Here is a 57,671-nt window from a genome sequence, read left to right on the forward strand (position 1 = left end):
CAGAGTCAGCGAGTAATACCAGTCCTTCTGCAGCCTGCGGGCCTTGTCCACCACGTCGTCTCCCGCCGGGGCAAGATATTCCCGCAGCAGCCGGCTCCACTCGCCCTCGGTAAAGCGTATGTCGTTGAGGGCCTCTATCTGTCGGCGCAGGTTGTCGATGAGCGCCTGCTCGCTGTCAATGGACAGGTATTCATAGCCCTGCCCCTTGAGGGCGTCTATAAAGGCCTGCTCCAGCTCCGCCTCCGACTGGTATTGCCCGCTCCGGGGGAGCGGGGTGTATGAAGGCACTACCGTGCCCAGCTCTGTGTAGGTGTGGCTCGTGGGCATATGATCTTCCTGTTTTGCTGTTTTTATTGAAGCATAGACTTTGTGGTATGCGAACATGCTGTTACCGCTATATCTTTCCACTTTCCAAGCAGGTTAGCCTTATTGGTCTTTACCCAGTCAATTGCGGTTCCCTGCTGTCGGTATGGTAAATTGCCGGCAATTACTTCAGCGGTCTCTATATTTATGGTCACGGAAAATTCACCATATTTTGCGTGAACATGCGGTATGTTATGATTCTTCTCCCGGGTACGTATCTCGAATATTATTCCGTTAGCTTGACCCATCCTCGCACGGATCTCTGTGATTAGGAATACCGATTCCAGAAAGGAGATTATCTCGTGTGGAATATCCTTTGAGAATTTGATAGTCAGCCATTCTTTTTCACGGCTGCTATTCATTTTTTTTCTTCTCCTCAAATGCCAGGAGCCTGTTGCGGTAAAATTCGTATTGTTTGCGGCGGGCTTCCAGCTCCGCTTCCAGCTCCGCTTCCAGCTCCGCTTCCAGCTCTGTCCAACTATCCAGAATGCTGACGATCTCCTCCTGGACCTCCATAGGTGGCACGGGGACTTTGTATTGCATTATAATTTTCTTGTCTCCGCGAGGCATCTTTGAACCCTTGGAGTACTGCATGTCGAAGAAAAAGAATTGGTCAGATGACAAGCAGTAATACATAAACTTCTTGGATAATCTATTGTCTTTTATGTGTATAACAAGGACATCACCGTTTGTTCCGCCTACGCAGTCGGCAAGCCATATCTTTTTCAAATACGGCCTTATATTCCCTAATAATATATCGCCTTTTGAGAATTTTGTCAGACTTCCGTTGGTAGGAACATAATCAGAAAGAGTCTTGCCTCTTTTATTTTGCAGGAGGTTATCAACTCCGACATATGTCTCTGCATCTACCTGATTAGCACTAATTCGTTCTTTGCTAAATTCACACACATCCCCCAGCTTCTTGTATTCAACCCCATCTGGACAAAGCCTGTCCAAAAGCTCTTTCAGTGTACTCATAGCTTTGACGCCTCTTTATTACTGGTTGATCCGTATATCATCAGCTTGCCATTTCCTCAAATGTCAGCAGCCTGTCCCGGTAATATTTGTATTGCCTGCGGCGGGCTTCTATCTCCGCGGGAAGGCCTTCGCTTATACCAAAACAGAGTTTATCAAACCGGTCTAACAAACTTACAACTCTGCATTGTTCGTCTATTGTCGGCAACGGAACCTTTAAGTTTAGGATTGCTCCGGCCTTAATATATCCTTGGTTTGACGGGTTCTTTTTTGAATTGAGTTCATGCTTCACCGAACGTGATGTCAAGTAATAGTAGAAATACTTACGATTAACTCTTTCTTCATCAAGACGAACAAGGTAAATATTCTGCCCATAAAACATCGTGTCTTCTTCTACAAATGCAGCCTCCCCGATTGTTCCGATCATTGTGATCAGCAAGTCATCTCTTTGAATGCTGCGATTAGAAGAAACGTGGTTATAATCAGCTTCAGATATATATTTTACGTTGGTGAAATCTACGTGCCCGTTAATAATATTTTTCGAAGTTATATACGGAATTCCTGTTTCACGATATTTCGGTGTAGCCGGCATAAGCCAAAACGATTCGCTTATTAATTCACATGCATTTACTATTGGTTTGCCGTCCGGTGAAAGCAGAGAATCCCTGTAATACTCATACTGAGTCGTGCGGGCATCCAGCTCCGCTACCAGCTCCGCTTCCAGCTCTGTCCACCTGTCCAGGATCCGCACGATCTCCTCCTGGACCTCAAGCGGCGGAACGGGGATCTTGTATTGACTTATAACTCGTGCATTCAGATTGTTTATAGTTGAAGAATCTATCTTTTCTCTAATGTATTTTCTGAATCGTTGGCTAGTAAATACATGAAACAAGAATCGTGGCAAGACATCATCGGCATTTTTTACTCGTATAGTTGCCATAAAAGCACCGAAAACACAAGGGAGATCATTCTCAATAAAGGCAACTTTTCCGATGTGATTAGTACTTCCGCTTCCAGCGCAAATCAGTATATCATTTGCTTTAAGATATTGCGAATTCTTAACTTTGACTGAGGCGCGTACGTATTTCAGTTCGTCAAGATTAAGCATGTTTGATTCGAGGGTTATGTTATTCGCTCGGATTACCGGTATTGCATTCTTAATGTCAGCTGTCGTTTCGTCATCTTTTCCGTAACTCAAGCCTCTTATATAATCTCCAATTTCAAGAAATGACTTATACTCCACCCCGTTGGGGCACAGCTCCAGGAGCAGAGCATCCAGCCGGGCGCCTTTTGACTCTGCCTGCCTATTCACCCTCTATCTCCCTGACTATGGCGTCTATCTCTTCCCGCAATTTTTGTGACCTGGCGGCGATCTCCGCCAGGCTTGCGTTCAGTGCCTTGATGTCCACCGGCTCGGTGGTGTCCGGCTTTTCCACGTAGTTGCTGACGGACAGATTCCAGTCGTTTTCTTTTATTGCTTCCGGGTCCACCGTAGAGCACAGGTTTTCCGCCGGCTGCCGGTCCTTGTACAGGCCGTATATGCGGGCTATGTTGTCAGGGGAGAGCAGATTGCCGTTGGTGACGGGCACGCACTCGGCGGAGGCGTCGATAAAGAGTATGTCCCTGCGCTCCCTGTTCTTTTTCAGCACCATGATGTCCGTGGCGATCTGAGTGCCGTAAAAGAGCTTGTCCGGCAGCCCGATCACCGCGTCCACGAAGTTTTGCTCCACCAGGTATTTGCGTATGGTCTTCTCAGCGCCGCCCCGGTACATGATGCCCGGGAAGCAGACGATGGCAGCAGTCCCGTCCTCCGCCAGGGAGTAGAGCATGTGCATCACAAAAGCCAGGTCCGCATAGTTCACCGGAGCCAGGGCGCCGGCGGGTGAAAAGCGGGGATCGTCGGCATAGAGAGGATTGGTCTTGCCCTTCCACTTGATGGAATAGGGCGGATTGGACACTATGGCATCAAAGCCCTCAAAGCCTTCGCCCAGGCGGGTCTTCCAGTCGTAGCAGGGAGTCGCCAGGGTGTCGCCTCTGATGATGTGAAAGTCGGTGAAGTTGACCTCGTGGAGGATCATGTTCATGCGGCACAGGTCATAGGTGGTGGGGTTGACCTCCTGTCCGCAAAAGGCGCCTACCTGCACGGCGTCCCCGCTCTGCCCGCTGCCGGTGAGCTTCAGCAGCAGGGAGCCGGAGCCGCAGGCGGGGTCGTACACGTAGCGCAGCCTGTCCCTGCCGTCAGCGGCCAAGAGAGCCAGCAGCTTGGACACCTGCTGGGGGGTGAAGTATTCCCCGCCGCTCTTGCCCGCGTTGGAGGCATACATGCCCATCAGAAACTCATAGGCGTCGCCGAAGGCGTCTATGTCCCCGGAGCCCAGGTCCATGCCGGCTATCTTTTGCATGATAGTCTGCAGCTTTTCGTTCCGTTCCCGGGCGGAGGTGGCCAGGCTGTTGTTTTGGAGATTTACGTTGTCAAACAGGCCCTTGAAGCCTTCCTCGCTGTCCTCCCCTTCGCCGGAGCTTTCTATGTTGCGGAACACGGTGGCCAGGCGCTCGTTCAGCTGGTCAACGTGAGTGTTTTTCAGCACGTTGTCAAAGAGCTCGCCGGGCAGTATGAAGTAGCCCAGCTCTCTCGCCAGATAGCGTCCGCTCTCGGCTGTGTCGTCGTCCAGCCGGGCGTAGTCAAAATCGGCGACGCCTGCGGCGCGTTGCGCCTTGTTCACATAGTCGGTAAAAAAGCGGGAAATAAAGCGGTAGAACATGAAGCCCAGCACATAGTTCTTGAAATCCCATCCGTCCATGCTGCCCCTTAGCTCGTCGGCAGTGCTCCAGATGGCGTTGTGTATGGCCGTTCTGTCCTGAGGTGCATCCGTCATAGTGCGCTCCTTTGTGTGTAGTGATATATTTATTATATCATATCCCGCCGCTTTTTTCTATGAGGGGGCAAACGAGGGACGATGGCGCTTTTATTTATATATATTGATTTTATATTGTTTATTTATATGGGGTGTCAATTTTGATTTTGCCCACAGGCTATCCACAGGGCTGCTGGCATAGGGCAAAAGCCCTCCCCGCCGGGATGACGCGGGGTTGGACACTGTGTCTTTCTCCGTCGCGTGGCCCGGTCCATAAGCCTGAGGCATCGGCGCCCCGGGAAGGGCTTTGTTGTCCCGTTGGGCTTGTCCGTAGCCGTGGCTCGCGTCTTCGTGACAGGGGATCTCGAACCTCACCCCAAAAAATCTGCGATTTTTCGGGGACCCCGAGGGTGAGGGCTGAGCTGCCCTCACCGCCGAGATGACGTTGTTGTTGAACGGGACGACAGAGAGAGCGGATGACGCGGGGGTGCGGTCCGGCCCAAAGGGGAAAAAAACATTTGCGCAGCATTAAACAGCCCTGAAATAGTGTATAATAATATGTGATTTTACATGAATTATGACCCGGCAGAATAAGGAGAAGTCAGATGAGAAAACGTGATAAAGATTTTGAAGTAAAAAATATTGAGGGGGGAAAGCTGTTAACCAGTTACAACGGCACATCAGGCAATCCTGTGATACCCGGCAATATCAATTACATCGGCCAGAGTGCGTTTTCCTACAACAAGACTCTCACCGAGATCACAATCCCCGACAGCGTGACAGAGATCTGTGATAGAGCCTTTTCCTGGTGCACCTCGCTCACCGAGATCACCATCCCCGACAGCGTGACAATAATCGGTGAAAGAGCCTTTTCCTGGTGCGCCTCGCTCACCGAGATCACCATCCCCGATAGTGTGACAGAGATCTGTGAAAGCGCTTTTTCCAATTGCGCTTCTCTCAAAAAGGTCACTATTCCTGACAGTGTAGCTTTCATAGGGAATAGCGCCTTTTCCGAGTGCACTTCTCTCACGGAAATCACCATTCCCGACAGTGTGACAGAGATCGGAGACCGGGCTTTTTCCGGGTGCACATCTCTTTCGGCCATCACTATCCCGGATGGCGTGACCGCCATAGGGAAAAACGCTTTTTCCGGGTGCGAGTCGCTCACCGAGATCACCATTCCCGACAGTGCGACAGAGATCGGAGAGGAGGCCTTTTCCGGTTGCACATCTCTTTCGGTCATCACTATCCCGGATGGCGTGACCACCATAGGGAAAAGCGCCTTTTCCAAGTGCGAGTCGCTCACCGAGATCGCCATTCCCGACAGTGTGACAGAGATCGGAGAGGAGGCTTTTTTCGGCTGCAATGATTTAATGACCATCAAACTGTCAGACCACACAGTACCGGGCTGCAACTCCTTCAAGGATGTTCCCGGCTTTGACTTCTCCCTGTTTGTCAGCAGCGGGTGCATAAAGGGATACAACGGAATATGTCCGGAACAACTGACTATTCCTTGTGACGTGTACAGCATTGGCAAGAGCGCCTTTTCCGGGTGCGCATCTCTTTCGGCCATCACTATCCCGGATAGCGTGACCACCATAGGGATCGGCGCCTTTTCCGGGTGCGCCTCACTCACCGGGATCACCATCCCCGACAGTGTGACAAAGATAGGCAGTGATGCTTTTGAAGGCTGCGCCTCACTCACCGGGATCACCATACCCGGCAGCGTAACTGTCATCGCCCACAGGACTTTTTTGGACTGTCCGTCTCTTAAGGAGGTCAACATCCCTGACGGTGTGAAAGAGATAGGCGACAGAGCCTTTTATGGATGCAAATCTCTCGCTGAGATCGATATCCCTGACAGCGTGATCAGGATCGGCGACAGAGTTTTTTCCAGGTGTGAATCGCTTCACAGGGCCAAACTCCCTTGCGGCATCAAAGGAATTGGCAAGGAAGTCTTTTTATGGTGCCGTTCACTCACCGGGATCGCCATCCCCGACAGTGTGACAAAGATCGGCGACTCTGCTTTTTCCGAGTGCAGGGCTCTTAAGGCTATCACTATCCCCGACAAAGTGAAGAAGATCGGAGACGAAGTATTTTCCAACTGTTGGTCACTCACCGAGATCACCATCCCTGACAGTGTGACAAAGATCGGAGTCTCTGCATTTTCCGAGTGCAGAGCTCTAAAGGCTATCACTATCCCCGACAACGCAAAAGAGATCGGAGACAAAGTCTTTTCCAAGTGTTGGTCACTCACCGAGATCACTATCCCCGACAGTGTGACAAAGATCGGCGACTCTGCTTTTTCCGAGTGCAAGGCTCTAAAGGCTATCACTGTCCCCGACAGCGTAAAAGAGATCGGAGACGGGGCTTTTTACGGCTGCGAATCACTCGCCGGGATCGATATTCCCGACAGCTTGACAGAAATCGGCAGCTGGGCTTTTGCCCGGTGCAAGTCCATTCAAAACATCCGACTGCCCGACAGTATGACGGAAATAAAAGGTGGCACTTTTTCCGAATGCGAAGCGCTCACGGTGATCTCTATCCCCGACGGTGTGACAGAGATAGGCGGCGGGGCTTTTGAAGGATGCAAGTCACTCACCAGGATCGATATTCCGGACGGCATGACAGAGATAGGTGACGAAGCCTTTATGGATTGCGAGTCACTCATAGACATTTCGATCCCTGAAAACACGAATGTGGGCAACGGTGTCCTCAGGGGAGTTCCCGGCGCAAAGTTTTCCCTGTCTGTCAGCGATGGGATTTTAGTGTCCTTCAATGGAATATGCCCGAAAAAACTGACGATCCCTGACAACATAACAGAAATAGACGATTATGCCTTTATGGATTGCGATCGCCTTGAGACTGTCACTATTCCAAAGGGTGTGACCAGCATCGGCGAAGAAGCATTTGTCAGGTGTAAGTCTCTTTCGGAGATCACAATACCCGACAGCGTGACAGAGATAGGCAGAGCCGCCCTTTGCTACTGCAAGTCCCTGGCCGAGATCACCATCCCGGGTAGCGTCACCGAGCTCTGCGAAGCTGTGTTTTCCGGCTGTGAGTCACTTGCCGAGGTCAACATCCCTGACAGCGTGACACGGATCAGACCTTTCGCTTTTTGCGATTGCACCTCTCTCACGGAGATCACCATCCCTGACAGTGTCATTGAGATCGAGCACAACGCTTTTCAAGACTGCGAGTCACTGAGCGAAATCAACATCCCGGATAGTGTGACAAAGATCGGCGAAGAAGCATTTGTCGGGTGTGAGCAGCTCACCATCCGGACCGGCAATCGGATCGCTATACAGTTTGCAAAGAAAAACGGAATACCTGTCGAGCCGGCGTAAAGCAGGCTCCCCGGCCTCTGCGCTTTCACAACTCAAGCACAAAAAAAAGACTCCGCAAAGAATGTACTTTGCGGAGCTGTCTTTTGTCCACAGATTTCCCTTCTCCGTCGCGTGGACCCCCCAACGGCCTGCGGCCGCCGGTGCTACGGAGCGCTTCGGTATCCCGCAACAAAGACCCTTCCATCTCTATCCCCACAAAATCTATGCGATTTTGCGGGGGCCCCAGAGAGTGCGCCTCCGGCTTAGCCGGAGTAAGGAACGCGGCTGGCGGGCCCTCCGTGGATCTCAAAGCGCCAGTCAACAATACTTTCCTCCCGCCTTTTTTCTGGGTCCTCCCATTTGCCTTCTCCGGCTTTGCCGGAGCAATGTAGAGGCAAATGGGCCCCTCCAGAGGTCCCTTCCCGGAAATGGCCAAACGCTATGCGTTTGACATATGCCATTTCCGCCGGGATGACGCGGGAGGGCTTATTATGTTCTCCGCCTTGTACGGCCCCCCCAACGGCTTTCAGCCGTCGGTGCCCCCGTGGTGCTTCGTTACCCCGCTTATACGGACCCTTCCACCTGCCAGCTCCCGCAAGCGGGAGAAAGGAACTGGCAGGCGGACCCTCCGTAGATCCCTGACCGGAAATGGCCAAACGCTACGCGTTTGACATATGCCATTTCCGCCGGGATGACGCGGGGTTGAACGGGACGACGAACCAAGGCATAAAAAAAAACGCTCCCGGAGGAGCGTTTTTGATTTGCGCTATTGACGCCGGCAATGCGGCTTACTTGTTCAGGTCGATGAATTCGCCCAGCTGCTGGCGCACCTTCTCAAAGTCCTCGCCGCTCACCTGCTTGGAGGGCCTGGTGGTCAGTATGTTCCGGAATTGCTCCAGTATCAGCTCGCCGTTGCGTATCTCCTTGCTGGAGGCGTTCTTCTTGCGGAGGTTCATGATCACGTCGTTGGCCTTGCGTATATACATCAGGTCGGTGATGGCGTCCACGGTGGCCTCCATCCTCATGGTGTCTATGGTCTCAAAGGCGTAGTCGCGGCGCTGGGCCGAGGCCGGCAGGTTGAGGCCGGGATACACTCTGAAGTCGGCGTTCAGGCCCTGATCCGTCTCCACCGCGGCAAAGGGGTTGGGGAGGAGGGTCCAGTTGTTGTGGGCCGCATACATGTACTTGTCGGTGCCTGTGAGATACATGTTCCACAGGGTCTTGCGCACGTCGGACAGGTTGGACTCCAGCACGCTGTCGCAGGCGGAGATGGCGGTGGTCTTGCCGGCCAGAGCGTCCGTCTTGACGGGATAGGTGTCGCAGGCTATCACGTCGGCGTATTCGGCGTAAACCGCCGCTTCATCCGGGGAGGCAGCTGTCAGCCACACGCCGATGCCGCTCTGTTTCAGCTCCCGCAGATAGTCGATGTAGGCGGAGCTGTTCACGGCGCTGCCGGGCTTGCACAGGGCCACCAGCCGGCCCTGCCAGCCGTTGTCCTGTATCATCTTGCCCAGGGTGCGGGCGTATATCTGATACTTGTTCACGTCGGCCAGGTCGTAGGGATAGGGGCTGAGAGCCACCTGCTTGATGCCCTTGACGTATATGCACTTCAGGGTGCTGGCCAGCACGGTGGAGTCGGCAGACCACTTGCCAAATTCGTTGGCGGTCATCACCAGCCAGGGCTCGCCCGTGCCTATGTTGATGCAGCCGTTCAGCAGGCGCTTGGACACCATGTCGCCGGCCATCTCGCCCACTATGCGGTAGTAGCCCATGGGGGCGTCCAGCTTGTAAAGGCCGGTCTCCTCGTCCACCACGGTGTAGCCCGCGTAGTCGGACAGGGAGTGGCCAAAGTCGCTGATGGGCAGCACAAAGTCGGGCTGCGGGTCTATGCCAAAGCCCCACACCTTGACGGTGAAGGGATAGCTCACCTTCAGCTCGCCTATCTGCAGCTCCACCGAGCAGGGATAGGTGCCGGAGGGAGCGCTCTCGTCCAGATCGATGGTCATCCACATGGAGCGGGTGTTGCCCGCGGCAATGTTTTCAAATGTCACCCGGTTGGCGCCTTCGGTCAGCATGATGGGGTCCGCTATGACTGTGGAGTCGTATATCTCCGAATAGGCGGTGGCGGAGATGTCCGCATATTCCACCTTGCCGGCCCTGATATACTGGTCCAGCCTGGGAGCGTTGACCGTCAGGACTATGTTGGAGGTCTCCTGCCAGGCCGACACTGCGAACTGCAGGCTCTTGCGCTCGCCCTTGGCCATGCCAAAGGAGTAGTTGTACTGGTCGGGATACAGGTTTTCCTTGTCCAGATACATCCTGCTGTTGGAGTTGACAAAGCTGCAGCACACGGGCAGCGTGAGGGGCAGCTTCATGTTCACCAGCTGGCTGCGGGCGCCCGTGTAATATCTGACTATGGCGTTGGTGGCGTTCAGCTTCTTGGACGCTAGCTCCACGTTGCTGCGGCCTTCCTTGGCCAGCAGGCTGTCGATGGCCGACGAGGTGGAGGTGATGAGGTCGGATATCTCGGCGGGGAAATTGCCCTTGTATTTCTCCAGCTCCATCATGCGGGAAATGATCCGGGAGCGGGTCTTGGAAAAGGCGGTGGTGCCTTCGCCGAAATACAGCCTCTCCCAGCGGGTGCCGGTGCCGGAATAATTGTTCATGCTCTGAGGCGCTATGTCCCCTCTCCCGCTCTTGCGGAACACCTTGATGAGCCACACGTCGTCGCTCTGGGGCGGGAAGGAGGTCTTGGCGCTCTTGAAGATGCTGCCGGGAATGGAGCACACGCCGTTCCAGCCGTCCTCCGCCTTCATGATGGTGAGCTCGGGATTGCCGTTGAAGGCCAGGTCCTTGCCGTAGGCGTCATACACCACGCCGTCGGCGTTGAATATGAGCTTGTAGTAGTTGTCCGGCTCGGCGTTGGACAAAAGGTGTATCTCCAGACGGTCGTCATTGTCCGAATAGGTGTCGGGGGCCGCAGCCTCGCTCTTCAGGGCGTTCATGGCCGGGTCCTTGACGTCAAAGCCCAGAGCCACGCTGTCCTTGGTGTAGCCTATCTTTATCCTGGTCTGCAGGGCAGGCGCCACGTCGCCGCCGGCGATATCCGTCAGGGCGTATTCGCCCGCGCCGTTCCATTCGCCGGAAGAGTAGCTGTCCGGCACCACGGAAAGACGGCTGCCGTACACCTGGGCAAAGCAGCAGGCGCAGCACAAAATGAGCAGCGCCGCCGAAAATAAGGTCTTTTTCATTCTGAACATACTCCGTTTGTGTATGCCCCGCCCCACCGGCGGTCATACGGATCTACATGTATATTATATCACGGCCCGCAGGCGCGGGCCACACTCTCTATGCGTGCCAGTCTATGTTTTCGGCTTCGAGAGCGTGATTTTCGATAAAGCGTTTTCTGGGCTCCACCACGTCGCCCAGCAGCACCGAGAACAGATTGTCTGCCTCGATGGCGTCCTCCATGGTCACCTGGGCCAGGGCTCTGGTCTCCATGGCCATGGTGGTGGTGGCCAGGTCCTCGGCGTTCATCTCGCCCAGGCCCTTGAAGCGGGTGACTATGAGCTCGCCCTTCTTGTTCTTGAGGGAGGCGATCATCTCGTCCCGCTGCTCCTCGTTCTTGGCGTAGAGCACGGTGTCGTTGCCCTTCTTGATCTTGTAAAACGGGGGCTGAGCGATGTAGATGTGGCCCGTCTCCACCACCGGCTTCATGTATCTGAAGAAGAAGGTGAGCAGCAGGGTGCGGATATGGGCTCCGTCCACGTCGGCATCGGTCATGATGATGATCCTGTCATATCTCAGCTTGCTGAGATCAAAGGAAGAGGCGGGCGACTTTTTCTTCGAGGCGATGTCCAGGTCGGGCTCCTCGTCGTCCCCGTTGTTGCCTATGGCTATGCCGGTGCCCAGAGCGGACACCAGGTTCTTGATCTCCTCGTTCTCCAGGGCTCTGTCCATGCGGGCCTTTTCCACGTTCAGTATCTTGCCCCGCAGAGGCAGCACGGCCTGATATTTCCTGTCGCGGCCCGTCTTGGCGCTGCCGCCTGCCGACTGGCCCTCCACCAGGAACAGCTCGCACTTGGAGGCGTCCTTCTCGATGCAGTCGGCCAGCTTGCCGGGCAGGCTGGTGGACTCCATGGCGGAGGAGCGCTTCACTATCTCTGCCGCTCTCCGGGCCGCTTCCTTGGCGTTGCGGGTGATCATGCATTTTTCGATGATGCGGCGGGCAGCCTGGGGATTCTCTTCCATGAAGATGTTCAGGTTCTCGCCCACGATGGAGTTGACTATGCCCTCCACCTCGCCGTTGCCCAGCTTGGTCTTGGTCTGGCCCTCAAACTGAGGCTGCTCTATCTTGACGGATATCACGCAGCACAGGCCTTCCCGCACGTCGTCGCCGGAGAGATTGCTCTCCTTTTCCTTCAAAAAGCCGTTCTTGCGGGCATACTGGTTGATGACTCTGGTGAGGGCTGTCTTGAAGCCCGACAGATGGGTGCCGCCCTCCTGGGTGTGTATGTTGTTGGCGTAGGTCAGCAGGTCCTCTCTGTAGCTGTCGTTGTACTGGAGGGCCAGCTCCGCCGCCACGTGCTCTCTCTCGCCGTGGAAATAGACCACCTTGTGCAGGGGCTCCTTGGCCTCGTTGAGATACTCCACAAATTCGGCGATGCCGTTCTGGTAGTGATACACCCGCTCCCGCTTGTCCGGGTCGTCGGTCATGTTGTTGATAAAGCGTATACTCAGGCCCTTGTTGAGAAAAGCCAGCTCTCTCAGGCGGGACTTGAACAGCTCGGGGTTGTAGGTGTAGTCGCCGAATATCTCTTTGTCGGCGTAAAACTTCACTGTGGTGCCGGTAACGGTGGTGTCCCCTACTACCTTCAGGGGGCCGGACACGTTCTTGCCTCTCTCAAAGCGCATCCAGTATATCTTACCGTCCTGGCGCACCCACACCTCCAGCCACTCGGACAGAGCGTTGACTGCGGACACACCCACGCCGTGGAGACCGCCGGACACCTTGTAGCCGCCGCCTCCGAACTTGCCGCCGGCGTGCAGCTTGGTCAGCACCAGCTCCACACAGCTGATGCCGTAGCCCTCCTTGATCTCCACCGGGATGCCGCGCCCGTTGTCCTCCACGGTGACCGTGTTGTCCCGGTCCAGGGTGAGGGTGATCTCGTTGCAGTAGCCGGCCAAATGCTCGTCGATGGAGTTGTCCACCACCTCGGTAAACAGGTGGTGCAGGCCCCGGCTGGTGGTGTCGCCGATATACATGCCGGGACGCAGGCGAACTGCCTCAAGCCCCTCGAGGACCTGTATTTCCCCGGCGCCGTATTCGGCGTCCTCCGGGACGGTGAAGTCTTCGGTCTCAGGTTCGGCAGCAGGACTGGTGAGCAACTCGTCTGACATTAAATGATCTCCCTAAAAACGGCAAAAGCCTTAATAATATAATACACTTATATTATATCACAAACGAGGCGGCTATGCAAGCGAGGGCCGCCCCAAAAGCAAATATCCTGCCGCGGGGGCGGCAGGATACGGGTTCATTTGAACTGGGCCTTCAGGGCCTCCGGCAGCGTCTTGTCCGTGAGCTTGTCGTCCCCGAACAGGCACTGCTTCATCACCGATTTGTCGTCTATGAGATACACCGTGGGGATGCCCTGCACCACCCATTTGTCTATGACCTTGTTGATGTCATCCTGGTCCATAAAGTAGATGGGGAACTCCCAGCCCTCGGCCATGAATTCTTCCAGGGCCTTCTCTTCCTCCTGGGCTATGTTGAGGCATATGGTCACAAAGTTGTACTTGTCCTTGCCGGCCTTGTACACTGCGTCAAACATGGGCAAAAACTTCTTGCTGTCCGGATAGGCCCAAAAGGCCACCACAGTGTTTTTGGCGGCGGACACGCTGTAAAAGGTGGTGCTGTGGGCCACGTTTTGCAGCACGGGCGACGGCGCCACGGGCTCGTTGTCGGGAGCAGGCGCAGTGTCCGCGGCGGGCTCCGACGGAGCCTCGGCCGGGCTCTCTTCGGCCCCCTCCCCCGGGTCCAGAGACTTCAGGGCGCTGCGGTCCAGGCTCATGGGGTTGTCCTTGTCCTGATCTCCCAAGAGAGACGGCAGGGCCGGGAGAGCGTCTTTGTCCTCGGGCTTGGGAGGCGCAGTGGTATAGACGGTCTCCTCCACGTAATACCTGAGAGGAAAGTCCGCCACCTTCTTGTTCAGGGGGTTCTTGGCCTCCGCCTCCTTCTGAGCCTTTTCCAGCTTTTTCAGCTCCTCGGCCATCTTCTTGGCCTCGGCGGCGGCGTCAAACAGCTTGTCATCCTTCTTGGGGATGAATACGAACAGGCTGTCCTCCAGGTCCTTGTTCACCGACAGGGCGCTGGTCACAGAGTCCGACTCCAGCTCAGTCTTCTGGTCGTCGCCGGGCACGGCGTATTTGTAGTGATTGCGCACCATGACGCCGGTGGCTTTGTCTATCCACACCTTTTGGTCTATGACGGCTTCCTTCAGGGGCTCGGGCCTGATCTTCAGGAGAAACACGTGGCAGTCGTAGTCGCCCACCTTTTCGTCCCCCTCATAATCGGCCTTCACCAGCCTCAGGGAATAGTCGTAGCCCGACAGCAGGCCTATGGTGTTCACTCCGGGAGAGCCCTCTGCCAGGGCGGGATAATAATTGTCCTTGTAGTCCGCAACCGTGAAGGTCTTGGCTCGGGTCACGTAGGCGGTCACCTTTTTGCCGTCGCAGTAGAGCACCTGGTCCGGGCCCTTCAGCAGCATCTTGTCCGGGCGCTTGAAATAAAAGGACTGCTCCACCGTGGTGTCCCCGGCCACCTTGCCGTCCATATACACTATATTGCGGGTGGAGGTGGACATGGACAGGGATTTGACGGAAGCGTATTTTTTCAGGGCGTCTTCAAAGGAGGGCTCCGTGGCCCCCTCGTCCGTCAGCGGCTCTGTGATATCGGGCTCCGGGGCCTTGCGGGCGCTCTTGCGCTTCTCCGAGACCAGGTATCCCACTATGCCCGCGGCTATGGCCGCCGCCAGTATGCAGCAGAGTATGATGACCAGCCGTTTGTTGTCGGTGAAAAACTGCTTCATGATAGCCTTCCTTTGCTAATAGTCCACGTCGCGCAGGATCAGCCTGCCTTCTTCAAAGCCCGCCAGCCTGGTGACGCCCAGCTCCGACAGCAGCCGCAGGGCGTCGGGAAAGCTTCTGCGTATGTGGGCGGTGTAGTGGGCGTCGGCGTTGACCAGGAGAGGTATCTCCATCTCCGCGGCCTTTCTGATGATGTCCGGGGCGGGATAGAACTCCCGGGCCGGCTTGTAATAGCCCGCCGTGTTGATCTCCATGGCCTTGCCCGTGTCCCTGATGGCGCAGAGGGCCTCATCTATGAGCCCGGACACGTCGGTCTTGCCAAAGCGGCCAAACTTCTTGCACAGGTCCAGATGCCCCATGATGCCCACGCCTTCGGCGCCTGCCAGAGCCACCACCTTGCGCCAGTAGCCCTCGGTGACGGCGTCCGCCTCTTCCCGGGACAGGGCCACCCACTTGTCGGCGCATTCGTCTATGGGAAAATCGCCGAAGTAGTGCACCGAGCCGATGATATAGTCGGGGGAATATTTGCCCAGAAGAGCCAGTACGTCCTGAAAATTGTCGTCGAAGTAGTCTATCTCCACTCCCCGGCGCACGATGATCTTGTCCGCATACAGCTCCCGCAGCTCGGTGAGCTGGGTGAAATAGGCGTCCAGAGCCTCCTTGTCCATGGACCATTCCGGAAACCGTCCGTCCGGCAGCGGGGAAAAGTGGTCCGACATGCCGACCTCGGTCAGGGAGTGGTTCACTCCCGAGATGATCATTTGCTCGAGAGCGGCGGAGCCGTCCGAAAAAACGGAATGGTTGTGATAGCTGAACATAGGGGCTTCCTTTTAGTATTTATCCATTTATATGATACCCGAAATCCGCCGTTTTGTAAAGACCGGCCCTGCCCCAAAAACAGGCCCCGGCGGGGGCCGGGTCACTTGACAAACGGGCCGCAGGCGTATATAATATTATAGTGATTGCACTTTACGAACAGAGTATGCATGGAGGAGATATGTCAAAGTATAACAAGTTAGCATTAGTCATTCTCGTGCTGGTCGTGGCGGCAGCGTGGATCTGCTATACGGCCTTCAGCGGCGCCAGCGACAACATCAAGATCAGAAAGGGTCTGGATATCGCCGGCGGTATGAGAGTCGTCCTGCAGGCCGACCAGAAGTCCGCAGACTGGCCCAAGACCGACGTGCAGGCCCAGCGCGACCTGATGGACAAGGCCACCGCCACCATCGAAAAGAGGATCGGCGGTCTGAAGGGCGTCAGCGAAGGCAAGGCCTTCATACAGGGCGCCGACAAGATAGTGGTGGAGATCCCCGGCATCAAGGACTCCGACAAGGCCCTGGACACCATCAGCAACACGGCCCAGCTGGAATTCTATTACCTGAAGGACGTGCAGAGCGCCTCCAACCCCGGCGGCAGATGGAAGATCTCCGACGGCGGTCAGGATGAATACGTCTTCTCCGACGGCGAGACCGAGATATATTCCGGCGACAAGGACCGGATCATGAAGGAAGTGGTGGGCGCCCCCGCCAACAAGCCCATCCTCACAGGCAAGGACCTGATGCCCAACTCCAAGCAGGCCATCAGCAACAAGACCCAGCCCGTGGTGGAGGTGCAGTTCAACAAGGAAGGCCGCGTGATCTTCAAGGAGTTCACCAAGAAGCACGTAGGCGACACCCTGGCCATCTTCCTCAACAAGGAGCTGCTCACCGCTCCCACCATCAACGAGCCCATTCTCAACGGCGAGGCCCAGATATCCGGCTTCAAGGATCTGGAGGAAGCCAAGAATCTTGCCAATCTCCTCAACAGCGGCGCTCTCCCTATTTCCTTTGAAGTAGGTTCGCAGGAAAGCGTGGACCCCACCATCGGCGGCGACGCCTTCAGCAAGACCGTCAAGGCGGGCGCTATCGGCCTTCTCGTCGTTATTCTGTTCATGATCTTCATATACAGGCTGCCCGGCTTCATCGCCTCCATCGCCCTGTGTATATATACCATGCTGGTCATCGCCATATTTGCCGCTCTGGGAGTAACCATGTCCCTGTCCGGCATCGGCGCTCTGATCATATCCATCGGTATGGCGGTGGACGCCAACATCCTCATATTTGAGCGTCTGAAGGAAGAGCTGAAGGCGGGCCGGACCCTGTCCTCCGCCATCGACACCGGCTTCAAGAGAGCCTTCACCGCTATCCTGGACTCCAACGTGAGTACCTGTATCACCTGTCTGCTGCTGATCCAGTTCGGCAGCCCCGCAGTCCAGAGCTTCGCAGTGACCCTGCTGGTGGGTACTCTGGTATCCATGTTCAGCGCCATCACCGTGACCCGCACCCTGCTGCACCTGACGGTGAACTTCGAAGGCCTGCAGAAGCCCGAGCTCTTCTGCGTGTCCGCCGACAAGCCCAATACCCCCTTCAACTTCGTGTTCGTGGACAACAGGACCGTCTACTACGTCATTTCCGGCGTAGTCATGGCCTGCTGCATCGCCGCCCTTCTGGTCTGGAAGCTGAACCCCGGCATCGAGTTCAAGCCGGGCACCGAGCTGAAGGTCTCCTTCACTCAGCCCATCGCTTCCGTGCAGGATATCCGGAGCATAGTTGACGGCCTCTACGAAAAGAACCAGGTCCAGCTGGCCAACGGCTCTAAGACAGCCATCATCAAGGTCACCGGCAAGGACCAGCCCAACATCAGCACCAAGGATCAGGACGCTCTGGTGGCCGCCCTCAACGACAAGTATGAGGTGGCCAGGACCACCGAAGACGGCAAGCCCATCGCGGACCAGGCCAACTCGGTGAATCCCTCCGTATCCAAGGAGCTGATCCACAACGCCCTTATAGCCGTGTTCTTTGCGTGTATAGCCATCATCCTCTACCTGGCCATCAGATTTGCCATAGGCGGAGCGCTGGACGGCGTGAAATACGGCGTGTGCGCCGTCATCGCCCTGATACACGACGCCCTCTTTGTCATGGGCCTCTTTGCCATCCTGGGCAAGTTCCTGGGCTGGCAGGTCAACAGCCTGTTCGTGACCGCCGTCCTGACGGTCATCGGTGTGTCGGTCAACGACACCATCGTCAGCTTTGACAGGATCAGAGAGAACCTGCGCCACAGACTGAAGGGCGAGAACTTCAGCCAACTGGTCAACAGAAGTCTGAACCAGACCCTCACCCGGTCCATCTACACCTCTGTGACCACCCTGCTGACCATCACCTCCCTGATCATCTTCGGAGGCCTGATGCTGAGACAGTTCTACTGGACCATATTCGCCGGTCTGACAGTAGGTACCTACTCCTCCATCTTCCTGGCTTCGCAGCTGGTAGTCAGCTGGTACAACGCCGGCCTTTCCAAGAAGGACAGAGCCCTCAACAGAGTGGTGGTCAAGGACAAGGAAGGCAAGGTGCTGGTGTCCGCTCCCAGGCAGGAAGAGACCCCCGCAGCCGAGACCGAGGAAGAAGCTGCTCCCGCAGCGGCTCCGGACAAGGCGCCGGCGGCCAAGGCCAAGAAAAAGACCACAGGCCGCAAGAGAAGATTCTAAGCTTTTCGACACACCCGTCCGCGATGGGCGGGTGTTTGTTTTGAACCTTGAGATACAAGCTGAAACCGTTTCCCGACAGAGAGGCCATAGACCGCCTCGCCGGAGAGGCCTCCGTCAATCCCGTGACCGCCGCCCTGCTGCTGCAGAGAGGCGTGAAGACAGGGGCGGAGGCCCGGGAGTTCTTTCGCCCCCGGACCGGCGGAGACCCCCTGCTGCTGCCGGACATAGACAAGGCGGCTGCCATACTGGACGAAGCCCTCTCCCGGGGCTGGGGAGTGATGATATTCGGGGACTACGACGTGGACGGCCAGACAGCCACCGCCATCCTCAGCAAGGCCCTGTCGGGCCTGGGCTTCAGGGTGGGCTTCAGGCTGCCGGACAGGCTCAACTCCGGCTATGACGTGACCCCCGCCCAGGTCAGGGAGATAGCCGCCGAGGGCTGGCAGGTGCTCCTCACCTGCGACTGCGGCTCCAGAGCCTCCGAGGCGGTGAAGACCGCCAAAGAGCTGGGCATGAAGGTCATAGTCACGGACCACCACGAGCTGGGCGCCGACGCGGCCGCTCCCCACGCCCTCATCAACCCCCACCGGCCGGACTCCCGCTACCCCTATGAATTTCTCTGCGGCGCAGGAGTGGCCTACCGCTTCATCCACGGCCTGCTGCTACGCCGGGGCATTGACCCCAGGGGCTTTCTGCGGAAATACGCGGACCTGGTGTGTCTGGGCACGGTGGCGGACTCGGTGCCCCTCACCGGCGAAAACAGATATCTGGTGAAAGAGGGCCTGGAATACGTGAAGCAGCCCGTGTCCCGGCGCATAGGCATCAAGACCCTCATAGAGCGGGGCAAGCCGGAGGAGGTCACGGCCAAATATCTGTCCTTCTTCGTCATACCCCAGCTGAACTCCGCCAGCCGCATGGGCGAGACGGAAAAGGCCTTCCGCCTGCTCACCGAGACGGACCCGGCCCGGCTGGAAGAGCAGCTCGCGGACCTCAGCGAGCTGAACAACCGGCGGAAAAAGGAAGAGGAAGAGGGCTACGGCAAGGCCGCTCTGGACGTGTATAAGGGGGGCATGGACAAGGACGACGTCATAGTGGTCAAGGGCTCCTGGCTCCACTCCCTGTCCGGCAACATAGCCTCCCGCCTCTGCAAGACCTTCAACCGTCCTGTGATAGCCATAGGCGAGAGCCGGGAAAACGGCGTGTGCATAGGCAGCGCCCGAAACAACGACATGGTGGACATACTCTCCCTGCTGGAGGACTGCGCCGGCCTGCTGGAGCGCTACGGGGGCCACAAGGCCGCCGGAGGCATCACGATCCGGGAGGACAACATCCCCGCCTTCAGGAGCAGGATCAACGAGGCCTGCCGCCGCCGGTATCCGGAGGGGCCCTCCGAAGCGGCGGAAGCGGTGGACCTGCAGATAGGCAGCAGCTGCTTTGCCCCGGGGCGCATCATGCCCCTGTGCGAGGAGCTGGAGCGGATGGAGCCCTTCGGAGAAGCCAACAGAAGGCCCGTGTTTCTCACGAAAAACGTGCTCGTAGAAGGGGCTGAGGTATTCGGCAAGACCAAAAAGCACCTCAGGCTGCGGCTGGGAGAAAAGCCCTGCAGCATAGAGGCTATATTGTGGAACAGAGGAGAAGAGCTGTACTCTTTCAGCAAGGGCATGCGGATAAACGTCATCTACTCCCCGGAGCTGCACAGCTTCAGGGAAAAAACGGCCCGCCTCATAGTGACAGACTGGGCGCCCGGGTCCTGATACGCAAAACAGCAAACCCGAGGTTTGCTGCTGCCAAGGAGAGAGCGGGATTCGAACCCGCGGTGATCGAAGACCACGACAGTTTTCAAGACTGTTCCTTTAAACCGGACTCAGGCACCTCTCCGTCAAATCGGGATGAAAGGATTTGAACCTTCGGCCTCTCAGACCCGAACCGAGCGCTCTGCCAAGCTGAGCTACATCCCGAAAAAGACACTTATATTATACAATATCCGGGGGCGTCAGGTCAAGCCTGACGCCCCCGGCGCCGCTCTTGATCATTTGCGATATACGCCGTAGGTCTTGGCGGTCTCCACCATGGCTCTGGCAGCCGACAGGTCCAGATTGGCGGGATACTCGCAGCCCGTGGCCAGCACGAAGCCGCCGCCCTTGGCCATGAGGTCTATCTCCTTTTTGGACTCCTCCACCACTTCTTCATAGGTGGCTGAAGGCAGCCAGGTGGGAGGCACGCAGCCTATGAGGGTGGTCACGTCTCCGTATTTGGCCTTGCACTCCGCCAGGTCCTTGCAGTCGTCGGGAGCGTGGAGAAAGCTGATGCCCTCCGGCTTCATGGTCTCTATCTGCGCGTCAAAATAGATGCCGTTGCCGCAATTGTGTATCATGACCATGCAGCCCTTGTCGTGGACGTGCTTTGCCAGCCGCTCCACGGCCCAGCCCTCAAACTCCATCCACATGCTCTTGCGCATGATGGAAGCGGAGGAAAAGAGGGTGTCAAACATGATGGCGTGGACGCCTCTCTCTATGAGCATGTCGCAGTATTGTATCAGAGTCTCGGTGATGGCCCCCACAGCGTGCTTCACCGCGTCGGGGTCGTCTATGATGTCCATATACATGGACGCCTGGTCCCTCAGCATGCTGGTGATGCCCAGGGGCCCGAACACAAAGGCCACTATGGGATACTCCTTGCCCATCTCCCGGCTGAGTATGTCGCACAGGTCCAGATGCACGTTCATCCGGCGGGCCTTCCTCACGTCGATGGGCTCGATCTTGTAGTAGTCCTCGGTGCAGGTGACCAGCCTCTCGTTCATCACCGGATGGGCTGCCTCCGTCTCGGGATAGTCCAGCTTCTGCCCAAAGTCCTCCGCCTCCACCGACAGGTCGGTGAGTGTGCATATGATGTCCAGATCCAGCTCCTTGGTCACCGCTATCATAGCGTCGGCGCTCTTGCGGGCGTCGTTGGCAAAATCGTAGTAGGATATGCCTGTCAGCAGCCTGGAAACGCCGCTGGTGATGGGATATACGGGCACTCTGTCCGGCTCCTGATGGCTCAGGGCAGCGGCCACTCTTTCCAATGAAGTCATAATGATTCCTCCGGCCGGGTCCGGGACCCGGCGACTCTCTATCTATGGTTGCTATAATAGATAATACTATTTTTACCATAAAAATTATAGCAATTTCGGCTCCAAAATCGGCCCATTCCCTGAAAAATATTTACAAAAAACCGAGGGGCCTGCGCCCTGCCCGCCGATGACAGGGAAAATGGTTTTGCAATAAACGGCCGGAGCGGGAGGGGCAATGGTAAAAAAACAGGGATTTTTGTGATATGCGAAGACGGGGCGAGGGCCGCCCGGCTCCCGGGAAAGGGGCCGCCGCAGGGGCGGAGTGAAGGGAGAGGCGGTCTATTTGCCGAAGAGCCTGCCGAAAAAGGACTTTTTCCCGGGGCTCCAGGGCTCCGGTTCGCCCGGGTCTATGGGCTCGTTGTTGATGAGCTTCAGCCCGTTTTCCACCAGCAGCCGGTCCGCGGCGGACTTGCGCCAGTGGGCCACCAGATACTCGTAGCCTGCGAACAGGCGGGACTCAAAATGCTTGCGCCGGTTGTCGGAGGCGGCAAAGGACACCCACCGAAGGGCGAGGAGCCGGTCGGCAAAGTCCTTGACGTCGTTGCCCCTGACGCCCATGATGCTGGGGACGTCTATCTCTATGAGGGCGCCCTGCCGGAGATAGCCTTCCAGTATGGAGGGGTCCCGTCTGTAGCGCTTGATGCGCTCGGGAGAGGCTATGATGGGCACGAAGCCCCCGGAGAGCAGGGAGTCAAACAAGGGGCCCAGCGTGTCGCAGACGTCGCAGTTCGGGTCGATGAGTATGTATCTGGTGCCGGCCATGGTGAGGGGCGCCCCGGACAGGACAGCCTTCGCCAGGTCAAAGACCGGCTTCACCGTATATCCGACGTGGAGGGTCAGCTCGGGAAACTCTATCCCGGCGTGGGCTTTCAGCTCTTCCAGACGCTCCGCGATGATCTCCAGAGCCCGGCCGGACTCCGTGCTGTCGATGGCCGGCGTGACGAACTGATGCCTCATACCCATGGAGTATTCCATGCGTATGACGGACAGGGATTCGTCCAGGCTGCCGGGGCCGTCCGGAGTGCCGTGGATGAGATGGGAATGAATGTCTGTAAGCTCTGCCATGCTCTATTTTTTACCGAATAACATATGCCAGAAGGACTTTTTGGACTGATGCCACTTCAGGGGCTCTTCGTTCTCTATGAGCCCGTTTTTGATCAAGGTCAGGCCGTTGTCTATGAGGAGCTTGTCCGCCAGGTCGCTGCTCCAGTGCTTGGATATATACTCGTAGCCCTTGAACATGCGGGACTCGGCGTGGGCCCTGTGGTTGTCGGAGGCCACAAAGGACACCCAGTTGTGGTCTATGAGCTCCCGGCAAAAGTTCTTGGTCTCGTCGCCGTAGCGGCCCATGAGGCTGGGAGCGTTGACCTGCAGCAGCACGCCCTTCTCCACGTATTCCTGCAGGATGGAAGGGTCCTTCTTGTAGTAGCCCATTCGTTCGGGATGGGCCAGTATGGGCACGTAGCCCGCCATCTGGAGCTGATAGAACATGTCCGACATGTTGTTGCTGTAGCCGCTGAAGAGAGGGCCTATGAGGATGTAGTCCGTGTCCCCCATGGTCAGCTTTTCCCCTTCGGTCTTCATGGCTCCCAGTATGTCAAAATCCGGGCCCAGCTCATAGCCGAGATACAGGGTCAGCTCGGGACATTCGGCCTTGCAGGTCTCCTTCAGGTGCTCCAGGAGCTCCTTCATCCGGGGGATGGCCTCCATCTCCGAACGGTCGTTCATATGAGGGGTGCAGAACTGATGCCGCATCCCCAGGTCATATTCCTCTTTGAGTATTTCCATGGATATGTGCTCATTGCGGGAGCCGTCGTCCACTCCCGGTATGACATGAGCATGCACGTCCACCATGTTGTTTACCATATTGTCTGTCCTTGCAAAAGGAGCGGCTTTCGCAAGCCGCTCCCACATCTCTTACTTTTTCTTCCGGCTGTCCTCGTCTGTGTAGGAGCTGTAAGAAGAATAATAGTAATACTTGGAGTAGTAGCCTCTCTTTGTCATAGGCAGCTTGTTCAGCACGTAGCCTACCAAAGGAGCGTTTACCGTCTTCATGGCGTCCAGAGCAAACTTCAGGCTGTTGCGCTTGGTCTGCTTGCAGGTCACCGTCATGATCATACCGTCCACGTAAGTCGCCACGATCTGCGAGTCCGAAATGAAGGTACAGGGCGAGGTGTCGTAGATGATGTAGTCGAACATGGTCTTCAGCTTCTCCAGCACCTCGATGTTGGCCTTGCTGGACAGGAACTCTGCGGGGTTGGGAGGCAGAGGACCGGTGGTCAGCAGGCTCAGGCCCGGGATACCCGACTCTCTGATGGCTTCCTCATAGGTGCAGAGGCCCTTCACCAGATTGGAGTAGCCGATGTTGTTCTTCAGGCCGAACCAGCGGGCGATGTTGGGCTTTCGCAGGTCGGCGTCCACCAGCAGCACTTTCTTGCCGTCCAGGGCCAATACGATGGCCAGGTTGACGGATATGGTACTCTTGCCCATCTTGGCGTCGGGGCCGGTGATGGCCAGCACCTTGTCGTTGGACTCATAGTGGGAGAAGAGCACGTTGTTCCTGAAGATCCTGAAGGGCTCCAGCAGCTGGTCCTTCTTGCTCATACCCAGCTGGGCTCTCTCGCCGGGAGCCAGCTCCACCAGAGGGATGCGGCCCAGACAGGGCAGAGTGGTGATCTTGTTGACGGTCTCGTCGTCATGTATGGCGTTGTCCAGATTGTCCACCACGTAGGCGGCCATGAGGCCGAAGATGAGACCCAGCAGGAAGAAGATAGCTACGTTCTTCCTGACGGAGGGCTCCACGGGGCGGAAGTTGGGGATGGCCTCGCTGAGGATGTAGCCCGAATTCAGGTTGGTCTCGGCGTTGATGCTCAGAGTGTAGTAGTTCTGAGTCAGCTGGGCCATGGTGTTCTGAAGTATCTTGTATCTTTCGGAGAGCTCCAGGAACTTGTCCATCTTGTCGGGCAGCACGGCGGCCTCGGCGTCCTTTTTGGAGTCCAGGGCGGTGAGAGTGGCCACTCTCTGGGTGAGCTCGGCAATGCTGGCCACCAGCTTGTTCTTCTCGGTCTTCAGGCTGGTCTTCACGGGGTTGTCCGCATAGGTGCGGCTGCTCTCCACGTAGCTGTTGCGGGTGTCGGCCAGCTTTTTCTCTTCAAACTTGATCTGCTCGTCGATGGCCGTGACCTCGGGGGAATCCGGCTGGAACTTCTGCAGCAGCTCGTTCTTCTGGGTGGTCAGGTTGTCTATACGGGTAAGTATAGCGGCAGCGGTGGGGTTGGTCTGATTGGCGCTGGTCACTTCCTTTTCGGGCTCAGCCTTGGAGGTGGCCTCCAGCGCCGCCAGAGATGCCTTGGCGCTCTCCAGCTCTATCTTCGCCTTTTCCAGCTCCGCGTCCACGCCGGAGCGGCGCTCCAGCAGCATGGCTATATCCCTGCCGTCCTCGGGCAGATAGATGCCTGTCTCCTTCTTGTAGCTGGCCAGCTCTTTTCTCACGCCTATGAGGTCCTTGGAGATGTTGTTCATCTCGTCCTCCACGTGGCTGATGGCCTGCTTGGTGAACTTGCGCTGCAGCTCTATGTCTCTGGCAAAATACACGTTGGCAATGTTGTTGGCAGTCTTGGCGGCCACTTCCGGATCCAGACACTTCACCTTGATGATGACGTAGTCGGCGTCGGTGGCGTTCTCCACGGAAGCCAGGTTGGGAGGACAGGTGAGAGAATTGAAGCCCTTTTGCTTCTCCTCATCCGTCAGCTCCTCAAAGGCCTGCTTCAGGGTGCCGTAGTCCTTGATGGCTTCGATATTGGCGGACAGGGACTTGCCGCTGGTGAGGGCCTGCAGGTTGGACAGCATGGACAGGTCGTAGCTGGCGCCTCTGGACGCCTGCTTCATCACCACCTTACAGGAGCTCTCGTATTTGACCGGCTGGCGGCCTACTCTGTAGATACCCAGCACTATGAACGCTACCAGGAATATGAGGACCACCGGCCACCGTCTCAGGAATATATCCCAAAAGTCCATGAAGACGAATTCGTCGGACTTGGAATCTACTATGATATTGTCTTTGCCGTATTTTTTCTCGTTTGAGGGTTCGTTGCTCATTCTATAGCCCTTCCTTTAATCCAGAACGTCATCCACGTCTCTTACAGTCCTGACCACGTTGCTCAGAGTGCTTATGACCGTCTTCCAATCAATGGCTCTGGTGCAGGGGACGAATACCACGTCGCCCGGACGGACGAAGGGGTTCTGGGTCATATCCTGGAGCTTGACGTATTTGTTGTAGTTGTACACCTTGGTGTCTTCCTCGGTGCCCTTGGGGCCGATGACGGCTATCTCGTTGTAGCGGGCCATGTTCTCCACGCCGCCGCCTGCCATGGCTATAGCCTCGGTGAGCCTGTAGGTCTCGCCCGGCTTGATCCTGAAGAAGCCCGGCTTCTTCACCCAGCCCACCACGGTGATGCCCAGATTGTACTCGGGCACTATGATGGTGGAGTTGTCCGCCAGGACTATGTTCTCCAGGGCGGCGCCTTCGCCGCCGGCAAGCACTGTCTGAGTGAAGTCCGCTATCTTCAGGGAGCCGTCGGGGGCGTACACCTTGACGTGGGCTATGTCCGCAGTCTCGGCAAAGCCGCCGGCAGCGGCTATGGCGGTGACCAGGTTGCCGGTCTTGCCGGCCAGTCTCTTGAAGCCCTGGTTCTTCACGGAGCCGATCACGTTGACGTTGACGGCGTTCTCCATATCTATGCGGATGATGTCGCCGTTCTTCAGCAGATAGTCGCTGGAAAGCACGTCGTCATAGGGGGTCTTATACAACGAGCCGTCCGTGGACTTGACCTCCACAAAGATGTCGCCGGCGCTCTGGAACTCGTCCAGCTTTTCCACTGAGGCAGCCCGGGCCACTATCTCGGCCAGGCCCATACCGGTCTTGAAGGTATATACGCCGCTCTTGGAAAAGGGGCCTATGACAAATACGTTGTCGTTGGTGGGGGTCTCTATGTTGACGTAGATCTCCGGGTTCTTCAGGCGCTTGGACAGCTTGTCTGTCAGCTCCGCCTTGATCTCCTCGAGAGTCTTGCCCTTAGCCACGATCTCGCCTGCCATGGGAAAAGAGACGGTGCCGTCGGGAGACACTCTGTAGTTGCCCGAGATATCATCCATTCCCACGACCGTGATGCTGAGCACGTCGTCTGCTCCCACGTTGTAGCCAAACAGCATACCCGGGAACAGCAGCAACGCCGCCAGCGCCGCAAAAAGCATTTTGATTGATTTGTGCATGCCGGTCTCCTGTACCAATATTCAACTTCATTATATAGTAAAACCCGAAAAAAGTCAAGCAAAATGGCCCCGCAGCCATTATTTCGGAGGTCTATTTATCCCCGCAAATTGTTGCGCCGGGGCCCGGGATGTGCTATAATATGAAAAACAGGGCCGGCGCCCTGCTATTTCAAGGTGAAAAATGACAGCTATTCTCATTCTTGCGGCCGCTCTTGCGGTCCTGGCCGGAGGCCGGGCGCGAGCCGCCTCCTATGACCCCACGGATTTCGGCGCCGTCGGAGACGGCAGGACCGACTGCACCGAGGCTTTTCAGAAGGCTCTGGACGCCGCCGGCGAAGCCAGATACGGCGTGGTGAAGGTGCCTGCGGGCAACTTTCTCTTCAGAGGCACCCTCAACCTGCCTACCGGCGTCACTCTGGAGGGCACCCGGACCTCGGTGCCTGCCAGCAACGGCCTGAGGGACAAGGGGCTCCCTCTGCCCACGGACGGCGGCTCCTGCCTGATGCCCTGCGCCTCCCGGGGCAACGAGGAGGGCGAGCCCTTCCTGACCATAGGCACCAACGGCACCGTGAAGGGCTTCGTGTTCTACTATCCCGAGCAGGAGCACGACGAGGTCCCGGCCCCCTACCCCTGGACCGTGGCCATGAGGGGCAAGAACCCCGCCCTGCTGGACTGCGAGCTCCTCAACTCCTACAACGGCATCGACGCGGCCAAAAACGAGCGGGCCCTGGTGCGCAACATCTCCGGCCAGCCCATCCGCAGAGGCATCTTCACGGACGAGATATACGACATAGGCCGGTGGGAAAACATCCACTGGAACCCCTGGTACAGCATGAACACCAAGCTGTGGAAATGGCAGCTGGAAAACGGCGAAGCCTTTATCTTCGGCCGCAGCGACTGGCACTACGCGGTGAACTGCTTCTGCTACGGCTACAAGATAGGCTACAAGTTCATCAAGACCCCCACGGGCACCTGCAACGGCAACTTCCTGGGTCTGGGGGCCGACGGCTGCAACGTGTCGGTGTATATAGAGCAGTGCAACCCCATGGGCCTGCTGTTCACCAACGGCGAATTCGTGGCCATGTTCGGCAAGGACCCGGTGATGGTGAAGGCCAGCGCAGCCAACAAGGGCGGCGTGGCCATGTTTGACAACTGCGCCTTCTGGGGCCCCTGCGACTCCAACGCCCGTATCAAGGCGGGCTCCTTCACCTTCAACAACTGCAACTTCGTGGACTATGACTGCCACGACCTGGGGACCCCGTCTCTGGACGTCTCCGGCGGCGACGTGATAGTGTCCGGCTGCCGGTTCCAGCACAAGGGGCAGGCGGTCCGGCTCTCCGAGGGCGCCGAGGCCCTGATCTTCAAGGACAACGTGCTGAAGACGGACCGGGTGATAGCCAATTCCTCCTCCGCTCAGGTCATCGAAAAGGACAACGTCATACTGAAATAAAACTCCCGGGGGCGTCCGCAAAAATATTTGCCGCGGACGTCCCCGGAGGGCTTTGGTATGCTATAATAGAAGCAGAAATACACTCAAGGAGACCATTATGAAGCTGAAAATATTCGCAGCGACTCTCATCCTGGCCCTGTTTGCGGCAGCCGCCATGGCCGTGGAATTCAACGTGAAGGACTATGGCGCCGTAGGCGACGGCAAGACCGACAACACAGCGGCCTTCCAGAAGGCTCTGGACGACGCCGGCAAGGCTCTGTACGGCACTGTGGTGGTGGACAACGGCAACTACCTGTTCAAGGGCCACCTGAAGATGCCCGTAGGCGTGACCCTCAAGGGCACCCGCGCCTCCGTGCCCGCCAACAACGGCATCCGGGACAAGGGCCTGCCCCTGCCCACCGAAGGCGGCTCCACCCTCATGCCCACCGAAAACAGAGGCAAGGAGAACGGCGACCCCTTTATCCTGATGGACACCAACTGCACCGTGCAGGGCTTCGTGTTCTACTATCCCGAGCAGGAGACCGAAAAGACTCCGGCCGCCTATCCCTGGACAGTGGCCATGAGAGGCAAGAACCCCGCTCTGCTGGACTGCGAGCTCCTCAACTCCTACAACGGCATCGACGCCTCCCAGAATGAGCGCCAGCTGGTGCGCAACATCTCCGGCCAGCCTCTGCGCAGAGGCATCTTCACCGACGAGATCTACGACATCGGCCGCTGGGAAAACATCCACTGGAACCCCTGGTACAGCATGAAGGGCGACCTGTGGGACTTCCAGCTGACCAAGGGCGAAGGCTTTATCCTGGGCAAGAGCGACTGGCACTACGTGTTCAACACCTTTGCCTACGGCTACGCCATCGGCTACCGCTTCATTGACAACGGACACGGCACCACCAACGGCCAGCTCATGGGCGCCGCTGCCGACGGCTGCAACACCTCGGTGCAGGTGGACGCCGCCAGCGGTCTGGGCGTGCTGATCACCAACGGCCAGTTCGTGGCCATGTTCAAGGATGACCCGGTCATGGTGCGCATCAAGGACACCAACAAGGGCGCCGTCATGTTTCAGAACTGCTCCTTCTGGGGCCCCTGCAAGAGCAACGTGGTCATGGAAGGCGGCGAGCTGACCCTGCAGAACTGCAACTTCGTCAACTGGGCGGACAACAGCCCCTCCGTGGACCTGAGAGCCGGCAACGCCATCATAGACGCCTGCCGCTTCCAGTCCTCCGGCATCCCCGTTCAGGTGAGCGGCACCTGCAAGGCCCTCATCTTCTCGGACAACATCATAAAGAGCGGCAAGCGCATCAGAAGCTCCATCAAGACCACCATCAAGGACATCAACAACATCTACGGCCTGGCCAATTAGGGACAGGCGGCAAGGCGGGGCCCCCGGGCCCCGTTTTTTTCGTCCGGGAGGCCCCCTTTGCCCGGGAACAAGAAGTGTGCTATAATATATATAGCAAGTTCACAAGAGGAAGGACCCATGTCGGAAGACGCCAACAAAAAGCCAGCCTACGGCGGACAGGCAGTCATAGAAGGGGTGATGATGAGAGGCAGATCTCATTTCGCCATAGCCTGCAGACGCGCAAACGGAGAGATCAGGACCACCCTGGAGCCGGTGCAGAACTATCTGGGAGGCATCGGCAGCTACCGCACTCCCTTTGTGCGGGGCGTCATCGCCCTCATAGACAGCATGTATCTGGGCATGAAGAGCCTCTTCTGGTCCAGCGATATAGCCATGACGGACCAGATGGAGGAGGAAGCCCGGCAGCGGGAAGAGGAGCTGGCAGGCTCCGGCGACCGGGAGCTGTCTCCCAAAGAAGCCAAAAGGAGAGAGCGCCTGCTCCGGGAGCAGCAAAAGGCCAAGAGCCAGCTGGACAGCGCCCAGGGCAAGGCCAACGGCATCCTCATAGGCGCCTCGGCCTTTGTGGGCATGGCGGTGGCTGTGGCCCTCTTTATGCTGGTGCCCATATACCTCAGCGGCTTTGTGACCAACACCCTGCTGCGCATACCTTCCGCCAACAAGTGGGCCTTTTCTCTGGTGGAGGGCTTTTTCAAGCTGCTGATATTCTTTCTCTACGTGTACAGCATCTCCTTTATGCCGGACGTGAGGAGGATATTTTCCTATCACGGAGCGGAGCACAAGACCATCAACGCCTTCGAGGCCGGGGAGGAGCTGACCCCCGACAGGGTCCGGGGCTACTCCCGCATACACACCCGCTGCGGCACCAGCTTCATACTCATAGTCATAGCGGTGACCATCATAGTATTTTGCTTCGTCCCCAACGAAAACAAGCTGCTGCGGTTCGCCCTCAAGCTGCTGGCCCTGCCTTTGGTGGCCGGCATCTCCTATGAGATCATCAAGCTGTCGGCCAGATTCCCCTGCTCGGTGTTTACACGGGTGTTTTTGTCCCCGGGCCTGCTGATGCAGCGTATCACCACCCGGGAGCCGGAGGACGCCATGCTGGAGTGCGCCATAGCCTCCCTGAAGCTGGTGGTGGACAAGGACAGGGAAGAAGCCGAAGGAGCCGGCGGGGAGGCAGCAGCTGACGGCGGCGGCCCGGAAGACGCCCCGGCGGAAGCCGGCAGCGGAGGCGCGGACACATGAGACTGCGGCTGCTCCTCCCTATCCTGCTGGCCGTACTGACGGCCTGCGGAGCCACGGCCGGGGATATGACCTACGTGCTGGTGACCTTCAGAGACACTCCCCTGGGGGTCATCAACGCCGAGAAGACCGGCGATTTTGCCGAGCTGACAGCCAGATCCGCCACGGGCCTGATGAACAGCCGCACCGCAGGCAGGACCTGCTTTCAGAACGTGGCTGCCACCATCGCCGCCGGCAGGAGGGTCAGCGTGTATCCGGAGAAGAGCAAGCCGGCCCCCATCGAATACTATCTGAAGACCCCTCCCGTATCCCCTGCTGCCCTGGCGGGCCATCCCTATTTTTCCAGCGGCTGCATAGCCGAGCAAAACGAACGGCTGCTGGGGGAGGCCGCGGACGGAATGTATCTCAGAGCCACCGGCAGGCCTATCCCTCCGGGAGCCATGGTGAACCCGGGAGCGGAACGGCTGGCCCGCACTGAGCAGAGCATAGACCCGGCGGCGCAGCCCGGGCTCCTGGCGGACACGCTGCAGGACGGAGGCGTGAAGATCGCTCTCTACGGCTGCAGCAGCTTTGACGGCCGCGGGCCATATGCCCGGCTGCCCTACCGGCCCTCCTATCTGCTGGGCTGCGGTTCCGACGGCCTGGTCACGGGAGAACACAGCGACTGCCTGAGCGCGGACAGACAGGGCCCCCTGGGCCTGACCACCGATTATGACGACATAGTCGCCCGGGTGTCCCGGGCCCGGGGAACGACCTTTGTGGTGGTGGAGGCCGGAGACCTGCTGCGGCTGACCGCCGAAAAGAGCCTGTACAGCCCCGGCAGATACAAGGTCGCCCTGACGAAGACCCGCCGCAGGCTCTACGATTTTTTGGCGGACCTGGACCGGGCTCTGAGGGGATCGGGAAATACCTACAGGGTGTGCGCCCTTTCCCTGGAGCAGTCGGGCCAGACCGGAGCCCTGCTCCCGGTGCTCATATACGGCTCGGACATCAAATCTGAATGCCTGCTCACCTCCCGGAGCACCAAGCGGCCCGGCATCATAGCCTGCGTGGACGTGACTCAGGACGTCTTTTCGTTTTTCGGCATAGACTGCCCCACCGCGGGCTTTGCTCCGGAAGTATGCCCCGGGGACGCGGACACCCTGACCAAAGAGGCCAACAGGATGCTGCTGACCTACAGGGCCCGGCCCACGGTGGTGATCATATTCGTGACCCTGACGGGCATATGCGCCCTCAGCCTGCTCACGTGCCTGATATTTTACCGGCGGCTGCCGGAGCAGATAAGGAGCCTGGTCAAGACCCTCACCATAGCGGTGATGCTCATACCCCTCGGGGTGTTCGTGTCGCCTGCCCTGAACGTCTATTCCCTGGAGAAGACGGGCCTCTTTTACCTGCTCTTTGCCCTGGCAGGCAGCCTGCTGCTGAGACGGCTGTCCACGGACAAGATCATCCTCACGGTGTGCTCCGTCACCTCCCTGGTCATCATGGCCGACACTCTCACGGGCTCCTGGCTCAGCAAGCGGAGCCTGCTGAGCTATGACCCCATGGTGGGAGCCAGATTTTACGGCCTGGGCAACGAATACGCGGGGATACTGCTGGCCTGCAGCATGCTGACCATCTATATGCTGTGGCAGCGTTTTGCCCGGGTCCGGGCCTTTGCGGTGCCGGTGGCTGCGGCGGCCCTGGCGGTGATAATGACCATAGGCCTGCCCGGGGCGGGGACCAATTTCGGAGGCATGGTGGCGGCCATACTGGGCTTTGCCTGCGCCGGCGTCATGTCCGTGTCCCTGAAGCCCGACCTGAAGACTGTCATAGGAGGCGTCATCTGCGCCCTGGCGCTGGTGCCCCTGATGATATATCTCAACGTACAGGACCCCCAGAGCCACATAGGCAGGTTTTTCAGCGTGGCCATGCAGGGCGACAGCGCCTTGGTGCTGACCACCGTCACCCGCAAGCTGGCCATGAACATCACCCTCATTCAGGCCTCCCGCTGGGTGTGGGTGCTGATCAGCTGTCTGGTGTTTCTCATAGTCATACTCTTCAACCCCAGAGGCCTCACCCGGCAGCTCTTTGACGGCCGCCGCATACTGAACGCGGGCTTTTGCGGCCTCATCTTCGGCCTCACCGTGGGCTTTGCGGTGAACGACTCGGGAGTGGTGATGATGGCCACAGGCATCATGTATCTCACCTACGCCCTGGCCCTGCTGCTGCTGAAGACAGCCGAAGAGGAAGCCCCCGGGGCCTGACCAACGCAAAAAAAGAGCGGAAAGCCGTGCGCTTTCCGCTTTTTTGGAGCCCAGAACGAGATTCGAACCCGTGACCTCCTCATTACCAATGAGGTGCGCTACCACTGCGCCATCTGGGCAAAACAAGGCGCCTGCAGGCGCCTTATATGGTGGAGAGTGTTGGATTTGAACCAACGTAGGCGTTGCCAACAGATTTACAGTCTGCCCCCTTTAACCACTCGGGCAACTCTCCATATCACTGGAGCCGACGATGGGACTCGAACCCGCAACCTGAGGTTTACAAAACCCCTGCTCTGCCAATTGAGCTACATCGGCAGGTCACAGCCACACCGTGTCTGACAATATATATTATACCCTATCCGTTTTTTCTTGTCAAGCGATAAGGAGGGCTTTTTCAAAATACTTGCCGGGGGCTCCGGGCCGGGCCCGCCGGCGGTGGACTTTTTGGCAGGTTTGATATATAATATATCTGTATAATCTTGAAAAAGGAGCCCCGACTTGGAAAGAGCAAAAAGACTTGAGACCATCCCCCCCTATCTCTTCGGTGAGATCTCGCGAATGAAAGCAAAGGCCATCGCAGAAGGCAAGGACCTGATCGACCTGGGCATAGGCGACCCCGATCTGCCCACCCCGGCGCCCATCATCGACGCCCTTTGCGAGGCGGCCCGGAACCCTGTGACCCACCGCTACGACGAGACCGAGGCGGGCTGGCCCGACTTTCTCGCCGCCGTGCAGAGATACTACCGGAGACGCTTTGGCGTGGAAATAGACACCGGCTCCGAGGCTATGCTGCTCATAGGCTCCAAGGACGGACTGGCCCACGTGGTGTGGGCTATGGTGGACCCGGGCGACGTGGTGCTGTGCCCCGACCCCGGCTACACGGTGGTGAAGGTCAACTCCATGATGGCAGGCGCCGAGATCTACAGCATGCCCCTGCTGGAGGAGAACGGCTTCCTCCCCGACTTTGACGCCATTCCCGGGGACGTGGCCCGGCGGGCCAAGCTCATGTATCTCAACTATCCCAACAACCCCACCGGCGCCGTGTGCGACCCGGCCTTCTATCAGAAGGCGGTGGACTTTGCCCGCAAGTATGACGTGGCGGTGGTCAGCGACATAGCCTACGCCGAGGTGACCTACGACGGCTACGAGGCCCCCTCCATGCTGCAGTGCGAAGGCGCCAAGGACGTGGTGATAGAGCTGCACTCCCTGTCCAAGACCTACAACATGACCGGCTGGCGCATAGGCTTTGCCGCCGGCGCCCCCCAGCTCATAGCAGCCCTGAACAAGCTGAAGAGCAACATGGACTCCAGGCAGTTCCCCGCCATCGATATAGCGGCTGCCTACGCCCTGGACCACGTGACCAACAGTGAGACCCTGGCCGTGTACAAAGAGAGACGGGACATACTGGTCAAGGGCCTCAGAGACCTGGGCTGGAACGTGCCCTGCCCCAAGGGCTCCCTCTACGTGTGGGCCCGGGTGCCCGAGGGCTACACCTCCGCCGACTTTGTCAAAAAGCTGCTGACCGAGGCCGGCGTGCTGGTGATACCCGGCAACGGCTACGGACCTCACGGGGAAGGCTACGTGAGAATGTCCCTGACGGTGGCGGGCGACGTACACGGCAGCCTGATCAAAGAGTTCATACGACGCATCAAAGCCGCCGGCATATTCTGACGAGGACCTTATCCCCGGAGGCAGGCGCCTTCGGGGATATATGATACACTATGGCAGACGACATCGAGATCTATCACCACTACGACAAAATAGCCCTGTACACCTATGCCGACGAAACGGCCTGGGAGTTCTGCTCCACCATGGGCTGCCACCTGGCCGGCACGACGGAGCCCTCCCCGGAAGACTGGCTGAAGGTGATCGGCATTGCAGACGAAGGACTGGAGAAATACTATGACCACGAGGACCTGGAAGAAGTGCGCATACTGCTGCGGCACGTGGCCCGGGCCGAAAGAGGCTTTTTGCTGAAAAGGCCCGTCCCGGGCATGACCGACACCGAGCTCACGGGAGCCCTGGCCGCCGGCGAGACCGGCGAAGAGGAAGTGATGGACGCCCTGGGCAGCGCCTTCGAGCCGGACGTGAATCTGGACTACTTTCTGCTGCTCACCGACGGCGTATCCGCAGAGGACAAAGACAAGGCCCTGCGGCGGGCCAAAACCTGCGCGAGGCTGGCCAAGTATTACTTTGGCGAAGACGCCATATACAACGACATCCTCGCCGCCTACGGCACCTGCCTCATATATCTGGGCAACGTCAAAAAGGCCACGGCTATGTTTGACACCATCTTTGAGGGAGACGAGATGAACCTGAGGAGCATGGTGGCCGTCTGCGACGCTCTGGAAAAGACGGAGCACAGTGAGCTGTACAAAAAGTATATGAGAGAAGCCATCAATACCGCCATGGCTCTGGAAAACGAGGAGATAGCGGCAGGTCTCATCGACATATTCACCTCCGTATTTCCCGACGAGAACGCCGAAGACTTTTTCCCCGACGTGCAGACCATGACGGAGATCATGGAAATGCGCTCTCCGGACGTGCAAAAGACCATCTGGAACAACGTGCAGGAGATGCACCCCCGGGATATGGAACGCCTCATAGAGGAGGAAGGCACGGCGGAGGAGCTGGACAGGCTGTTTGAGCACATCACCTGCCACGTGCGGATATGCTCCATGATCGCCGCCAAAACGGAGCCCGTGTACAGCGACTATCTGGAGCTCGCCAAGACAGAGGCCTCCGAGCACAAGCGGCTCCACACCCTGATAGAAAAATACAGGGACCGGCTGAAGTAAGCCCTGCGCAGGCAGCAAGCCTGCGCATTCTTTTTTTTGTCATCCCCGCGTCTATCCCCGATAGCGCGCGGGCGCGCTGCGGCAAGCGCAGCGCCCCCGCGTCATCTCGGCGGCCGATCCAGACGTCATCTCGGCGGTTTTCCCCCAGGGAAAACCGGTAATTCGGGGCCCCCACGAATAAAGGTATTCGTGGGGTGAATAAGATATCCCCTTCAAACTGTCGGAAAGGCCACGGCACAGCATCATATTCACCGCCGGGAGAAAGTCTGTTTTGTCCCGTTGGGCCGGTCCGCAGCCGGGGCTCGCGGTTCTGTTGCAGGGGATTTCTTACCGCCTCTTACAGAGGCGCCGAAATGACGTTGTGTTTGAACGGGACAAGAGGCGGCTGGTGGGAGGGACCGTATCGCGGGGCAGACAAGAGGTGTAGTCGAGCGCTTTTTGTCCCGTTGGGCCGGTCCGCAGCCGGGGCTCGCGGTTCTTTCTCAGGGGATCTCTTACCGGTGAGGGCTTACGGAGCCCTCACCGCCGGGATGACGTCATTATTGAACGGGACAAGAGAGACGCCGGGATGACGTCATTATCGAACGGGACAAGAGAGGCCCGAAATGACGCGTAATGATCGGCGCGCTGCCGGGGCGCATTTGATTTTTGGCGGCATATATGTTATTATTATTTATGCATCTATTTCATTGGGATCGGGCATGATAAAAAATACTATACTCGAAGCCATCGGGCGCACGCCCATCATCAGGCTTCAGCACACAGGGGACCCGGACGGGGCCGAGATACTGGTCAAATTTGAGGGTCTGAACGTAGGCGGCTCCATCAAGACACGCACGGCTTACGCCATGATATGCGACGCGGAGCGGCGGGGCATCATCGGACCGGACACCGTCATCGTGGAGCCCACCTCGGGCAATCAGGGGATCGGTCTGGCTCTGGTGGGCGCTGTCAGAGGCTACAGGGTAAAGATCATCATGCCCGACTCCGTCAGCGTGGAGCGCCGCAAGCTGGTGGAGCACTACGGCGCCGAGGTGATCCTGGTCCACGACGCGGGGAGCATAGGCGAGTGCATCGACGAATGCGTGCGTCTGGCCCTGGCCATGCGGGATGAGGACCCCCGGGTGTTCGTGCCCCAGCAATTCGAAAATCCTGCCAACACCGACATCCAGCGCAGTGTCACCGCCCGGGAGATACTGGAGGACGTAGGCGGGCCCATCCACGGCTTCTGCTCCGGCATAGGCACCGGCGGCACCATCACGGGCATCGGCGAGGCCCTGAAGGCGGCCAATCCCCACATCACCATCTGGGCGGTGGAGCCCGAAAACGCGGCCATCCTCTCCGGAGGCTCCATAGGCACCCACGTGCAGATGGGTATAGGCGACGGCCTCATACCCCCTATCCTCAACACGTCCATCTATGACGACGTGTGCATCATCAAAGACGAAGAAGCCATCCGCATATCCAAGGAACTGGCCAGCCGGGAAGGCATTCTGTGCGGCATCAGCAGCGGCACCAACGTGGCCGCCGCCATCAAGCTGGCCCGCCGGCTGGGCAAGGGCAAGACCGTGGTCACGGTGCTGCCCGACACTGCCGAGCGCTACTTCTCCACTCCCCTCTTCGACTGATACAGGCAGTCTATGCCGCTGTAGTATCCCGCAGAGGCCGGATTTTTCCCTGACACCTCCAGCCTCAGGCGGACCGTCTCGTCCCGGGGGACCACGGTCCCCAGAGGCACCTCTCTGCGCTCCACTCCCGGAGTATAGCAGTCCTCCTCCTTCAGCAGAGTCCCGTCGGCGTATATCTTCAATATGCCGTAGTCCGGGGCTGTGGTGAGCCACACTGTCAGGTCAAAGGCCTCCCCCGGCTCCGCCGGCAGCAGATATTCCACCATATCGCCGGGCTTCTCCCCTTTCACGAAGAGATGGCCGTCTGCGGACCAATAGGGCCCGAAGCCCTTCATGTCCTGCCACCCGGCCTGAAACGGGCCGTCGCTGCGCTCGTATGCCAGAGCCTCTCCCTCATGATAGCCCGGGGCGTTTTCCGGTCTGAACCAGTCCAGCACAAAGGGGTCTTCGTCGGCCAGTATGGTCAGGAAATGCCTGCCCGCCGGCAGCTCCGCATTCTCAAAGGGCTGCACCGTCTCCGGGGTCTTTGCGTCTATCCGGGCCACGTATTTGCCGTCTATGACAGCCCGGGCCTTCCCCATGATCCGCAGGGTCACTCCCGAGGACAGCCCCGACCGGTAATAGACGGCGAAGCAGGTGGCTCTCACCCCCTCGCTGCGGCTCAGCTCAAAGGGCCTGCCGTAGTCTCCTATGATCTCGCAGCCCGCCGCGCCTGCGTCCTCCGCCTCTATGACCCCCGGGTCTCCCGGCGCATGGGGCAGCCAGCCGCCTTCGTGGGCTATGTTCCAGCTGACCCCCGGCTCCGCGTAAAAGCAGGTGACCCCGGCGTATTCGGCGGGCTCCGAGTTGCCGGCTCCCCGCTCTATGTCAAAGACTATCTCCCGTTCAAAGAACACCGAGTCCCCGGTGTAGAGGCGATACATGCTGCATCTGCCCACGCTCTCCGCCAGATAGGTGCAGCCGTAAAGGGGCAGCGACCTTTCCTCGCCGCTGTAATACCAGCCGCCTCCAAAGCAGTCCTCCGTGCCGGTGCCGTTGTAAAAGGAGCCGTCCCTGCCGTCTATCCGGGCTATCTCGTCCCCCTCCAGGCAGGCCAGGCCGCTGCGGCAGTCGGTATAGAGCCCCGTGGATATCAGCCGTCCCCTGCCCTTCACGTTCAGCAGGTCAAAGGGCTTCTGGTCCTTCGAGGCGGGCTTCCGCCTGTTCCACAGGCCGTAAAAGAGGCCGGCGCCCTCCGGGAAGTCTCTCTGCTCCGTCCATATCTCCACGGTGAGCCGGGCCTCCCTGCGGCCCTTGTTGTCCACCGACAGGCTCCACTCCCGGGCAAAGGGCATAGGGGCCCAGCAATAGTACTCTCCATTGTCGCTGCCGAAAAGCAGGCTCCTGACGCCTCCCCTGCCAAAGCCGTCCAGAAAGAAGTCCCCCATGGGGGCAAACACGGTCTCTATGCCGTCGGTCCGGGTCTTCAGCCACAGGCTCCTGTAAGAGAGCTCCTCGGCCTCCTCCACCCGGATCTTCAGGCCCGCCACCCTGCCGGGGCCGGCTTCGGCAAATACGTCCGTCACGGCTCCCGGGGCCGCGGTGACCGTCTTCACCGTCCGGGCCGCCCGGGACAGGCCGCCGGGGCATTCCCCGGGCCGCATAAGCGCCTCCGCCGCCTGCTCCAGCTCCCGCCTGTAGTCCGGGCTGTCAAAGGTCTCGACCTCTGCGCCGGCGGGATACAGCTGATAATTGAAGTGATAAAAGAAGATGGGCTTCGAGCAGCTGATGACGCAGCGCTCCCGGAAAGGGATAGGGGCGCAGGTCACCACGCCGCCCATGGCGGTCTCGCTCAGGCCCTTGATAAAGGGATACACGCTGCCGTCCCCAAAGGCCCGGTAGTTGGGCGCCGAAATGGCCTTGCGGCCGTCTATCTCTATCTCAAAATCGGCGTCGAGGCCGCTCCACACGGGGAACCAGATACGCTTCACGGCCCCGGGCCCCCGCTGGTCAAAGACCACCCAGCGGCCCTTTTCTTCCCTCACTGTGCTGTAGAGGCCGTCAAAGCCGTCGTTGTTGCCGCCGGTGCGGTCATAGCTGGAAAAGAGGCGGCTCTCGGCGCCGCCCAGCAGAGGCAGCAGCTCCGGGTCCCACAGCTCCCGGGGGCTCCCCGCGGGCGCTCCGGCGGCAGACAGGGCTGCCGGCAGGACGCAGGCTATGAGCAGCATGAGCAAAAGTCCCGGGAGCAGTCTCCCGGCGGCCGGGCGTCGGTCTTGATACATAACAGGTGTTCCTCCTTGGAGCATATCCGTCTTCATTATATCAGTTATGCCGGCCCGGATAGCCGGGGAGGCAAAAAAAAGGACGCCGGAAGTCTTCTTCCGGCGCTCCGGGCGTCAAAATACAAAGCTCTGTTCAAAGCTCCCTATGCTGAAGGTGACGCTCCGCTCGCCCTCCGGGGCCTCCCACACAGCGTCAAACACGGAGGCTCCCATGCTGTCCGTGGTGTGCCTCAGCCGGCCGGTGACTCCGCCCTCCAGCTTCACGAACACGGGGGAATATATCATGGGGTGCCCCGCCTTGTCCAGCAGTCTGAAATACACCCGGGATATCTTCCGCTCCGGGTCGTAGTAGGACACCTTGCACTCCGCCTTGTCCAGAGGAGCCGCGGACACCTCCACGGGCCAGGAATACCTGACTCCGTCATACACAAAGCCCACGGTCCCCCGGGAGGACACGGAGCAGGTGCGCAGCATATTGTCCGTCAGGGTGTAGCCTATGCCGCCTCCGGTGCCCCAGACCAGCCGGTCCGGGTCCGCGTCGTCGGGCAGGGGCAGGCTGTACACCTGATCCGCCCGATACACAGTGCCCGCCAGCCCCGGGTCAAAGTCTATGGGGGTCCCCCGGTAGTCCGACAGCACGGTGAGGCAGTCCGCCACCGCCCTCTCGGTCCTTTCGGAGGGGGAATTCAGCACCAGACCGAACACGGACAGAGCCGTGGAGCCGCCGCCGTCCAGATTCATGGCGTCCCGGGCCCCGGCGGCTATCATCAGCGCCGCCAGCTCGCTCAGGGTGGCTCCCTGAGAATGCTTTTGCCTGCCGTCCACGGTCATGATGATGAGGGTCTTGCGGTCTGCCGAGAAGCCTACGGCGCTGCGGGGAGCCCTCCCCTTCAGTATGTCCGCCTTGAAGCCTTCCCGCTCCCCGGTGACGAACACGGCGCCGTTGCGCACCAGCTGAGGGCCGCCGCCCACGGCGTTGACCACTCCGCTCCATTCGTCCGACAGGCCCAGGGTCAGGGTCACGGTATCCCCGGCGTGGAGAGCCTCGCAGAGCCGGGTCCCCAGCTCGCCTCCGGCGGACAGCACAAAGCAGCCCTTGGGTATGGGGGTATTCACCGAGGAAGGTCGCACCTCCAGGACCTGCAGACTTCTGCCGCTGACCAGATGCAGGGCGCCGTCCCCGTCCTCGGGCTTCAGCACCGCGTCCGCCGCCGCGTATTTGCTGCGGGTGGTGGGCCCCATATGGCCGGTGTAGAGTATCCTCTCCCCCTGATTGCGGGCCCTGTCTATGCCGGTGACGTCCAGCCTCTCCCCGGAGGCGGTGATGATACAGCCGTTGAACTCCGGCACGCCCATATATATTTTGTTTCCGGCGTCAAAGCCTATGACGGTCCGGCCGTAGCCCGGCTCGCTCAGCAGCTCCCCGTCCCTCAGACACAGGTTCAGGGGGTCTCTGAAGCCGTTCATGATAAAGTAGTCGGCGTTGACGCCCACCACGGCGGAGCCGGTCATACTGCTGACGCCCTGTCTGCCCGTAGAGGACACGGTCTCGTCCCCCAGAGCCGTCTTCACGTGTATATCCGGGCGGCTCAGGTCCACCCGCACCGTGTTCACCACCAGGGGGTTTGTCCCGGTGGTCACGGTCTGCTCCAGGGTCACCCCCGGCACTATGGTCTTTTGGGGCCCGGCAAAGGCCGCCGCCGTCAGAGTGAGCAGCAGGGCCGTCAGGCACAGCATCCTCTTCATTTTGCTTCCCGGGCCTCCTTTCTCAATACGGGGGTGGGCTTTTTGATATACATGGGGACCAGCAGGGCCGGGTCGTCGCTGTCGCCGGCCTCCAGCCTCTCCAGAGCCAGAGCGTTCACGGACATGCCCCGGACAAAGTCGCACACCTTGTCAGCAAAGCCTGCCCGGGCCCCCAGGGCCGCCTCTATCTGCTCCCGGTGCTTCCGGCAGCCGGAGCCGACGAACACCACTTCCTCCGGTCTCTCCGCGAGACGGGGCAGCAGGCCGCCTATGGCTTCTATCCTGTAGTCCTCCTGCTCCCGCAGGCCGCTGTCAAAGAGGCACCAGTACACCTCGTCCGCCCGGGCGTAGATCATGGAGCACACCAGAGTCCCCGGCCGCGCATAGCCAACGTTTTTCGCCAGAGCCTTCAGGGTGGGCACTCCCGCCACGGGTATGCCCATGGCAAAGGCCAGGGTCTTGGCGCAGGTGATGCCTATACGCAGGCCCGTGAAGGACCCGGGGCCCAGGGACACTCCTACGCCTCCTATGTCCCCCATCTCCAGACCGGAGCCGTGGACCAGCTCCTCTATGCCGGGGGTCAGGCGCCTCAGCAGGCCCATGTTGTGGGCAAAATGGTATTCGGCCAGGACCTCCGGGCCGTCCGACAGGCACACGGAGGATATGCCGGCCGAGGATTCTATTCCCAATACTATCATGACTGCAGGTATTCCTCTTTTATAGTGTCAAAAAAGCTCTCCGGGAGATAGTCCGAGGCAAAGGTGATGCGCCTCTCCTCATCCCCCAGTATCTCAAAGCGAAGGGCTATATGCCCTTCGGGCAGGGCCTCAAAGCGCTCGCTCCACTCCACCGCCGTGACGGCTTCGGACCGGACGTATTCCTCCAGGCCCAGATCGTCTATATCCTCCTGCCCCTCCAGCCTGTAGAGGTCCGCGTGGCACAGCCTCCTGTCTCCGGAGTGCTCGTGGATCAGGGTGAAGGTGGGCGAATGGACGTCTTCTCCTATACCCAGGCCCCGGGCCAGCCCCTTGGTAAAGGTGGTCTTGCCGGCTCCCATCCCTCCGAAATAGAGGATCAGGGTCCCGGGCTCCAGATGCCGGGCAAATATCTCCCCCAGACGCATGCTGTCCGCGGGACTGTGTGTGATCATTTCCATGGGCTCTCTTCCGTAAAATGCTGCCAGCCCTCCGGCAGGCCTCCCGGCCGGCCGGTCAGCTCCGCCTTCGCCGGGCCGGCGGTCATGACGCCCAGCCTGTGGCAGGGCACTCCATGCTCCTTCATGACGTCTGCTATCCTGCCCCGGTCCTCCGGGGCCGCTGTGACCAGCAGACCGTAATCCTCACCGCCGGCAAGAGCCAGCCTCAGGGGGTCCTCCCCCGTGTCCCGGCAGTATTCCAGCAGGGGCTCCCACAAGGGGATAAGCTCCTCCTCCAGCCGGGCTCCCAGGCCCGAGGCGGCGCAGATGGCCCCCAGGTCCTTGGAGATGCCGTCGGAGGCGTCCATCATGGCGTGGGCCAGGTCCGCTATGAGGGGGGAGCACGTCACCGGCTCCGGCAGCAGATGCTTTTTCACCGGCTCCGGCCAGCGCTCCAGGGCTGCCTTCCGGCCCAGTCGGGTCAGGGCTCCCAGTCCCGCCGCCGAGGCCCCGGGGGTGCCGCAGTAGAGTATGTCGTCTCCCTCCCGGGCTCCCGACCGGAACACGGGCCTGCGGGCAGTGCCCGTGACAGTGATGCTGATGACTATGCTGCCCGACCTGACCGTGTCCCCGCCGCATATGACGGCGCCGCAGGGGCCCAGACAGTCGCTCATGCCTTTGTAGAGCTCCTCCAGAAAGGCCGCGTCCGCCTCCGGCAGTCCCACGGACACAAAGGCCCAGCGGGGCTCGCCGCCCATGGCGGCCACGTCGCTGACGTTCACCGCGGCAGCCTTCCGGCCCAGCTCCCGGGGAGTAGCGTATTCCATCAGGAAATGGGTGCCCTCGCAGAGCATGTCGCAGGTGGTCACCAGAGACAGGCCCCCGGGGCCGGGATATACGGCGCAGTCGTCGCCTATGCCATACAGGTCTCCCTGCCGGCCTTCCGCGCCGTAGCGGGCCGCTATGCCTATGAGCTCTTCTTCTCTCTGCATGGTTCTTCTCCTTCGGGCCCGGCGTCATACATGGCCAGCGCGTTGTCCACCGGGGTGTTGTCCTGCAGCATGTGGGTGGGCGCCAGGGCGTAGCCCCGGCCGTAGGTCCGGACCGTGTCCCGGCATATTTCGCGGACCTGTGCGGGAGTGGCCTCCGCCAGCATGGCTGTGGAGATGCTCCCGTGAAAGGCCAGCCGCGGAGCAAACCGGTCCCTCAGGTATCGGGGGCTCATGTCCGCCGCCTCCGGCTGCAGGGTGTCCACCACGTCCACTCCCATATCTATGAATGCTTCGAAGGCCCAGGACGAAGAGCCGCAGCTGTGCATCATCACGGCTGCTCCCGCCTCCCGGGCCGCGTCTATAAACGGCTGATGTCTGGGCCTGATATGCCTCTCAAACAGCTCCGGGCTTATGAGGGGCGCGTGCTGGGTGCCCAGGTCCTCTCCGGTCCACAGGCAGTCCAGAGCCCCGCCGGCCGCCGCCAGAGCCCGGCGCAGGTTTTCCAGCTGCGTCTCCAGCCGGCGGTCTATATAGGTGAGCACCGCCCTGTCGTCGGTGGCCAGGCCTATGAGGGTCTGCTCCATGCCCATGATCATGCCGGTGGCGTTGATGACGTCGGGCATATTCACGTAGCACACGTAGTATTCCCCGGCCTGCCGGCAGGCCTCGCCAAAGGCCCGGTAGTCAAAGTCCTCCGGGTCCGGCATGGGCCACCGGAGAGCCGTCTCCGTGTCCAGACCCGCCAGGGGAAAGTCGCAGTAGTCCATGTAGCCGCCGTATTCGTTGGGTATCCAGCGGCACCTGACCCCGTAGCAGGGGTCCACCAGCCTGCCCTCTTCTTCCGGGTGGAGCCTGGGGCCCGTGTAGGCCAGGCCCACGGTGCGAAAGTCCACTCCCAGGGCCCTCAAAAGGCCCTCCGTGTCCTCCGGCTCCAGGCCCAGCCGGGCCTTGAGCCGCCGGTCTATATGGGCGTTGGCCAGATAGTTCCGGGGGACCCGGTCCGCCTCTTCGTAGCCAAAGGTCCTGCGGACCCTCTCTTTGCTCGTCATGATAAAAAAATAGCAGCCACGTTGGCTGCGCTGTATCCCGGTGGCCTACTGGGCCGACAGGGTCTCCTTTACCTCGGCGGCGCACTCGGATATGGACTGCACCAGCCGGCTCTCCGCCGCCGTCTTGGCCGCCTTCACGGCGTTGCACACCGCCTTGGCGTTGCTGCGGCCGTGGCCTATGATGCACACCCCGTTGATACCCAGCAGGGGCGCTCCGCCGTATTCGGTGTAGTCCAGCTTTTTCTTGATGTAGCTCAGGACGGGAGCCATCATGATAAAGGGGATGCCGCAGAGGATATTTTTCTTGATGGCGTTCTTGAGGATGGTCTTGAAAAAGGCGCCCATGCCCTCCGCCACCTTAAGGGTGACGTTGCCGGTAAAGCCGTCGGTCACTATGACGTCGGCATAGTTGTCGCAGATCTGCCGGCCCTCTATGTTGCCTATAAAGTTCAGGGAGCTCTTTTTCAGCAGCTGGTGGGTGGCCTTGGTGACCTCGTTGCCCTTGCTCTCCTCCTCTCCTATGGACAGGAGGGCCACCTTGGGGCTCCGGAGCTTCAGCACCTTCTGGGCGTATATGCTGCCCATATAGGCAAATTCCACCAGATTCCGGGGGGTGCAGTCCGCCACCGCGCCCAGATCCAGCACGATGGAGGGACCGTCTATGCCGGGGAACACCGAGGATATGGCCGGCCGGTGGATACCGGGCACCCGGCCTATCTTCAGAGTGGCCACCGACATGGTGGCAGCCGTATTGCCCACGCCTACCATGGCGTCGGCCTCGCCGCTGCGTACCAGCTCGGCGCAACGGACCAGGGACGCATCCTTTTTGGTGCGGATGGCGTCCACGTGGTCGTCCATCCTGATGACCTCTGTGGCGTTGACAACGGAGATGCGGGGGCTGTCGGCGAACCGGGCGGGGATACAGGCCCTGATGGCCTCCTCCTGCCCTACCAGGATGGCGTCCACGTCATAGAGCTCGGTGGCTCTGCAGACTCCGCGCACTATCTCCCGGGGGGCAAAATCGCCGCCCATGGCATCTACCGCTATCTTCATCCGGTCCCTATTCCTCTTCCGCAGCGGCCTTGGTCTTGATCTTCAGGACCTGTCTGCCGTCATAGTAGCCGCAGGCAGGGCACGCCGTATGAGGCATACAGGCGGCATGGCATCTGGGGCATTCGGTGACTGTCACGGGAGACAGCTTGTAATGAGTCCTTCTCAGTCTGGTTCTCTGATTTGAGTGTCGTCTTTTAGGTAGTGGCATGTCGTAACTCCAAATATGTGATTATTCCGTTTTATCCCTGATCAGCTCGGCGAGGCTGGCAAAGGCCGACCCGCCGTCGTCGCTCTTGCAGGAGCAGGCGCCCAGGTTCAGATTGGCGCCGCACGTGGGGCAAAGCCCCTTGCAGTCGGGACTGCACACCCCCCAGGCCGGAGCCTGCAGGATGATGCACTGCCTCAGCAGCTCGCTGAGGTCAAACACGTTGTCCCTGAAAATGGGGTGGTCACCGTCGTCCAGATACAGCTCGTCGTCGCAGAGCTCTTCTCCGAGAGGGAGCACCTCGTCTATGTCGTCCCCCACGGCTATCCTGTAGGGCTCCAGACAGCGGCTGCACACGCAGCTCAGCTCCGTGTCAAAGCGGCCCCGGACGCAGATGGACGACCCGGTGTTGGAAAAGGTGAGCTTTCCCGTGATCTCCGTATCGCTGACGAGCTCGTCGGACAACTTGCCCAGAGGCTCCTCGCGCAACACGTAGGTATAACGCTTGCCCGAACAAAGAGCTATCTCATTCAAATCCAGCTTCACAAGACACCTCCCGTCTGAACAAACAGACACTTATATATTATAACTCAATCTGCAAAAAAAAGCAAGCGCGCCCCTACTGCAGGATCAGGTTGTCTATGAGACGGGCGCTGTCGTATCTCACAGCCGCCAGCAGCACGGACCCCCGGACCCGGGCCGCGGGCTCCAGAGTGTCCTGCTCCCGCAGGGTCACGTAGTCCACCTTCACCGGCCGGGAGGTCTCTATCTCCCGCAGGCAGACGGCCTCTATCTCCCGGGGGTCGGCGCAGCCGTTCCGGAAGGCTTCCCGGGCCGCAAAGAGCCCCCGGGATATGGAGAGAGCCCTCTCCCTTTCGTCAGGGGTCAGATAGGCGTTGCGGCTGCTCTTGGCCAGACCGTCAGCCTCTCTCACCGTGGCGCAGGGAACTATCTCCACCGGCACGTTCAGGTCCCGGACCAGCTTTTTGATGACGCACAGCTGCTGATAGTCCTTCTGTCCGAAGAAGGCCTTGCGGCACCGGGTCATATTGAAGAGCTTCAGACAGACGGTGGTGACTCCCCGGAAATGGCCGGGCCTCAGGGCCCCTTCCAGTATCTCGGTGACCCCTTCCGTCGCGGCCCAGGAGGAAAAGCCTTGGGGATACATGTCCCCGGCCGACGGAGCAAAGAGCACGTCCGCTCCCGCCTCCCGGCAGCGCTCCGCGTCCCTCTCCAGGGTGCGGGGATACCGGTCCAGGTCCTCGCCGGCGCCGAACTGGGTGGGATTGACGAAGTCGCTGACCACCACGAACTGAGTGAATTTGCGGGCCTTCTCTATGAGGGACAGATGCCCTTCGTGAAGAGCCCCCATGGTAGGGACGAGCCCTATGGCGTCCCGGGTGTTGGCGCACAGGAGCTCCAGGGCCCCGGGGTCATTTATTATCTGCATCCTTTGCCTCCGGAAAAACGCCTTGCTTGACCTCCCTGTCGTAGGCCGATACGGCGTCCAGTATGATATCTCTGATATTAGCGTATTTCTTCACAAACGAGGGCGCCTTGTCATACACGCCCAGCATGTCGTGGACCACCAGCACCTGCCCGTCGCAGCGGGGCCCGGAGCCTATGCCTATGGTGGGTATGGAGAGCATGTCGGTGATCTCGCCGGCCAGAGCCGGCTCCACCTTTTCCAGCACCACCGCAAAGGCCCCCGCCCGCTCTACGGCCAGGGCGTCCTTTTTCAGCTGCTCCCGGGACTCCTCCGAGACCCCCTGGGTCACGTAGCCCTGCAGGTTCACAGACTGGGGCCTCAGGCCTATGTGGGCGCACACGGGTATGCCCGCGTCCACTATGGCCCGTATCACTCCGGCCATGGGCTCTCCGCCCTCCAGCTTCACGCCGTTGGCGCCTCCCTCGGAGAGGAAGCGGCCGGCGTTCCTGACGGCTTCGACGGTCCCCAGGTTGGCCGTGAGAAAAGGCATGTCCCCCAGCACGAAGCTGCGGGCCGCGCCTCTGGACACGGCGGCCGTGTGCCTCACCATGTCGTCCATGGTCACGGGGCAGGTGGTATCGTAGCCCAGCACCACGTTGCCCAGGCTGTCACCCACCAGTATGATGTCGACCCCCGCCTCATCCAGCAGGCTGCCCCACATGTAGTCGTAGCCCGTGAGCATGGAGATCTTTTCACCCTGTTTTTTCATCGCCGCAAATCTGCGGACGTTGTTCTTTCTCAGCATATGACACCCTCCACCAGATTGTGTTTTGCCAAAAAGAGCCTGACCTCTTCGAGAGAGGGAGCGCCGGCGGAGCCGCCGAAACGGGTGCACTTGATGGCGCTGACCGCCGAGGCGAACACCAGAGCCGCCCTCACGCAGCACCCGGCGCCTATGGCCCGGGCAAAGCCTCCGTGAAACACGTCCCCGGCTGCCGCCGTGTCCACGGCGGGCACTTGGAAGGCGGGCACCCGTTCGGCCCTGCCCTCATGATAATACACGCAGCCCCGGGCCCCGCAGGTGATCACCGGGACGCATCTGTCGTTGGAGCCCGCCATGACCTCCAGAGCCGTCTCTATACGGCCGTCCGGGGCCAGGCTGAGGGCATAATCCTCGCTGACTATGGGATACTCGGTGTATCTCAGCAGCAGCTCCGCGTTCTCAGGGCTCAGCTTGTAGTCCCCCACCGTGGGGATACCCGCCTCATAGGCTATACGGGCGTAGGCAGCCGCCGCAGCGGGAAAATGGCTGTCCGTGAGAAACACCTCCGCGTCCTCCACCGCCTCCGGCAGGATCCGCAGGTCCTCCTGCTTCACCGTGTCCCGCTTGCAGTATATATGGCGCTCGGCAGTGTCCTCGTCTATGAGTATCCAGGAAAAATAGCTCTCCCTCCCCGGGACCAGCTCCGCCAGATCCGCGTCCACCCCCTCACTCCGGAGCATGGACAGTATCTGTCTGCCCGCAGGGTCCTCCCCCAGGGCTCCCGTAAAGCGGACGTCGGCTCCCAGACGGGCCGCGGCCAGCAGCGCGTTGGCCGTCAGGCCTCCCGGCTGCTCGGTGTAGCGGGATATGACCGCCGACCGGTTGTTGTCGGGGGCGCCCGTCAGGGCTATCCTGTCCAGACAGGCGACGCCAAAGCCCGCGATCTTCATCAGCTGCCCGACTTCATCTTTTCCGCCTGGTCAAAGGCGATGAGCCGGTCTATCAGGTCGTCCAGATCCCCGTCCATGAACTGGGGCAGATTGTAGGAGGTGTATTCGATCCTGTGGTCCGTGATCCTGTTCTGGGGATAGTTGTAGGTGCGGCTCTTCTCGCTGCGGTCGCCGCTGCCTATCATGGTGCGCCTCTGGGCGTCTATCTCCTCCCGGCGGGCGTTGAGCTCCAGCTCGTAGAGCTTGGCCCTCAGGACAGCTATGGCCCGCTCCCTGTTTTGCAGCTGGCTGCGCTCGTCCTGACAGGTGACCACTATGCCCGTGGGCTTGTGGGTCAGACGGATGGCCGTCTCGTTTTTCTGCACGTTCTGGCCGCCGGCTCCCGCGGAGCGGTAGGTGTCTATCTCCACGTCCTCCATGTTGAGCTCCACGTCCACGTCGTCGGCCTCCGGCATCACGGACACCGTGGCGGCGGAGGTGTGTATCCTGCCTCCGGACTCCGTGGCGGGCACTCTCTGGACCCGGTGGACGCCTCCCTCGAACTTCAGACGGGAATAGGCCCCCTTGCCCTTGATGTTGAGGGTGATATTCTTGTAGCCCCCCACTCCTATGTCTTCCGCGGAGACCAGCTCCGCCTTCCAGCGGCGCCGCTCCGAATAGCGGGTGTACATCCTGAGCAGGTCCCCGGCAAATATGGCGGCCTCGTCGCCGCCGGTGCCGGCCCGGATCTCCACTATGACGTTCTTGTCATCGTTGGGGTCCTTGGGCACCAGCATCAGCTTCAGGCATTCCTCCAGCTCCGGCACCCGGGCCTTCAGCTCCCTCAGCTCGTCCTGGCACAGCTGCTTCATGTCTTCGTCCAGCTTCTCCCCCAGCATCTCCTCGGTGGAGGCTATATCGTCGGTGAGCTTTTTGTACTCCCTGTATTTGACTACTATGTCCTCCAGATCCGCGTGGGCCTTGGCCACCTGCTGATACTTCCGGGGATCCGAGAATATGGAGGGGTCCGCCATCTGAGCTTCCAGCTCCTCGAACCGCTCCTCTACCTCCTTCAGCTTTGCAAACACTTTCGCACCTCCCGCAGTCTTTGACAGTAAAAAAAAGCGGCTGACGCCGCGTTTTATGTGATAGATACTATTTCTTGTTCATACCGTACTTGGACAGGAACTTCTCTACTCTTCCTTCGGTATCCACGATCTTCTGCTTGCCGGTAAAGAACGGATGGCAATGGGAGCAGATCTCGACCTTGATCTCGCCGGTACCTATGGTGGAGCGGGTCTCAAAGGTGTTGCCGCAGGCGCACGTTACAGTTGCTTTTTCATATTTGGGATGAATCTTGTCTTTCATCTGACTACCTTCAGTTATTTAAATTTTCTCACGCAATATACATTATACCACTTTCCCGCAGGCTTTGCAAGCCCCGGGAGGGGCTTATTTTTGCCTTTCCCTGATGAGCTTGCGGGTGTATTCCACCAGCCCGCCGTCGGCTATGAGCTCTATGGCAAAATCGGGAAAAGGCCGGGCGGTGTAGGTCTTGCCCGTGTCCAGGTCGGTGATCCTGCCGGCGGCCAGATCCACCTCCAGCCGGTGGCCCTCCCCTATGTCCTTCACGGCCTCGGGGCACTCCATGATGGGCAGGCCTATGTTCAGGGCGTTCCGGTAGAATATCCGGGCAAAGCTGTTGGCTATGACGCAGCTGATGCCGGCGGCCTTGATGGCTATGGGAGCGTGCTCTCTGGAGCTGCCGCAGCCGAAATTGTCGTCGGCCACGATGAAGTCACCCTCGGCCACCTTGGCGGTGAAGTCCGCGTCTATGTCCTCCATGCAGTGGGAGGCCAGTTCCTTCGGGTCCGTGGAATTGAGATATCTGGCCGGAATGATCACGTCCGTGTCCACGTCCGAGCCGAATCTGTGTACTTTTCCTTGCAGCATCATTTCACCTCCAGAGGGCTTGCTATCCTGCCCAGCACGGCGGAAGCCGCCGCTACGGCGGGGCTGGCCAGATACACCTCCGACTCCGTGTGGCCCATGCGGCCCACAAAGTTGCGGTTGGTGGTGCTGACGGCCTTTTCGCCCCTGGCCAGCACGCCCATATGGCCTCCGAGACAGGGGCCGCAGGTGGGAGTGCTGACGGCGCAGCCCGCCTCCACGAATATTTCATAGAGACCCTCGCGGATCATCATGAGCACTATCTCCTGAGTGGCGGGGAGTATGATGCAGCGCACGTCCTTGTGCACCTTTTTCCCCTTCAGCACCGCCGCCGCGGCCCGCATGTCCTCGATCCTGCCGTTGGTGCAGGAGCCGATGACCGCCTGCTGTATCTCCACGTGGGAGGCTTCGCTGACGGGGCGGGCGTTCTCCGGCAGATGGGGGAAGGACACCTGAGGCTCCATGTCGGAGCAGTCTATCTCCACCACCTTCGCATACCGGGCGTCGCTGTCGCTCTTGTATATCCGGTGGCTCCGCTTCAGCCTGCCCCGGATGTATTCTTCGGTCCGGGCGTCGGGGGCCACTATGCCGTTCTTGGCGCCGGCCTCGATGGCCATGTTGCACATGGTGAACCGGCCCGCCATATCCAGCCCTTCTATGACCTCCCCCGTGAACTCCATGGAGCTGTAGAGGGCTCCGTCCACGCCTATCTTGCCTATGGTGTAGAGGATCAGGTCCTTGCCGCACACGTATTCCGGCAGAGACCCGTAATAGACGAATTTGATCTGCTCCGGCACCTTGAACCAGGTCTCACCCACCGCCATGGCGCAGCCCAGGTCGGTGGAGCCCACTCCGGTGGAAAAGGCTCCCAGAGCCCCGTAGGTGCAGGTGTGGCTGTCGGCGCCTATGACGGCGTCGCCGGGGCCCACCAGACCCTGGTCCGGCAGCAGGGCGTGCTCTATGCCCGCCCGGCCGGTCTCAAAAAACCAGGGGAGAGAATGCTCCCTGGAAAAGCGGCGGCAGATGTTGACCAGCTCCGCCGACTTGATGTCCTTGTTGGGGGCGCTGTGGTCCGGAACTATGGCCACCCGCTCCCTGTCAAACACGTCCGCTGCGCCCAGCTTTTCGAACTCACGGATGGCGATGGGCGCGGTGATGTCGTTGCCCATGACCAGGTCCAGCCGGGCCTTGATGATCTCGCCGGGCTCCACTCCGGTCTTGCCGGCGTGGTCGGCCAGTATCTTTTCGGTGATGGTCATACCCATAGGTCAGTCCTCCAGCCTGTTTTTCTTGCTCCGGGTGTGGAAGTAGGCCAGCTTGTTGATGGCCTTCAGATAGGCCTTGGCGCTGGCTGTCAGCAGATCCAGCTCGGAAGCGTTGCCCGTATAGACGGTGCCGTCGGAGCAGCCCAGCTTCACGGTGACTCCCGCAAAGCTGTCCGTGCCGCCGGTGACCGACTTCACGGTGTAGTCCTTCAGCTCGTATTCCTCGCTGACCAGAGAGTCTATGGTCTTGAACACGGCGTCGATGGCGCCTATGCCTATGCCGCTCTTCAGCAGCTCGCTGTCCTCGGTGGACAGCTTCACTGTGGCGGTGGGATAGCCGTTGGTGCCGCTGGTCACGTTCAGATGCTCCAGATCGTATTTGGCCACGTAGGAGCTGGCTCCCATGCTGGCTATCACGTCCAGATCCTCGTCATAGACCACCTTTTTCTTGTCGGCTATCTCCTTGAACTTCACGAAGGCCATGGCCAGCTCGTCGTCGGAGAGCTCGTAGCCCATCTCCGTCAGCTTGCTCTTCAGAGCGTGCTTGCCGGAATGCTTGCCCAGTATGAGCTTGTTCTCGGGCAGGCCGATGGACTCGGCGTCCATGATCTCGTAGGTGCGCTTGTCCGCCAGCACTCCGTGCTGATGGATGCCCGCCTCGTGGGCAAAGGCGTTGCGGCCCACGATGGCCTTGTTCACCTGCACCCCCAGACCGGTGATGCTGGTCAGCAGGCGGCTGGAATTGTATATCTCCCGGGTGTTGATGCCCGTGTCCATGTCCCCCAGAGTGGCCTTTTTGGTCTTGAGGATCATGACTATCTCCTCCAGGGACGCATTGCCGGCTCTCTCGCCTATGCCGTTGACGGTGCACTCAATCTGTCTGGCTCCCGCCTTCAGGGCGGCTATGGAGTTGGCCACCCCCAGGCCCAGGTCGTTGTGACAGTGCACGGAGAAGATGGCCCGGGAGGCGTTGGACACCCCCTCTATCACCTGCTTGATGAAGCCGTAGAACTCAAAGGGCTCCGCGTAGCCCACGGTGTCCGGGAGGTTGATGACCACGGCGCCTGCGTCGATGGCCGCCTCCACTACGCTGATCAGGTAGGGTATATCCGAACGGGAAGCGTCCTCGGCGGAAAATTCCACCCAGTCGCAGTAGCTCTTGGCCCTCTTGACCCCGGCCACCGCCATATCATAGACCTCTTCCCGGGTCTTCTTGAGCTTTTTCTCCAGATGAAGGTCGCTGGTGGCCACGAAGGTATGGATGGCAGGCAGCTTGGCATCCCTGACCGCCTCCCACGCTCTGTCTATGTCCGCAAAGTTAACCCGGCACAGACCGCACACCCGGGACTTGGTGATCTCGCGGCTGATGGCCCTGACAGACTCAAAATCGCCGTCGGACGAGATGGGAAAGCCTGCTTCGATGATGTCCACTCCCAGCCTTTCCAGCTGCTTGGCCATCCTTATTTTTTCTTCTATGTTCATACTGAAGCCGGGTGACTGCTCGCCGTCCCTGAGTGTCGTATCAAATATATAGATACGGTCAGACATGGTGTAACCTCCTTGAAAAGAATATCATTTCGAGCGTTTTACTCAAAGAATATTATACCATATTGCCGCCCGTCTATGCAAGACGGGCCGGCGTGAAAACCGCCCGCTCCGGAGAGCGGGCGGCTGCTGTCGCGCAGGGGTCAGCTCAGCCACACGGACACGTTGCTCCAGGCGCCGAGAGGCACGCAGAGCACTCCGTCCTTCACCGAAGCCGTGTTCTCCGGCTCCGGCTGCTCCAGAGCGTTGACGGTGACGGCGGAAGCAAAGTCTCCCAGTCCGTCCACCCTCACCCGGGCCACGGAATCCTTGCCCGCCACGTCGTAGAGGCGGACTATGATGCCCTTGCCGCACTCCGCCTTCTTCACGGCGGACACGTTGGCCTCGGGGGTCTCCAGCTCGGCATAGCTCTTCTCGAGAGGCAGCTCCCCGGTCTGCACGGGCACGCTGGTGACGCTCATGGGGTTGTTGAAGTCCTCGCCCTCTCTCACCGCGCACACGGGGCAGAAGGCTCCCCGGCGGAACACCACGGAATACTCTATCTCGTGGTCGCCCAGATCGGGGGTGGGATCGGGACTGTAGCTGGACCTGAGCAGGGTCAGGCTGATGGTGTCGTCCACGCAGGCGTGGCCGTATTTGCTCTTGTTCACCAGGGTGACGCCGTATTCGCTGCCTGCGGCGTCCTCGCCTCCCAGGTCAAACCACTTCAGAGCGGGCACCTCCTGGTAGTCCTGCTCCTTGGTCTGCCAGCCGAAGGGGGTCTCGTAGGTGACGGCGCCGCCGGCAAAGGCGGTGGCAAAATAGGCTCTCAGAGTGGGGATGCCCTTCTCGTGGGCGCCCACCTCCAGCCATCTGGTCCTCACCCGGAAGTCCACCTTGCGGGAATCCTTGGCCAGGCTGGTCTCCAGGGACACAAAGCTCCTGCCGCACTCAAAGTCCACTCTCACGGTGCACCTGTTGGGCCCCTGATGGACTATGGCAAAGGTGCCGTTTTCCAGCAGGGTGCGGCTGATGATGTGGGACAGGGACCAGGCAGCCATGCCGTTGCTCTGCTCGGTCTGGAGCTCCAGCTCGCCTATGCCTGCCTCTTCCCGGCAGTATTCGTAGCCGGTCTCCTTGTCCACGCAGCTCACCACCGCGCCGCTGGACTTGCTGACGGTGACTCTGAGATATTTGTTTTCCAGCACTATGTCGGGAGCCACCGAGGGGCTGAAGCCCTGCAGGTCCTGACTGTACACGTCCTTGAGGGTCACGGCGTCGGGAGTCTCCAGAGGCTCGGGACAGTCGTCCACGGCAAAGACCTTGTAGCCGAGAGCCGGGACGTCTTTGGCCTCAAACAGCAGGGCGTGATAGTCGTGCATGAAGTAGTTGCCGCTGTCTATGACCTGGGCCTTGACGCGACGGCCCTCGGAGTCTATGACGCAGATATTCGCGGGATCCATCTTCTTGTTCCAGATCTTGGCCATGATCACTTCGCTGCGCTTCCAGGGCTTGGGGTTGTACACCATGATGGGCTCGGCAGCCTCGCCGTTCAGGCTCAGCATGGTGGCGCCAAAGCCGTCATAGTTCAGGGTGTTGGTGACCACGGAGCCGCCCACTCTCACCCGGCTGTTGATGATGCCGGTGTCTCCGGAGCCTGCTCCCATGCTGTCGCCCACCCTGTCGGCTATGAACCGCTTGGCTATCTCCGAGGTGTCTATGCGCTCCGCCAGGCGCCTCAGGGCCCTGTTCTTCACGGAGCTGGTGGCGGTCAGCACGTCCTGAAAGCTGCCGTTGGCATAGCTGTAGGTGGCCTTGACGCCGGAGCCCGGGAATATGTCGTGGAAGTGGCTGAAGAGGGTCTTCTGCCAGGCTTCCTCAAAGAGCCCGAAGGGATACTCCATGCCGCAGGCTGCGCCGCCTATGAGGGCCAGAGTCTCCGCGGAGGGCAGCTCCAGCTCGCTCACCCGGTTGGCAAACTTGACGGAAGCCTGGGTGGTGTAGCAGCCCTCGAAGATGTAGTTGATGTCTCCCTCCACCACCGGCAGGTCCAGACTGTCCATCTGGGCCTCGATGGCCGAGTAGAATTCGTCGGTGGTGCTGAAGCGGACCTTCGGGAATATGGGATAGGTCATGAGCTCCAGTCCCTGTCTGATGTGGCCTCTGGTGGGGCCTCCGCCGTGGTCGCCCCAGCCGTACATATACATGAAGTCCTTGGCCTTGGTCTCCTTGACGTAGCCGCAGAAGCACTCCCACACCGCGTGGTTGATGGGACCGTTGTAGCCCCACTGGGGATCGGTCTCCCTGAAGCCCAGCAGCTCGCTGCCGTCCTTGGCCCGCCAGCGGAAGAGCCTGGGACCCTTGTGAGGGCGCATCCTGTAATATCTGGTCACTCCGCCCTTGGTCATGATGGAGGGCATCTGGGCGCAGTGGCCAAAGGTGTCGGGAGACCAGTCGATCTTCACGTCCTCCGGGCTCATGCCCAGGTTCTCCGACAGCCACTTGCGGGTGTAGAGCATATGCCGGATGAGGGATTCGCCGGACACGCAGTTCTTCTCTCCCTCCACCCAGGTGGAAGCGGTCACTTCCCACTGGCCGCCGGCTATCTTTTCCCTGATGCTTTCCCACAGCTCGGGGAAATAGGTCTTCATGGCCTTGTAGAGAGACACCTGAGACTGGGAAAATTTGGCCTCCGGGAACTCGTCCAGGATGTTGTTCACCGTGTAAAAGGTGTCGTGGGCCGTGTTGGCCGTCTCGGGCCAGGACCACATCCAGTTCATATCTATATGGGCGTGGCCCACGCAGTGGACGGTGTATTCCTTGGCCTTCTTCCCTATGGGAGCCAGAGCCTCCTCCACCTTTTTCACCGTATCGTCCAGATGGTCGGGGTCTCCCTGCTCCACTGCCTTTACGGCCTCGCTGATATAGGGGGCCCACTCGGCCTCCTTGCCCAGGGCGTCGGCAAACCGGACGGCAAAGTCTATCTCGGTGTCTATGCGGTAAAACTTCGCCTCCAGGGCCTCTCTCATGTCCCGGGCCTTCACGTTCAGCCTGTACTTGTCAAGTTCGAATGCCATTATTTATCTCCTAACAATATTATAATTCGTCTGCATAGCGCTCAAAGGCGTCGTTCCCCAGCTGGTCCTGCTGCTCCTTGTGCTTCATGCGGCGGAACTGGCCGGGGGTCTGTTTGGTGAACCGGAGGAACACCTTGGTAAAATAGCTCTGGTCGTTGAAGCCGGACTCGTGAGCCACGTCCACCAGAGACATATCCGTGTAGAGCAGCAGCTCCTTGGCCTTGTCTATCCTGAACTTGGACACTACCTCCGTAAAGGACATGTCAAAGGTCTGCCGTATGACCCGGGAAAAATGAGAAGGGCTCAGGCAGGCCACCTCAGCCACATCTTCCCGGAGCATATTTTCCTTCAGGTGTTCCTTCATATATTTGATGGCTTCGGCCAGCTGCATGTTGTTGGGATACATCCTGCTGTAGAGCAGAGTCTGGATGCACAGGTCCAGGACCCCCGCTATCCAGTCGTACATATCCGTCTCTTCCTCCAGCGCGGCCAGCTCCGTAAAGGCGTTGTAGCCCCTGCTGATGATGACCTCGCTGCTCCCGCCTGCCTCCACGGTGGTGCGGGCTATGGCCATGGCCAGCTCCAGCAGCACCGTCTTCAGCAGCTCCAGCCTGCCTCCGGCCATCTTGCACATGGAGCCCACCATCTCATTGAGGATCTCCAGGGCTGCATCCGGCTCCACCCTCTTGACGCAGGACAGCAGGGCCGGCTCCTTCACCAGATAAAAATCTCTCAGGGATTTGTAGTTGAAGCCCTTGGAGGACTCGGGGGCTGCGTTCTTGATAGCTTCGAATTCGGCGTGCTTTTTGTTCCGCTCCAGCAGGGCTTCGTTGGCCAGATTCATCCCGCACACCAGATCCCTCAGGCTCCACATGGCTTCGTCTATGACCTCAGGAGCCACAGTCCGGGAATCTATGTCCGAGTCGTATTCCACCACTACGCCCCCCAGCAGCCTGCCGTTGAACATCAGGGGCACGGCGTATATCATGATGGCGGGCCGCCGCGCGGACTGTCTGCCGCAGCAGCCTCCCCGCTTCACCGCCGCAGCGATGGCTTCCCTG

43 protein-coding genes and 5 tRNA genes (1 of these 48 running past the window's edge) are annotated in these 57,671 nt (G+C 59.4%); 10 read left to right on the forward strand and 38 right to left on the reverse strand.

Features of this window, described 5'->3' with window-relative positions; all coding sequences use genetic code 11:
* The 5 genes from IK083_04980 to IK083_05000 form a co-directional block, all read right to left on the reverse strand.
* Positions 1 to 327 (reverse strand): hypothetical protein (locus tag IK083_04980; protein ID MBR4748911.1); only part of this gene is annotated, 327 nt, incomplete at its 3' end.
* A gap of 23 nt (positions 328 to 350) precedes the next feature.
* Positions 351 to 725 carry a DUF4160 domain-containing protein gene (locus tag IK083_04985; protein ID MBR4748912.1) on the reverse strand — a complete coding sequence of 125 codons (375 nt, stop codon included), beginning with the start codon at positions 723 to 725 and terminating at the stop codon, positions 351 to 353.
* Entirely contained in the window at positions 718 to 1,341 is a 624-nt protein-coding gene (locus IK083_04990; GenBank protein ID MBR4748913.1) for a restriction endonuclease subunit S, read from the reverse strand. Before IK083_04990 ends, IK083_04985 begins: the two co-directional genes overlap by 8 nt.
* Before the next feature lie 40 nt (positions 1,342 to 1,381).
* Positions 1,382 to 2,650: a restriction endonuclease subunit S gene (locus IK083_04995; GenBank protein MBR4748914.1), complete on the reverse strand. Its 1,269-nt coding sequence runs from the start codon at positions 2,648 to 2,650 to the stop codon at positions 1,382 to 1,384.
* Positions 2,643 to 4,214, reverse strand: a complete 1,572-nt coding sequence (locus IK083_05000) for a type I restriction-modification system subunit M (protein ID MBR4748915.1) — start codon at positions 4,212 to 4,214, stop codon at positions 2,643 to 2,645. The genes IK083_04995 and IK083_05000 overlap by 8 nt, the downstream gene beginning before the upstream one ends.
* Before the next feature lie 584 nt (positions 4,215 to 4,798).
* Between IK083_05000 and IK083_05005 the strand changes: the two genes are divergently transcribed.
* On the forward strand, positions 4,799 to 7,540 hold the full coding sequence (locus IK083_05005; GenBank protein MBR4748916.1) for a leucine-rich repeat domain-containing protein: 2,742 nt from the start codon (positions 4,799 to 4,801) through the stop codon (positions 7,538 to 7,540).
* Between the two features lie 767 nt (positions 7,541 to 8,307).
* Here the strand turns inward: IK083_05005 and IK083_05010 are convergent.
* The 4 genes from IK083_05010 to IK083_05025 form a co-directional block, all read right to left on the reverse strand.
* Positions 8,308 to 10,770: a hypothetical protein gene (locus IK083_05010; protein ID MBR4748917.1), complete on the reverse strand. Its 2,463-nt coding sequence runs from the start codon at positions 10,768 to 10,770 to the stop codon at positions 8,308 to 8,310.
* Between the two features lie 97 nt (positions 10,771 to 10,867).
* A complete protein-coding gene (gene gyrB, locus IK083_05015) occupies positions 10,868 to 12,919 on the reverse strand; it encodes a DNA topoisomerase (ATP-hydrolyzing) subunit B (protein MBR4748918.1) in 2,052 nt (683 codons plus the stop codon).
* Positions 12,920 to 13,053: 134 nt separating this feature from the next.
* Complete coding sequence (locus tag IK083_05020; GenBank protein MBR4748919.1) at positions 13,054 to 14,607, reverse strand: DUF2092 domain-containing protein; 1,554 nt, start codon at positions 14,605 to 14,607, stop codon at positions 13,054 to 13,056.
* Positions 14,608 to 14,622: 15 nt separating this feature from the next.
* A complete protein-coding gene (locus tag IK083_05025; GenBank protein MBR4748920.1) occupies positions 14,623 to 15,423 on the reverse strand; it encodes a histidinol-phosphatase in 801 nt (266 codons plus the stop codon).
* 179 nt (positions 15,424 to 15,602) lie between these two features.
* Between IK083_05025 and secD the strand changes: the two genes are divergently transcribed.
* Both secD and recJ read left to right on the forward strand, forming a co-directional pair.
* Positions 15,603 to 18,128, forward strand: coding sequence for a protein translocase subunit SecD (secD, locus tag IK083_05030; protein ID MBR4748921.1), 2,526 nt, complete (start codon positions 15,603 to 15,605; stop codon positions 18,126 to 18,128).
* A gap of 47 nt (positions 18,129 to 18,175) precedes the next feature.
* Positions 18,176 to 19,882, forward strand: coding sequence for a single-stranded-DNA-specific exonuclease RecJ (recJ, locus tag IK083_05035; protein ID MBR4748922.1), 1,707 nt, complete (start codon positions 18,176 to 18,178; stop codon positions 19,880 to 19,882).
* Positions 19,883 to 19,918: 36 nt separating this feature from the next.
* Here the strand turns inward: recJ and IK083_05040 are convergent.
* From IK083_05040 to IK083_05070, 7 genes are all read right to left on the reverse strand, one after another.
* Positions 19,919 to 20,006: transfer RNA gene (locus IK083_05040), tRNA-Ser, on the reverse strand.
* Between the two features lie 6 nt (positions 20,007 to 20,012).
* A tRNA-Pro gene (locus tag IK083_05045) sits at positions 20,013 to 20,086 on the reverse strand.
* 71 nt (positions 20,087 to 20,157) lie between these two features.
* Positions 20,158 to 21,201 (reverse strand): uroporphyrinogen decarboxylase family protein, encoded by a 1,044-nt coding sequence (locus IK083_05050; protein ID MBR4748923.1) that lies wholly within the window; start codon positions 21,199 to 21,201, stop codon positions 20,158 to 20,160.
* Positions 21,202 to 21,519: 318 nt separating this feature from the next.
* Positions 21,520 to 22,305 carry a hypothetical protein gene (locus IK083_05055; GenBank protein ID MBR4748924.1) on the reverse strand — a complete coding sequence of 262 codons (786 nt, stop codon included), beginning with the start codon at positions 22,303 to 22,305 and terminating at the stop codon, positions 21,520 to 21,522.
* A gap of 3 nt (positions 22,306 to 22,308) precedes the next feature.
* Positions 22,309 to 23,106, reverse strand: coding sequence for a hypothetical protein (locus IK083_05060; GenBank protein MBR4748925.1), 798 nt, complete (start codon positions 23,104 to 23,106; stop codon positions 22,309 to 22,311).
* Positions 23,107 to 23,157: 51 nt separating this feature from the next.
* Positions 23,158 to 25,338 carry a polysaccharide biosynthesis tyrosine autokinase gene (locus IK083_05065; GenBank protein ID MBR4748926.1) on the reverse strand — a complete coding sequence of 727 codons (2,181 nt, stop codon included), beginning with the start codon at positions 25,336 to 25,338 and terminating at the stop codon, positions 23,158 to 23,160.
* Positions 25,339 to 25,353: 15 nt separating this feature from the next.
* Positions 25,354 to 26,511 (reverse strand): polysaccharide biosynthesis/export family protein, encoded by a 1,158-nt coding sequence (locus tag IK083_05070; protein ID MBR4748927.1) that lies wholly within the window; start codon positions 26,509 to 26,511, stop codon positions 25,354 to 25,356.
* Positions 26,512 to 26,692: 181 nt separating this feature from the next.
* Here IK083_05070 and IK083_05075 point away from each other — a divergent pair, with 181 nt between their 5' ends.
* The 4 genes from IK083_05075 to IK083_05090 all read left to right on the forward strand — a co-directional run bounded on the left by IK083_05075 (position 26,693) and on the right by IK083_05090 (position 32,806).
* Entirely contained in the window at positions 26,693 to 27,961 is a 1,269-nt protein-coding gene (locus IK083_05075) for a hypothetical protein (GenBank protein MBR4748928.1), read from the forward strand.
* Positions 27,962 to 28,058: 97 nt separating this feature from the next.
* The gene (locus IK083_05080; protein ID MBR4748929.1) at positions 28,059 to 29,321 is read left to right on the forward strand and encodes a hypothetical protein; all 1,263 of its coding nucleotides are present in this window, start codon (positions 28,059 to 28,061) and stop codon (positions 29,319 to 29,321) included.
* A gap of 117 nt (positions 29,322 to 29,438) precedes the next feature.
* The gene (locus IK083_05085; GenBank protein MBR4748930.1) at positions 29,439 to 30,563 is read left to right on the forward strand and encodes a DUF1385 domain-containing protein; all 1,125 of its coding nucleotides are present in this window, start codon (positions 29,439 to 29,441) and stop codon (positions 30,561 to 30,563) included.
* The gene (locus IK083_05090) at positions 30,560 to 32,806 is read left to right on the forward strand and encodes a hypothetical protein (GenBank protein ID MBR4748931.1); all 2,247 of its coding nucleotides are present in this window, start codon (positions 30,560 to 30,562) and stop codon (positions 32,804 to 32,806) included. The genes IK083_05085 and IK083_05090 overlap by 4 nt, the downstream gene beginning before the upstream one ends.
* Positions 32,807 to 32,850: 44 nt before the next feature.
* On the opposite strand, the gene IK083_05095 is transcribed toward IK083_05090, so the two are convergent.
* From IK083_05095 to IK083_05105, 3 genes are all read right to left on the reverse strand, one after another.
* Positions 32,851 to 32,925: transfer RNA gene (locus IK083_05095), tRNA-Thr, on the reverse strand.
* 28 nt (positions 32,926 to 32,953) lie between these two features.
* Positions 32,954 to 33,038 (reverse strand) — tRNA-Tyr (locus IK083_05100).
* A 7-nt stretch (positions 33,039 to 33,045) separates the two neighbouring features.
* Positions 33,046 to 33,121, reverse strand: a tRNA-Thr gene (locus IK083_05105).
* A gap of 183 nt (positions 33,122 to 33,304) precedes the next feature.
* Here IK083_05105 and IK083_05110 point away from each other — a divergent pair.
* The 3 genes from IK083_05110 to cysK all read left to right on the forward strand — a co-directional run bounded on the left by IK083_05110 (position 33,305) and on the right by cysK (position 37,232).
* A complete protein-coding gene (locus IK083_05110) occupies positions 33,305 to 34,477 on the forward strand; it encodes an LL-diaminopimelate aminotransferase (GenBank protein ID MBR4748932.1) in 1,173 nt (390 codons plus the stop codon).
* Between the two features lie 50 nt (positions 34,478 to 34,527).
* Positions 34,528 to 35,604 (forward strand): hypothetical protein, encoded by a 1,077-nt coding sequence (locus tag IK083_05115; protein MBR4748933.1) that lies wholly within the window; start codon positions 34,528 to 34,530, stop codon positions 35,602 to 35,604.
* Positions 35,605 to 36,305: 701 nt separating this feature from the next.
* Positions 36,306 to 37,232: a cysteine synthase A gene (gene cysK, locus IK083_05120; GenBank protein MBR4748934.1), complete on the forward strand. Its 927-nt coding sequence runs from the start codon at positions 36,306 to 36,308 to the stop codon at positions 37,230 to 37,232.
* Here the strand turns inward: cysK and IK083_05125 are convergent.
* The 19 genes from IK083_05125 to IK083_05215 form a co-directional block, all read right to left on the reverse strand.
* On the reverse strand, positions 37,205 to 39,439 hold the full coding sequence (locus IK083_05125) for a DUF2961 domain-containing protein (protein ID MBR4748935.1): 2,235 nt from the start codon (positions 39,437 to 39,439) through the stop codon (positions 37,205 to 37,207). The two genes, cysK and IK083_05125, sit on opposite strands and share 28 nt — an antisense overlap.
* A gap of 168 nt (positions 39,440 to 39,607) precedes the next feature.
* A complete protein-coding gene (locus tag IK083_05130; GenBank protein ID MBR4748936.1) occupies positions 39,608 to 41,239 on the reverse strand; it encodes a phosphodiester glycosidase family protein in 1,632 nt (543 codons plus the stop codon).
* Positions 41,236 to 41,937 (reverse strand): tRNA (adenosine(37)-N6)-threonylcarbamoyltransferase complex dimerization subunit type 1 TsaB, encoded by a 702-nt coding sequence (gene tsaB / locus IK083_05135; GenBank protein ID MBR4748937.1) that lies wholly within the window; start codon positions 41,935 to 41,937, stop codon positions 41,236 to 41,238. The genes IK083_05130 and tsaB overlap by 4 nt, the downstream gene beginning before the upstream one ends.
* A complete protein-coding gene (gene tsaE / locus IK083_05140; GenBank protein ID MBR4748938.1) occupies positions 41,934 to 42,395 on the reverse strand; it encodes a tRNA (adenosine(37)-N6)-threonylcarbamoyltransferase complex ATPase subunit type 1 TsaE in 462 nt (153 codons plus the stop codon). Before tsaE ends, tsaB begins: the two co-directional genes overlap by 4 nt.
* Positions 42,386 to 43,366, reverse strand: coding sequence for a thiamine-phosphate kinase (gene thiL / locus IK083_05145; protein ID MBR4748939.1), 981 nt, complete (start codon positions 43,364 to 43,366; stop codon positions 42,386 to 42,388). The genes tsaE and thiL overlap by 10 nt, the downstream gene beginning before the upstream one ends.
* Positions 43,342 to 44,415 (reverse strand): hypothetical protein, encoded by a 1,074-nt coding sequence (locus tag IK083_05150; protein MBR4748940.1) that lies wholly within the window; start codon positions 44,413 to 44,415, stop codon positions 43,342 to 43,344. The genes thiL and IK083_05150 overlap by 25 nt, the downstream gene beginning before the upstream one ends.
* Positions 44,416 to 44,460: 45 nt before the next feature.
* On the reverse strand, positions 44,461 to 45,468 hold the full coding sequence (plsX, locus tag IK083_05155; GenBank protein MBR4748941.1) for a phosphate acyltransferase PlsX: 1,008 nt from the start codon (positions 45,466 to 45,468) through the stop codon (positions 44,461 to 44,463).
* A gap of 7 nt (positions 45,469 to 45,475) precedes the next feature.
* The gene (gene rpmF / locus IK083_05160) at positions 45,476 to 45,676 is read right to left on the reverse strand and encodes a 50S ribosomal protein L32 (GenBank protein ID MBR4748942.1); all 201 of its coding nucleotides are present in this window, start codon (positions 45,674 to 45,676) and stop codon (positions 45,476 to 45,478) included.
* A gap of 21 nt (positions 45,677 to 45,697) precedes the next feature.
* Complete coding sequence (locus IK083_05165) at positions 45,698 to 46,219, reverse strand: DUF177 domain-containing protein (GenBank protein ID MBR4748943.1); 522 nt, start codon at positions 46,217 to 46,219, stop codon at positions 45,698 to 45,700.
* 73 nt (positions 46,220 to 46,292) lie between these two features.
* On the reverse strand, positions 46,293 to 47,123 hold the full coding sequence (locus IK083_05170; protein ID MBR4748944.1) for a pantoate--beta-alanine ligase: 831 nt from the start codon (positions 47,121 to 47,123) through the stop codon (positions 46,293 to 46,295).
* The gene (gene panB / locus IK083_05175) at positions 47,107 to 47,907 is read right to left on the reverse strand and encodes a 3-methyl-2-oxobutanoate hydroxymethyltransferase (protein MBR4748945.1); all 801 of its coding nucleotides are present in this window, start codon (positions 47,905 to 47,907) and stop codon (positions 47,107 to 47,109) included. Before panB ends, IK083_05170 begins: the two co-directional genes overlap by 17 nt.
* Positions 47,901 to 48,815, reverse strand: a complete 915-nt coding sequence (locus IK083_05180) for a sugar kinase (protein MBR4748946.1) — start codon at positions 48,813 to 48,815, stop codon at positions 47,901 to 47,903. Before IK083_05180 ends, panB begins: the two co-directional genes overlap by 7 nt.
* On the reverse strand, positions 48,815 to 49,882 hold the full coding sequence (gene prfA / locus IK083_05185) for a peptide chain release factor 1 (GenBank protein MBR4748947.1): 1,068 nt from the start codon (positions 49,880 to 49,882) through the stop codon (positions 48,815 to 48,817). The genes IK083_05180 and prfA overlap by 1 nt, the downstream gene beginning before the upstream one ends.
* Before the next feature lie 67 nt (positions 49,883 to 49,949).
* Positions 49,950 to 50,162, reverse strand: coding sequence for a 50S ribosomal protein L31 (rpmE, locus tag IK083_05190; GenBank protein ID MBR4748948.1), 213 nt, complete (start codon positions 50,160 to 50,162; stop codon positions 49,950 to 49,952).
* 84 nt (positions 50,163 to 50,246) lie between these two features.
* Positions 50,247 to 50,750: a 3-isopropylmalate dehydratase small subunit gene (locus IK083_05195; protein ID MBR4748949.1), complete on the reverse strand. Its 504-nt coding sequence runs from the start codon at positions 50,748 to 50,750 to the stop codon at positions 50,247 to 50,249.
* On the reverse strand, positions 50,747 to 52,009 hold the full coding sequence (leuC, locus tag IK083_05200; protein ID MBR4748950.1) for a 3-isopropylmalate dehydratase large subunit: 1,263 nt from the start codon (positions 52,007 to 52,009) through the stop codon (positions 50,747 to 50,749). Before leuC ends, IK083_05195 begins: the two co-directional genes overlap by 4 nt.
* Before the next feature lie 3 nt (positions 52,010 to 52,012).
* Positions 52,013 to 53,557, reverse strand: coding sequence for a 2-isopropylmalate synthase (locus IK083_05205; protein ID MBR4748951.1), 1,545 nt, complete (start codon positions 53,555 to 53,557; stop codon positions 52,013 to 52,015).
* Between the two features lie 140 nt (positions 53,558 to 53,697).
* Entirely contained in the window at positions 53,698 to 56,610 is a 2,913-nt protein-coding gene (locus tag IK083_05210) for an alpha-mannosidase (protein MBR4748952.1), read from the reverse strand.
* A 19-nt stretch (positions 56,611 to 56,629) separates the two neighbouring features.
* A protein-coding gene (locus tag IK083_05215; GenBank protein ID MBR4748953.1) for a helix-turn-helix transcriptional regulator crosses the window boundary here: on the reverse strand, positions 56,630 to 57,671 show its 3' portion. It continues 188 nt past the right edge of the window; the window shows 1,042 of its 1,230 coding nt (coding positions 189-1,230); its start codon lies off the right edge, out of view; its stop codon occupies positions 56,630 to 56,632.

The sequence above is a fragment of the Abditibacteriota bacterium genome, assembly GCA_017552965.1.
GTDB lineage: Bacteria > Armatimonadota > UBA5829 > UBA5829 > UBA5829 > RGIG7931.

Bases quoted from the DNA above. Each gene is read 5' to 3' on its own strand.
- IK083_04985 (MBR4748912.1), bottom strand. From the start codon at position 725: ATGAATAGCAGCCGTGAAAAAGAATGGCTGACTATCAAATTCTCAAAG.
- IK083_04990 (MBR4748913.1), bottom strand. From the start codon at position 1,341: ATGAGTACACTGAAAGAGCTTTTGGACAGGCTTTGTCCAGATGGGGTT.
- IK083_05000 (MBR4748915.1), bottom strand. From the start codon at position 4,214: ATGACGGATGCACCTCAGGACAGAACGGCCATACACAACGCCATCTGG.
- IK083_05005 (MBR4748916.1), top strand. From the start codon at position 4,799: ATGAGAAAACGTGATAAAGATTTTGAAGTAAAAAATATTGAGGGGGGA.
- IK083_05010 (MBR4748917.1), bottom strand. From the start codon at position 10,770: ATGAAAAAGACCTTATTTTCGGCGGCGCTGCTCATTTTGTGCTGCGCC.
- gyrB (MBR4748918.1), bottom strand. From the start codon at position 12,919: ATGTCAGACGAGTTGCTCACCAGTCCTGCTGCCGAACCTGAGACCGAA.
- IK083_05020 (MBR4748919.1), bottom strand. From the start codon at position 14,607: ATGAAGCAGTTTTTCACCGACAACAAACGGCTGGTCATCATACTCTGC.
- IK083_05025 (MBR4748920.1), bottom strand. From the start codon at position 15,423: ATGTTCAGCTATCACAACCATTCCGTTTTTTCGGACGGCTCCGCCGCT.
- secD (MBR4748921.1), top strand. From the start codon at position 15,603: ATGTCAAAGTATAACAAGTTAGCATTAGTCATTCTCGTGCTGGTCGTG.
- IK083_05050 (MBR4748923.1), bottom strand. From the start codon at position 21,201: ATGACTTCATTGGAAAGAGTGGCCGCTGCCCTGAGCCATCAGGAGCCG.
- IK083_05055 (MBR4748924.1), bottom strand. From the start codon at position 22,305: ATGGCAGAGCTTACAGACATTCATTCCCATCTCATCCACGGCACTCCG.
- IK083_05060 (MBR4748925.1), bottom strand. From the start codon at position 23,106: ATGGTAAACAACATGGTGGACGTGCATGCTCATGTCATACCGGGAGTG.
- IK083_05065 (MBR4748926.1), bottom strand. From the start codon at position 25,338: ATGAGCAACGAACCCTCAAACGAGAAAAAATACGGCAAAGACAATATC.
- IK083_05070 (MBR4748927.1), bottom strand. From the start codon at position 26,511: ATGCACAAATCAATCAAAATGCTTTTTGCGGCGCTGGCGGCGTTGCTG.
- IK083_05075 (MBR4748928.1), top strand. From the start codon at position 26,693: ATGACAGCTATTCTCATTCTTGCGGCCGCTCTTGCGGTCCTGGCCGGA.
- IK083_05080 (MBR4748929.1), top strand. From the start codon at position 28,059: ATGAAGCTGAAAATATTCGCAGCGACTCTCATCCTGGCCCTGTTTGCG.
- IK083_05085 (MBR4748930.1), top strand. From the start codon at position 29,439: ATGTCGGAAGACGCCAACAAAAAGCCAGCCTACGGCGGACAGGCAGTC.
- IK083_05090 (MBR4748931.1), top strand. From the start codon at position 30,560: ATGAGACTGCGGCTGCTCCTCCCTATCCTGCTGGCCGTACTGACGGCC.
- IK083_05115 (MBR4748933.1), top strand. From the start codon at position 34,528: ATGGCAGACGACATCGAGATCTATCACCACTACGACAAAATAGCCCTG.
- cysK (MBR4748934.1), top strand. From the start codon at position 36,306: ATGATAAAAAATACTATACTCGAAGCCATCGGGCGCACGCCCATCATC.
- IK083_05125 (MBR4748935.1), bottom strand. From the start codon at position 39,439: ATGCTGCTCATAGCCTGCGTCCTGCCGGCAGCCCTGTCTGCCGCCGGA.
- IK083_05130 (MBR4748936.1), bottom strand. From the start codon at position 41,239: ATGAAGAGGATGCTGTGCCTGACGGCCCTGCTGCTCACTCTGACGGCG.
- tsaB (MBR4748937.1), bottom strand. From the start codon at position 41,937: ATGATAGTATTGGGAATAGAATCCTCGGCCGGCATATCCTCCGTGTGC.
- tsaE (MBR4748938.1), bottom strand. From the start codon at position 42,395: ATGGAAATGATCACACACAGTCCCGCGGACAGCATGCGTCTGGGGGAG.
- thiL (MBR4748939.1), bottom strand. From the start codon at position 43,366: ATGCAGAGAGAAGAAGAGCTCATAGGCATAGCGGCCCGCTACGGCGCG.
- IK083_05150 (MBR4748940.1), bottom strand. From the start codon at position 44,415: ATGACGAGCAAAGAGAGGGTCCGCAGGACCTTTGGCTACGAAGAGGCG.
- plsX (MBR4748941.1), bottom strand. From the start codon at position 45,468: ATGAAGATAGCGGTAGATGCCATGGGCGGCGATTTTGCCCCCCGGGAG.
- rpmF (MBR4748942.1), bottom strand. From the start codon at position 45,676: ATGCCACTACCTAAAAGACGACACTCAAATCAGAGAACCAGACTGAGA.
- IK083_05170 (MBR4748944.1), bottom strand. From the start codon at position 47,123: ATGCAGATAATAAATGACCCCGGGGCCCTGGAGCTCCTGTGCGCCAAC.
- panB (MBR4748945.1), bottom strand. From the start codon at position 47,907: ATGCTGAGAAAGAACAACGTCCGCAGATTTGCGGCGATGAAAAAACAG.
- IK083_05180 (MBR4748946.1), bottom strand. From the start codon at position 48,815: ATGAAGATCGCGGGCTTTGGCGTCGCCTGTCTGGACAGGATAGCCCTG.
- rpmE (MBR4748948.1), bottom strand. From the start codon at position 50,162: ATGAAAGACAAGATTCATCCCAAATATGAAAAAGCAACTGTAACGTGC.
- IK083_05195 (MBR4748949.1), bottom strand. From the start codon at position 50,750: ATGATGCTGCAAGGAAAAGTACACAGATTCGGCTCGGACGTGGACACG.
- leuC (MBR4748950.1), bottom strand. From the start codon at position 52,009: ATGGGTATGACCATCACCGAAAAGATACTGGCCGACCACGCCGGCAAG.
- IK083_05205 (MBR4748951.1), bottom strand. From the start codon at position 53,557: ATGTCTGACCGTATCTATATATTTGATACGACACTCAGGGACGGCGAG.
- IK083_05210 (MBR4748952.1), bottom strand. From the start codon at position 56,610: ATGGCATTCGAACTTGACAAGTACAGGCTGAACGTGAAGGCCCGGGAC.